Source organism: Legionella resiliens (assembly GCF_021344005.1).
Lineage (GTDB): Bacteria > Pseudomonadota > Gammaproteobacteria > Legionellales > Legionellaceae > Legionella > Legionella resiliens.
In genome coordinates this window covers 115,343-172,181 of record NZ_JAJTND010000004.1, presented here as the reverse complement: position 1 = coordinate 172,181, position 56,839 = coordinate 115,343, and the positions used below count along the sequence as shown (strand labels likewise).

Here is a 56,839-nt window from a genome sequence, read left to right as displayed (position 1 = left end):
GGCAATCCTCATGGTATGGCAGGACTGCAAATTAAAGCAGAAGATTTGCTTAAAATTGGTGAATTGATACTGAATAACGGCATTTGGAACGACAGGCGTATTATCAGCAAAGAATGGATTCGATTATCCATGAATCCAGAGCCACTCTCTAATCGCTTTGGCAGTGGAGTCACTTATATGTGCGGTTTGCTTTGGTGGGTAAAGATGCAACCAACGATGTATTTTGCTGAAGGATATCTAGGTCAATACCTTGTCATTATCCCTGAAAAAAATATTGTAGTAGTACGCCAGATGCAGGCATCAAAAAACATGCAAACAAATACGTTCCCTGACTTCTTTAACCTAGTGAGCCAATTGGCTGCTTAACTGAATCCAGGTAACTGCTCTGCATTTAGCTGTATGCCGGGGAAAAAAAGAGGTAGTTGAATTGCTTTAAGCAAAGGTGCTAAAACGGATATTGTGGATACTAGTATAAGACTCCGCTTGATTATGCAAATGCAAGAGGATTTACCGCAATCGCTGAAATGCTTACTAAGTTCCAAGAAGAACAGAAAAATGAAATTTCAGTGGTACCTGAACCAGTAAAATCTCAAGAGCAAATTAGTGTTGTTCAAAGTCAAATGGGCCTTTTTGATCATTCAAGAGAGAAAGTAAGCCCTACAGTAGTAACAGAAAAAAAGGTCACCATGGATATTTTCTAGAAGCCGATTGGGACGGTAGGATTTGAACCTATAACCCGACCACCCTACGCACGAGCCAGGCCCTTTGCTTAGCAAACCGCTGAGGTGCATCAAAGCTTATAGGGATTTCTTTTATTTACCTACCTATGAGTATAAAAATTGCAGCTACCAAAGCAACTACAGCGGTGATGGTGCTGGGAATTGCAACTCCAGGCGCCAAGATACCAAGAGCCACTATAATCAGGTAAACAGCGAGAAGAATAAAACCTATATTTTTGGTGAATTGCATCGTTTAATCCCTTATTAATTATGTTCCGAACAATAAACATCTAGAATGAACTTCTAATTACTCAGGATTAACTCTAAAGGGAATATACAATACCGTCAATATAAGATTAATTTAGTAAGATAAATGAAATAAAGTGAAATCCAGCAGTAGGTCATTTTCACCTGAGGTACCGTCAGTTTTTATAAGAGCCTCCAATAATTTTTTCGCCTACGTACCGCGCTTTATGCGCGGTATCCAGGGGAGCTTGCTTCAGAGAAACTCAGCAGTATATGACACAGGAAGGGCTTTGGGTGCTTGAGGAACAGATTATTGCGTGCCATCAAGATCAAGTTCTCCAAGAGGGTTATGGACCGGGTATAGGAGGTCATTAATGCTTCAAATGGTAATTAAATTCGCTTCGAGGCTATAAAACTCATAATGATGTCCACTGACTCATTGACTAAATGCTTTGACGTATCAATTACAATGTGCTTGCTTTCCCAAGGATCATAATCACGATCCAAAACAGCTTGCCATGTAGGCAGTTTATGACCTTCTATATCTGCAATGCGCTCTTCTACTCGACTTTGATGAACTTTTTCATCGGAGCAAATGAGTTCAATCTCAATAAAATCTGATTCAGTTTGTTTTGCCGCATCCTGCCAATCTTTACGCGTTATGGCAATCGGATTAACCGAGTCAGCCACAACATTTAAACCTAAGGCTAAATTCTCTCGAGCGATTGCATAACTGATTAAGTAACCCTCTGAACCGACTACCAATGAATCAGGATAGCCATCTAAGTTCATTAAAGTCTGCTCAATGGTATCTACTCTCAGATAGACTGCCTTTAAACGCTTGGCTATCATTTTAGAAATCGTCGTTTTGCCTGTTCCGGGCAACCCACCAAAAATAATTAACATCGCAAGATTACCTTTTATAAATGTTCGTAGAATTCCAACTCTACCCCTACGTCGCGCGGAAGCCGCAGGGCGTAGGCAGAGGTGGAGCCGCTTGTTTTTAAAAGCCCCACACTAGATTTTCTAAATCCTTCAAGCTTCTAACTTTATCCTGCCAATTAGGAATTCTTACCTGGATGTTCAAATTGCTATATTGGTGGAGCAGCATTAATGCAGTCAATTGATGACTTAACCTGTTTGTCAACTCATGCGGCAAGTAACCATAAGCCTTTAAAAATGTGTGCAGTAATTGCTTGTCGCCTTGTATAAGAAAAGCGCCAGGACCGAGCAAATCATACTCTGGCAAACCGAGCATTGCATCTCCAAAATCAATTAAACCACTAAGATGCCAAACGCCATCTACTTGCCCAACTAAAAAGTTCATCGGAGTATATTCCCCGGTTAAGAGAACTGGTTTTTTTATTTCCGGTAATGCCTCTTTGATTGAATCAAGGTAAGCAGGCAGCTGTTGCAGTAAAGCCGTTGAAAGTCCTTTAGCTCGATGTTGCTCTATGCAATGCGCTATTTGTTTTTCAAGAAATTGCGGCCAATGACAATCAATAGCCTCAAGTCCATGGATCGGTAAAGTATGCACTTCTCGAATGAGTGCTCCCAATTCATGAAGAATGACCTCTTTGTTGTTGTGAGCCATGTTTTCCCAAAGATTTTCTAAAAGCGTTCCCTCAAGTTTACTGATGATAAGATAAGGCCAACCAAATAGCTCACCTTCATGCTCAAGTATAGGCGTTTTGATCGAAAGCTTTCCATGCACATGCTTCAATACCAATCGCTCACTTTTAAATTGGCTTTGATGAAACGGCGGAAAAATTTTAATAACTTTAGTATCCCCATATGAAAAGACAATATTTGTCCCTTCAGAAAAGAGCATTAATGATGCTTCTGGTAATTGGTGTCTATGGATAATCGCTCTAGCGAGGTCTTCTTCAATATACTGCTTAAGTTTTTCATAGTCTTCAAAGGTATGAATCGCTGCGAGTGTTTGATTTAAAGTTGTGGTATCCATCAATTTAATCCTGATATATTTAATTGATTTGCAATTTTTGGCCAATCATAAACATTATTAACAAGAATTTATACTTATTCAGCGAAGTAACCCGTTTGCTTGTTTAAATTTCCTAGAATGAGATGTTGCTGCAGAGAAAGCTAACGTAGTCCCTAATCTAGATTCCGAATTTAATTCTACTTTTAATTATAAGTTCTTTTGAAGCTTGGATTTATAAACAACAAGTGTATCGAGCCTTAACCCTTATCTCCCTTATTTTGGGGTACATTATATTACTCTCTCCCGAAATATATTTTATTTCAAAATATAGCATTTTATTACAAAACACTATATTCTTTGTGCTTTGGAGAAAATATGGGCATAGTAAAAATTTCTGACGAGTTGCACGAAGCAACCAAACTGATGGCAAGAGCAATGAGCCGTTCAATTAATTCTCAGGCAGAATATTGGATTAGAATAGGGAAACTGGCAGAAGAAAACCCATCAATTACTTATTCTGAAATTCTCAAAATTTTAATAAACCAAGCATCATTAGGTGAAATACGCGATGTTAGTGAAGACTGCTGAAGAAATAGAAAAAATGCGAATTGCCAGTAATTTGGCTGCATCTGTACTGCAAATGATAGAACCTTACGTGGTTGAAGGTGCAAGCACCAATGAGCTTGAACGAATTTGTCGTCAATATATTCTCGAAGATTTACAAGCTATTCCCTCCACTTTAAATCATTATGGGTTTCCGGCATGCATTTGCACGTCCATAAATCATGTGGTTTGCCATGGCATCCCTTCCGATAAAAGACTTAAAAATGGCGATATTATTAATATCGATGTGACAGTACAAAAAAACGGTTATATTGGGGATACAAGCAAAATGTTTCTGGTTGGCAATGTAAAGCCTTTTGCTAAAAAATTAGTAGAAGTGACACAAGAATGCCTATATAAAGCGATTTCGATAGTGCGTCCTGGGACTCATCTCGGAGATATAGGCAGCATAATCCAAAAGCATGCAGAACAACATGGATATTCAGTCGTGCGAGAGTTTGGTGGTCATGGAATTGGGAGAGCAATGTGGGAAGAACCTGACGTGATGCATTTTGGCAAACCAAATACAGGATTACAATTACGGGCAGGAATGACTTTTACTATTGAACCAATGCTCAATTTGGGTAGCAAAGAAGTTAAAACTTTAGGAGATGGTTGGACTGTTGTCACAAAAGATCACAAATTATCTGCACAGTGGGAACATACTATTTTAGTAACAGATAGTGGACATGAAATCCTTACCTTAAGACCAGAGGAGCAATGTTAGATATCGCTCTACTCATTCACATCGATTTTGACTTCAACACCGGGGCTTGTTAATTTGCTTAATTTTACCGCATCCCAATTCGTCAAACGAATACACCCATGACTTGTCGAACGTCCAATTGTTTCTGGGTTATCCGTGCCATGGATACCTATCCCTGATTTATTTAAACTTATCCAAACGACTCCTACTTGATTATTCGGTCCTGGTGGAATATTAAAAAAATACTTGCTTCTTTTTCCTTTTTTTAACATTTTTTCGTCATATCTAAACCAGGGTAAAAAGGTAATTTTTACAATTTTCCATACACCTTTTGGTGCTGGAAGCTCGGTAGACCCTGGTGTTATGGGGAATGCTGCCAAAAGAGCCTCGTTCTCATAAACACTTAAAATCCGTTGTTTGGTATTTATTTTTATCACACGTTTTGCGAATTCTGGTTTTTGCTTTGCAAACATTTTTGGTTTCAGTTCTTCAATGACAAAAGGGTCAACATTGGGGACTTTAAGTATATCGCCAGCTTTTAAAGTATTTATATTTTTTCCTGGATTAAGTGCTTTTAATAAACGTATATCACTATGAAACCGCTCGGCTACAAACTCTCCATAACTGGCATAGGGAATAAATTTCTTTTGGGATTGCTGCTTCGGTGTTTTAGGTACTTTTCCAATAAATTTTTTATCCGATTCTTTAATTTTATATTCGGTATAAAGAGGATTAATTGAACTAATGGGATGTTTTAGGTTTGCCTTTTCCTCTTTGGAGATTTTATCTAATAAAGAAAAAACAAAACGTGTAAACTGTCCATTAACCCCATCTATTTTTCCAGGACTAAAATTGTTTTTATCCAGATAAATTTGTAGTTTTACAGTCTGATCAGAATAAAGAGGATCCGCTGCCGTTATAAACGGCGAAAAAAATAAAATAGAAAACCAAAATAAAAATATCATTACTTCCTTCATAATAATAGTTTAGTCCATTTTTTCGGGCCTATCTCGAACACTTTGATCTTCTAGCTACAGATCAAGCTTATAGGGATAGAAGAAAAATTATTGTTGTTGGAATTAAACATGGAGTTTAGCTATCCATCATTGCCGGGCAGGTGCAGGGGTAGCAACTGTCCCTTGATCACGTCTCTGCCTATACCCGGGGCTTGTCCACGGGGTCCGGGGCACCGCCGCAGACCCAACATGCTTTCTTAAGACTGGTTCGGCACTCTTAACCGATGTCGTGAGCGTCTATTATAAACGGAACATAATACCTTGCTCAGGTTTAATTAATTCTACGCCAATATCATTTTCCTGAGACAATTCGTTGATAACCTGCATTCGTATATCTTTCCTGGAATTTGCAAGATCAACTAATCTGGGCTTGATATGAGTAACAACAACTGGCAATCCCCGTAGTGAGTTTCTTAAATCTAAAGGATCCACAATCCACGCCAATTGTCGCAACTCAAACATAAATAAGTTTGGTTTTAAATGACCAAATAATTTATCACCTGGCTGTGAATTTAAAAATGAACACTCCAGCATGATGGCATGAAGCTGCTTATTTCTTATAAGTGGTGCAATTTCTTTCCAAATATTCCCCATGTTTGTCGATTTTTCAATGCTGTCAGCGCCAGTATCACCAAAATATAAGATATATTCCGTCTTATAACGTATTAAAAAAGCACTTGATGCCATGCCACCATGACTCAAAGGGAACGCTTTTACGTGCAAATCAGTATTAGGGATAGCAACCCACTGTAGTAATGGCATAGTTTGATAATGCTGATAATTCAAGTGCGGAATTTCCCCTCTATCGCCAAAATTCCCCCAAACCGACCAATTAAAAATATTTTTCTGCAATGCGTGCATTGTTTCTTCGCGCGCCATAATTGTTTGCTGCTCTCGCAATTCAGGTTGCGCCATCACAAGTCCCATAAGATGATCAAGATGTGCATGGGAAATGAGGTAAGTCGGGATATGTTTTTGCAGCAAATCCTCAACATTTTTATTACGCATTGGTTGCCTACCGACTGCAACTTCAAGCCCATGCACCAGAGTACCCGCATCAAGAACTGTATAATTTTCGCTCTCATTAGTCTTTAATAAATAAGCTGATAAATTTCCATCTTTCAAACCACCATAGACTCCAAGAGGAATAATTTCGAAGACAGGCGCACAATATGCTGCAAGAGACAACAAAAAAATAAAAATTGTAATCAAAAACTGGCGCATGTGAATTTCCTTTAAAATTAATATATTCAAACCTGCCCCATATACACAGTATGAGTCGTAATACATGATTGCGAGCTGCATGAGTGGCCATATTCTTCATTTCATCATTATATGCGCAATGGCCGGATAGGTGAACATTGGATAGCTTGAGACTGAGGCATGTTAATGGCTTGCATTTAGGAGAATGAAAACCTTGATTATGCCGCGCTTCATCAAGGCTACGCTTGCTATGTTATATATCCAGGGTCTATTCCCTTTGGCAACTTCCTAAATCCAACTTTCATTGGCAGTAAACACTATGGTTAACCAGCGTTGCGGGCTCTCTCCTCCCATAGCAACAGCTATTTCGTGACGAATTACATCCAATGAGTCAATAGTAGAAATTTTATATTCAGGTGGGACAACAATATGAATTTCAATAAACTGGGCCCGCCCAATTTTGGCTACGTAGCTTGAATAGGTCTTAAATTCATATCGTATGATGAGATCATCTAAAAATAGTCTTACTTTCTCATCAAGACTAAATGGGGCTATGAGAAAAATATCTTTCATTGCATTACGTACTGTCGACATCGGTACAAAAAACAAAAAGGTAGACATAATTGCTAACACAAAAGGATCAACAAAAGGAGTAAGGTGTTGGTATCTGCTCCCTTCCATTAATTGGGCAATGACAAATGCAATTAAGAGGGCTAATGAAATCGATCCTGACATGAGCCAACTATGGGCATCAAGCCTTAAAAATTCAGAATTAATTTTTAAGTTTTTATGTCGCACATAACCATACATACCCATGGATAATAAGGACATAAATGAAGCAACAATTAGCGCCATGTCAAAATTCATTTCTCTCCCGCCAGACAATATACTGCCAATGGCATTTATCAAAGCATAGGCTGACACCAAGATAAGTATGCTGCCGTTAAAAACCAATACCATTGGTTCAACATGCCAATAACCATATTGAAATCGGCGATTACCTTCACTGGTCAAAAGTCGGGTAACCAAGAGCGCAAGAACTGACATGACTGCATCAATCATGTCAAACATACCATCAAACACGATAGCTAATGATCCCGATAGCAGGCCACATACGATACCTATCAGTGATAAAAAGGAAGTCATCACTATGGATAATTTTAGAACGCGTTGTTCCATCGCGCTCTCGGTGATAGTCAAAGTTATCTCCTAGCGTTAAATAAGTTGAGATGTTAGCTCTATAGCATTTTGAGATTTATTCAGTTGCATTTATTTCCAAGGCGTCAGACTTCTAAAGCTTTGGTTTAGAATTAATCAAAATTATAGCGACAATGGACTTATTATAATACACCCATTGAAGTATTCATATTTTGCGCAAACGCAGGTACTGCCTTTAGTCGTGTCGATCGGCCTCCCTTGTTACATACTCTATGTTTTGAGCAGGTTTCACGCTTGTTTCAATGATATGTTTGATAAGGGAGGGGTATTTGTATACCTTGTCTTTATCGAATATTTTAATTGCTAAAGTAGCAATAAGAAAAATTTTTAATGTACAAGTCGTAACGCAAAATTCAAGACTTGCCCCCTTATGTGTTATAGAAATTCTGTTTTATTAGACCACTGCACATTGAGGTGCTATAGTTACAAAATATTAGCTCGACTAACGAGCTATAGTTGAGTGTACTTTTGGGAGATCAAGGAATGAAAACTATAGTACGGGTTTTAAATATAATGTTAGCTACCTCCTTAATGCTGACTTTGTTTGCAGAAAATGCCAATGCTAAGGTATTTAAAAAATGCACATATATTGCACAATACGAGAATGGCAAATATGCTGAAGTTACAAAATCAGGTAAGGCTTTAAAAGCATCGGATGCCTGTGCTGAAGCGAAAAAAAGATGTGATAAAAAACTTAGTAAATTATACAAACAAGGTAAACTTGCACGTGGCGCTGCTTGCTATAAATACGGTGGTGAAGTGCATTAATAGCATAATAGGTTGGGGCAAAATAACCTGAGGGATCTTCAGTTTTTCATTTTAAATTTCCCTACGTACTGCTTAAATTTCTCTACGTACCGCGCTTTATGCGCGGTATCCAGAACGATATTTTAAGATGCCGCTGAGCATTTCTATAGCAACATCCCCTGGATACCGCGCATAAAGCGCGGCAGGTAGGCGAAGAAATAAGTGCGGTATGTAGGCGAAAAAAATAAGCACGGTACGTAGACGAAAAAATTAGTGGGTTTCTCATCAAAAAATTGACGATACCTTAGGCCAACAAACCTGAGGGATCGTCAGTTTTTCATTTTAAATTTCCCTACGTACCGCTTAAGTTTCCCTACGTACTGCTTAAATTTCTCTACGTACCGCGCTTTATGCGCGGTATCCAGAACAATATTTTAAGATGCCGCTGAGCATTTCTATAGCAACATCCCCTGGATACCGCGCATAAAGTGCAGGTAGGCGAAGAAATAAGTGCGGTATGTAGGCGAAAAAAATAAGCACGGTACGTAAACGAAAAAATTAGTGGAGGTTTCTCATCAAAAAATTGACGATACCTTAGGTCAACAAACCTGAGGGATCGTCAGTTTTTCATTTTAAATTTCCCTACGTACTGCTTAAATTTCCCTACGTACCGCGCTTTATGCGCGGTATCCAGAACCAATATTTTAAGATGCCGCTGAGCATTTCTAGAGCAAGATCCCCTGGATACCGCGCATAAAGCGCAGGTAGGCGAAAAAAATAAGCACGGTACGTAAACGAAAAAATTAGTGGAGGTTTCTCATGAAAAAACTGACGTTACCTCAGGGCAAAATGACCTCATCTACCCTACTCATTTTGTCGGCCAGGCTATTAGTTAATATTTGCTGGTTTAGTTGATGAGCTGCATGATTGCCATATCCTTCATTTCACTCTGGAGAATGAAAACTTTGGTTACGCTATGCTTCATCAAGGCTAGGCAAGGTACTATTTCTAGAAAGATAATTGAAACCGTTGCATAATCACACGTTCATTGGGGCGGTTCCTAACTTTGCTTGTCGAAGCGGTTGCATAGTCACCAGCGGTTAAGCATCCAGGTGTCTCAGGAGCATTTAATGCTCCTGTTGAACAACCACCAACAAAATTAGTTTGATCATATTCTGTCATAATGACCATATTTCTATTTAAAAACCAATTAATCCCTACTCCCCAGGTGTTCGCTCTTTGTACGGATAGCCTAGGATCAGAAAAGGTGTAATTAGTTTGCTCTTCCTCGGCAGAAAAAGAATTAAAAATACGATTGTCCAGCGCTAATTGTGACCACCTCGCGACTAATTGAAACGCGCCCCATGCTCCCCTCTCTCTAGGCGAGAAATTGCGATTAGGTTTTAACGACCCGAGCGTGAAGGCTTCTTGAGTCAAATTATAAACTACTTGCACTTCTGCCGCGTGATTTGTCACTTCAACGAATTGAAGATCATCAGCGTTGGGGAAAACAAGCCCTTTAGACAGGGTTTGCTGAGTTTGTGTCCATTCCCCAAATACGCCAAAAGGACCCAGGAACCAAAAAGCTTGAGGATGAAGTCTTTTTCTTGGGCCATTGCCGTGTACATCCGTTTCATAAAAGAAAATTGGATTTTGGCCAACAGAGACTAGAGCTGGTGGATTGCTTTGATTGTTTACCTCTTCTGTACTGCCAGCGATGCCAAATCCTAAATTTCTTAAAAGCGGCAAAGAACCGTTTAGAAATGGATTAGTAAACAAACGAAGTTCAAATACTTTATTCGCTAAAGTTGCTGTCTCTGAATTAAAGGTAGTGGGTGTAACAGGATTTAATCCGGGATTGGTATTATCAAAAGACCCTGTTAATACCCCAACTTCATAAGAAAACCAGTCATTGAATTTATTGTACTTATAATTATAAGGAGATTGATTGGTTTTTCGCTTTGGCCCCACAGCTCCGTAGAATACGAAACCATATTCTCTACTTGGCGCCATCATCGTTGCATAGCCACGTTCAACTGTATTGTTCGTAGCGGCCCCTCTCAATCGATCAAATCCTGTTAAGAGGCTTTTTTGTTTGCCAGCTCTTAAACTGAACACTTCAAAATAATGCAAATCAATGAGGGCATCAAATAAGCGAGTTTGACCTTGACCAAAATCCGGCATGAAATAGAAATCATTATATTTTAAAAAAGTACCATTAAAAATGGGGCGTACACGTCTCATCCAAAATCGATTCACATTATCCTGGTTAATCATATCGGTACTTTCAACACCATTATTTATGGTTAACCCCCTTACATTGAAAAAGGCATCTTGGTCAAATTGATAAAGCCCATGCAGAAATAATTTGTTTTGGTTATCATTTGAAATGAAGCCAAAGCCTTCTTGGCTCGCTATCGCATGGCCATAGTGCGATATATTCTTTTCTTTTTCATTAGGAGTTCCGGCCACAATAATTTGACAGAAAGAGAACAATAAGCTTCCTAACAAAAATCTAAAGCAGTGGGAATTTAGATTTATCGACACGACACGATCTTCCTTAATCCTTAACAGAAGCCGGATATTGCCAGAAATTGTAGATGAGTGCAAAACACAAAAATGAACTATCCCCACTCCACTGAGTTCGCAATTTATTTTATCCTTGCAACTCTCATTATTCCAAGCAAAATAAAGATGGGGAACAAGCGTAGCCTTGATGAAGCCCAGCGTAATCAAGGTTTATTATTTAAATCTATTCGTTAATATTTGCTGGTTTAGTTGACGAGCTGCATGATTGGCCATATTCTTCATTTCATCATTATGTGCACAATGGCCGGATAGGTGAACATTGGCAAGCTTGAGACTGAAGCATGTTGATAGCCTGCACTTCGGAGAATGAAAACCTTGATTACGCTGGGCTTCATCAAGGCTACGCTTGTTATTTTTAAAAGCAATTTTGCGGATGCGCGTAGTGAGCGGTACAAGGCGGAGATTTTTTCTTATATGCAGGACAAAGAATCAAAGAGGAACTAACAACATGCTGAAAACAAGTCAAGCGAGTGAAAACTTGTGTCAATCTGGTATCCGTGCGGCGAGCACGGAGTGTGAAAAAATTGGCGGCATTAATTTAGGTCAGGGTATTTGTGATTTACCTACACCTGAGATAATCAAACAGGCCGCTGTACGTGCGATTGAACAAGAGAAAAATGTATATTCTGCTTGTGAAGGGGTATTCAATTTACGCCATGCTATTGCCAATAAAATTCAAACTTTTAATAAAATCCCGGTTCATGCCGAAACAGAAATTCTGGTGACCCACGGATCTACTGGCGCCTTTATTTGTGCGACGATGTCTTTATTTAATCCAGGTGATGAAGTTATTTTGTTTGAACCGTTTTATGGCTACCACAAAAATATTTTGGAGCTGTATCAAGTTAATGTTAAAGCGGTACCTATTAATTTACATGATCTTAGCATTCAAATCGATGATCTTAAAAAAGCGATAACTCCTAAAACCCGCGCGATTATCATTTGCACACCGTGTAATCCTTGTGGCAAAGTTTTTTCTGAGCACGAATTATTAGCGATTGGCGAAATTGCAGAACACTATAATTTAGCAGTGATCACTGATGAAATTTATGAATACATTACTTATCCTGGCTATAAACATGTGTCATTTGCTAGTTTAAAAAATTTTAAAGATCGCACCATCACGATTTCAGGATGTTCAAAAACGTATAATATGACGGGATGGCGTTTAGGTTATGCCAGTGGTCCGGCACATGTAATTGCAAAAATGGCCTTGGTTCAAGATTTATTGTATGTGTGTCCTGCGACCCCGTTACAGCATGCGGCGATCGATGCTTTCAAATTACCAGAAAATTATTATCAAACGATGTGTCAAAGCTATTTGGAAAAACGGGATCATACTGTTCGTGAGTTACGTGACATTGGTTTTGAGGTGACGGTTCCTCAGGGAGCTTACTATATTATGGCTGATTTTTCCCGCATGGGTTTTAAAGATGATGCCGCCATGACACGCATATTACTTGAGCGGGCAAAAGTTGCAGTGGTTCCTGGACGCGCTTTTTATCTAAATCCGGATAAAGGAAAACATGTGTTACGTTTTTGTTACGCATTGAGTAAAGAAAAAGTGGCGCAAGGTTTAAGACAGATAAAGCAAGGTCTGCTGCCATGTCCTTCCTAAGATATATGTTCCACTCATAGCATGTTCAGGAAGATCTGCTGAAACATCGTAAGAGTGTAATAGCAACAAGCATAACCTGGTTGCAAGCAACCAGGACTTCTATTTAATCTGCCTATTCTTATCCCCTGAACTTCTCCGCCCCCTTATTGGCTAGAATATTGTCACGTGCATACCTATGGAAATCCGAGTAAGGCGAAAAAGCCTCGAAAATTCTGTGTCACCGCTGGAAATCCTGGCTGCAAGCAATCCGGCTGTGCTTCCTCAAATGGATGAGTTGAAAACCCTTCAACAATCTTTTGTGAATTATAAAATTTAGATAGTGAACTGAAACAAATTATTATAAATTAAATAGTGGAATAGATAAAATTAAGATAAATATGAAATCATCCTTAGAGTTGAAAATATTAGTAGCCATTGCTCTTTTATATACTATTGCAATTTCTCAATATATTTTATTTCCTATATTGTTATCTTTTCTTTTATATTTATTACTTAGTCCATTTATGGAATGGCTTGTCAAAATTAGGATTCCTAAAGTTATTGCTTCAGCATTTATTTTAAGCGGCATTCTCGGCATTATTTCATTAGGAATTACTTTCATAATTCCACCTGCTACAAATTGGATCATCAATGCATCAGATAATTTCAAAATTATTGAGGGTAAATTTAGAACAGTAAAAAGTTCATTAGGGGAAATCAATAAAGCTGCTGAAAGTGCTCAATCCATGGCCGGTATAGACCAAAAAAAGAATGTGATTGTAACGTCTAACGTCAGTTTGGCACCCTCTCTATTTAATTTAACCACTGATATAGTTATTTCTATTGGTACCGTTGTGGTTTTGCTTTTCTTCTATTTAATGTATTTTAAGTCTTTTATACAACAACTAGAACTACTTATTTACAAACGAAAAAAATCATCGGCACCAGAAAATCTATATATTCTCACTCTTAAAAATGAAGTTTCTAAATATTTATTCACTTTTTCGATTATATGTTTTTGCCTTGGATTAGTAATGGCTTTAGTATTTTGGTTATTAAACGTGCCGAATGCTCCTCTTTGGGGTGCCATGGTGGCTATACTCACATTTGTTCCTTATCTCGGCCATTTAATTGGTATCATTATAATTTTATTTGTTTCATTAATAACATTTGATACTTATCTGCAAATTTTTGCACCGCCTGTTTTATATTTTTTAATTACCGTAATAGAAGGCCAACTCATAACTCCTATTTTTCTAGGAAGACGTTTAAAATTAAATCCTCTTTTAATTTTCTTAACCATTTTGATTTGGAGTTGGTTATGGGGCTTCGCGGGTGCGATTATTTCTGTTCCAATTCTTGTAACCCTTAAAATAACATTGGAATTTATGCCCTCTTTATCAAGATACGCTGTTCTACTTGAAAAATAAGAGAATCAATGGGGTCAGACCTGTAATATCCCCCAATAACTATTTGAATTTATTGAAAATCAATTGACACGTATTTTGTACTTTGATCCAATTATTGTCGCCAAATCTAATAGGTAATAAAAAATGCGTGTCGAGCAATTATTATATAAACAACTTCAAAAATCAGTTGGAATTCACTGCAAACGCTTAGCTATTCTGATGTGTGCAGTAACAGCGGGAATGAAAAGGGATGTGTTACCGTCACTGGTTTAGGTCGGAGTCTTCGCACGCAGATTAAAATTAGGTCATCATTATTTTCTACACTGTATAAGCTAAGAAGATCTAATAATTAGATCTTCTTAGTGAATGAAATTGGGGTAATTATGGACCAGTAGGGTTTACTTGATTGGAATCGAGAGTAACAGCCCCATTTAGTGCCCAAGCTCTTCCGTTTAATATTGCACCATTATTGAGGGTGATGCTGGCAAGTGCATCAATGATTCCATGAAAGGTACTACCAACCCCCAGAACGGCTGAACTGCCAACTGCCCAGCTAATATTATCATTTAAAATCCCACCACTAGTCGTCACGATTGTACCAACACCTGTTGTGAGAGTAGAGCCTATCTTGAACGTGTAGGATTGTCCTAGTAAACCTGCAATATTTAGGTTAGAGGCAATTTGAGCACTTGATGCAAAACAATAAACGCCTGGTCCGTTCGTATTGAGCATTGTTTGTGTTATCACCGTATCACCTGGACCGAAACTAAAGTTACAAGCCAATCCGTTAAGCTCAGTGAAATAAGCACTGGCTTGTATTTTTGTACCAGTCGCATGAGCATTATTAATGTTGATGGCTCCATTGATAACAACACCAGGAGGGAAACCAGTGACTGATGATCCGGGCGTAAGATCTAAATTGCCATTCACTAACGTTGGTCCCGTGTTTGTCACTGTTGATGCCCCAAGAATAGAAGTACTAAAGAGAGGCTGAGGCGGCGCTCCTGGGACAGTGGGAGGAAAACCCGGGACAGGGGGTACGGGGACTGGGGGGATAAAATCTGGAGGAGGGAGAGGGCTTGGCGTAGAACAGAGGCTTACCAGGGAAGTAATCGCTGGAGCATCTATTTGAACCTGGCGAGTATCAATCCCAACCTGGAGGACTCGGTTGAAAGTACCTGCAGCCAGTGGCAGGAGTTGCAAGCTAATGTTGCAGGTAGCACCTGGTGCTAAAAAACTGCCGATGACGCAGCCATTCGTAGGTGTTGGAATAATGGCCGTAGCAGCGGCAGGCAATGGATCATTATCTTGAATCCTAATATAATTTATCTTCAAAGCACGTGGCGTATCGTTTCTTAAGGTATAAATGCCAGTCAAGGTTGCGTTTTGGCAAAGATCTCCAAAAATGGGGGGATTTATAAACGTTGCGTCACATTTTGCAAGGGATGTGCCACCTTCAGAAACACCGCGACAGGATAGTGCTTGCGTTGCTAAAGGCAGTAATAAACCTAAAATTACCACTCCATGCTGAGCTTTCTTAAACATCATGTATCTCCTTGTAATTCCTGGTGTAGTTATATTGCTACATGCAATCCAAATAATGCTGCTTGTGAGGTCAGGTTAAAACTGGCTGGAACTAAGACAGGTGCGGTGATAGTACCTGTAAATCCAGTACCAGGTGTTTCCACACTGCCCAAATCCGCATACAAGTACTCTATAGAAAGAGCAAAACGGTTATTGAACGCATAGAAAAACCCACCACCAACTTCCCAAGCGAAACTTGAACGTGTATTGGAATTGAGATCTAAAAATTGATCCGCACAAGGGATACTGCTACGATCCGCATCACGATAGCCTACACGATTCCAGGCATTACCTATACCGCCCTTGGCGTAAAGTGAATATTGTCTCTTAGAAACAACAGTTAAGGCCCCATCAACCATCAGACGATAACTTCTTATTGGCATGTTAAAGGTCATCTCATTAAAAGCAGGATCACTAAAACGCCAAACATCTCCTTTAATGCTGCTTTGACCGAGGTAATATCCGTTTAGTTCAGGCTCTATAGCGGTAAACCATTGAACATGGTCGGAAAAGGGGTTGTAATGGCGCAAATGATAAACATAGCCAACCCCTAATTGCGCAGCGAATGTATCCCACTGATTATTATTGGTTTGTACAAGCCTGTCGGTTTCACTGCTGGTCACCCCTAAGTAACCATCACTTGCACTTAAACTTGCAAACCCAAGAGCGCCTATAATATCTATATGGTTAGGGGCAGTTGGTTCTACACCATCTTTATCACCAATAATGACTTTAGTGTTAATTTTAGGTTTATCTTTTGATACATGCACTGTTCTATTAGGCTCATGAGCCATTGTGTTTAAAGGTACATGCGAGGAGCTACTCAATGCCCTAACCTCGGCGACTGAATTCAGCGGACCGATGATTACAACATAGTATTTGCTCGTTGCTTTAACAGTTACTGGTTGATGGAATTTTTTTCGTAATTGCTGTTTATAGAGACTGGCATTTTTTATATCTTTAAATGTAGCGGCTTGAACGTAAAATGGACCATTCGCACCTTCTTTAACGTGTTGTGTATTAGATAAACCATAAATCACCTTCGCATGGGAATTTGAAGGATTATTTGGATGGATATTCGAGGCGAATGAACTAAAAGCTACAAACATTGAAGCAGATAAAATACCAGTATATGAAATAGCCCATCTCATAGATAATATCCCTATATTATTTTCTAGTAGTTGGAAACTATATTTGAATTTTAATCAGAAAGATATCCCCATTTACCTCTATATACTCTCTGTTTTAAAAAGATAACTTATCGCGATACATTAATTAAAAGGGTATTATGGTATTTGAGGACTGATTTAAATGACATAATATTAATTCTAAAATTATCCCGGGACAGGGAAAAGTCAAAACTTATCAGGCGAAAGAAAATCTAGCATCACGGACTCTTCCCCATTGATCAAGTCGTAATGTAAAATTCAAGACATAACCCCATATATTTACGCTGGCTTATATTTGTAAATTATTAAATCTTTAAGATAATATTTTTCTCGTTGTCTTTGCCCCTTAATTAAACGACTTTTTATCTCTGTCTGCTTTCCGGGTAATGAGACTTTTAAATATTATTTTCGACGTGGCTACCTACCCTCTCATTGAGCTATTCCCTTATAATTGATTTGAATTATCATATACTTTATCATTTCTTCTCGAAATCAACCCAGAGTAAGAAACAAATGCAGAATGTAACAAAATGTTTAGCTATAGCCCTAATAACGCTGATTCCTACCCTGTCTTTTGCAACTCTAAGACCATTTACTAACAGAGATTGCCCCGCTTTAGCAATGCCTAAAACGGTCTTATTAGTTCACGCATCATGGTGCTCACATTGCAAGGCTTTTTTGCCAATTTATGGGCAAGTTTCTGATAAAGAAAAATACAAGGATTGGATTTTCTATCAAATGGTAAATGATAAATTTGAAAATGTTTGTGGTACTGCTATTAGAGGCGTTCCTATCACTTTTAAAAATAATATGAAAAACAATTTTATGGGAAACAGGTCGCAATCAGCCCTGGAAGAATTTTTAGATTCAAATGCATAAAAATAGACTTTGAACAGCACTAAATGTGATAAGCAAGCCTGGTTGCTCGCAACCAGGACTTCTCTTTAAACTCCCCCGAACCTCCCCAGCCCAATTATTGGGTAGAATGTAAAATCAATCGAGTCTGCCCCAATTGATCTTTGTCGCCACAATCACCCAGACCAGAATCCTTAAATTGTTTCATGCGTCTTAAGTAGGGGTAAATGATTGACTAGGACTCAAGTAATCCGTCATTAGTTTGAAAATAAATGCAATAGCTACCATGCTCACGGTGAGTAACGCAAGGGAGGAAACAAATCGATTTGGGTGGAGAGAATGCATATCACATAAGTCATCATAGATACTTGCCATTGTTGCATAAATACCCGTACATTGCTCAAAAATATCTCTATATTCATCCTCATCCAGAGTTATTTTATCCACTTGCTTCATCATATCTCCATAAAGAGCTATTGGATTCTCCGTAGATAGAAACGAGGCTGCAGGGAAAAAATCATATTGGTTTGCTGGTATTTTATAAGAAGTCAAACGATTGCTGGGATTAATATATTTTGATTGAATAATATTTCCACCATGCATAAAACCGGCAACATGAAGTAAAAAATGGGCAAGTAATGCTTTGGGCTTTAATGTTTCTATTTTTTCTAGGTAACTTTGGGTTGTTCTGGCTTTCATGTGCTCCTGAATTGTTTCAGGTTCAACCCCTAATTGTCGCAAATCCTCTTCTATAGCTGAGGTACGCCATAATTGTTGAAGATAAGATAAAGAAAAAAATGCATTAATTTCTGCTTTATTAGTTCCTGATAAGCTCTGTAATTGCGTTTCTATTGCTTTAATAATAAAAAAGTGTTGGATCAATCGTGAGACGTACAAATCTTTGGGGATTTTAGGATTTTTAAACAGATATTCTGTTTTAAAACGGTGGTGCTCTGCTCTTTCATGCGCATCAGTACGTTGCCCAGGTTTTCCATTTTTGTATGTAGATGTTAATAAAGCTTTGCTAAACATGGCATAAAACTCCTGTCTCGAGAAAGAACTGCATTGCTGATGGATGATCATCGAAGCATCGTATTATATTGAAGATTAAGTTCGCTAACAATATTGAACCCTACTAGATTTTTCGTTGAAATTAAACATGTGTAGATGCGATTTTTCTCTTGCTCTCCTGATTAATTTTTCAAATAATTAATCAATGGGGTCAACCCTATATTATTGTAAAATAATGCAATATCATCCGGTTTATTCAACAATACCCCATGTAATGTCAATTAGTTAAGGAAAGTTATGATTGTTATCTTCGTCCATGGCTGGAGTGTCACACATACCAATACTTATGGAGAGCTTCCTCAATGGCTTGAAAGTCAGAGCAAAGTTGGAAAGCTGACTATTCAAGTGGGTAATATCTATCTTGGACGCTATATCAGCTTTGACGATACAGTAACAGTCGACGATATAGCACGTGCATTTAATCATGCAGTGCGTGATGAAATTGCTGATAAACTGCGCAACGGAGAGCGTTTTGCTTGTATTACTCACTCTACCGGAGGCCCAGTTGTCCGTAAATGGATGGATTTATACTTTAAGAATAATCTTGCAAAATGTCCATTGAGTCATCTTATCATGTTGGCTCCCCCCAACCACGGTTCTGCGCTTGCTCAACTGGGTAAATCCCGGCTAGGTCGTATAAAAAGTTTTTTTGAAGGTATTGAACCAGGACAGCATGTGCTTGATTGGCTTGAGCTTGGAAGCAATATGAGCTGGCAACTTAATGAAAGTTGGCTTGATTACGATTGTACTGCTAATGGTATCTATGCGTTTGTCCTTACGGGCCAGAAAATTGATCGCCAACTTTATGATGCACTTAACTCCTACACGGGAGAAGCCGGGTCTGATGGAATTGTACGTGTAGCTGCTGCAAATATGAATTACAGTCTATTAAAGTTACATCAGGAGGGAAATAATGGTGAAAATCTGGTTGTCTCCAAAATGACCCGGACAAAGCAATTGGCATTTGGGGTTCTGCCTGGGTGTTCGCATTCCGGTAAAAAAATGGGAATTATCCGCAGTGTGACTATGGCCAATGCCGCTACTCATCCTACGGCTATATGGGTCTTGCGATGTCTTCAAGTAAAAAATCGTGACTCCTATAGTCAATTGACCAAAGATCTGGATAAGCTTACCCAAGAAACCCAGAAAAATGAGCATATAGAACGTGTGCAGACGCTTATACATAAACGCGAGTACATCACCAATCGCTACTCTATGATTATATTCCGGCTGATTGATGACCGGGGCAATCATCTTGAAGATTATGATCTTTATCTAACTGCTGGACCTCAATATAGCGAGTATGCGCTTCCTACAGGTTTCTTCGCAGACCGTCAGCGTAACCAACATGATCGGGGAAAACTGACTTATTTTCTTGACTACGATATCATGGAGTCCGGGATTAATACCCCAAAAATGCAGGGTAACCTGGGATTCCGTATTAAAGCATACCCTGAGTCAAGTGACCAGGCACTTGCCTATTACAAGCTACTCGATTTTCATTCCTCGCTCGCTGACATTAACAAAATTCTTCATCCGAATGAAACAGTAATGGTTGAAATCATGCTTCAGCGACGAGTAGATAGAACGGTCTCCCGTATCACCAACAACCTTACTCCGGCAAAAATCAGTGTGAAACCTACTGGCAAAAAGGTAGATTAACCTCACTTTTGTTTCATGTATTTGGGTATTACCTCCAAGAGCAAACAGAAATGAACCCATAGGATGATTTAGCAGATAAGATTTAATTTTTTAGATGTTCATTTGATACTCTATCTTTAGGTAGGTAATACTATGCTATGGAGAACGGCTACGCAAAGAAGCTAAAGCACTTGCGACTATATCATTATCGTCTTCCTCTTGTAGCGTATTATTTTTAACATGAGTTTTTCTCGTTGTGGATTCAATGGAAATTTCCTTGTTCTCATTGAGCCGGACAATTAAATCCGTATTTTCACCATGAGTATTTACTTCAAGCTTGGCTTGTTGAATAATTTTCTTTTAATTTTCGAAATCAAGGCGGTGTAGAAAATCTCTTTTTACGCCATATTGTTAATATTAATTCCGCTTACCCCCACATGAAAAGCTCAAAAAACATCGACCGGAAAGCGCTACAACATGTATGCGATGACAGCAGCTCATCCAACACTTCCATTTGCTACACGAGTACGGGTTAAAAACCTGAATAATGGCCGTACGATTTTGGTTCGAATTACTGATCGAGGACCTTTTTTATCGAACAGGATAATTGATTTATCCTTTGCTTCCGCTAAAAAGCTCGGTATAAAAGGCATTGCCCCTGTTGAAATTGAAGTAGTTTGAAATTGCCAAGAAGTATAGCCACCGATTAAAGAATCAAAAACAGACTCTATCTTTTAAACAATATATCTTGTTTCTTCCACTTGCTCATTACACGCTTGCATATTTGTTTCATTTTCATCAGAGTGATTCTTAGAAAATAAAGATGCCCTTATTGAGCTTGCTCTTACTACTTGGCCCGTTTTTTCATCTCTAGCCCATTTATGCATTTCACCATCTCGTATCGTTGGTGAATATAAAATTTTGTTTTCATAATAATCAACCCTTAGAGAATTTGAATAATTAGCAAAACCCTCTACAAATCGTCTTGCAATAATATAGGCTTTATTGCTTGGATCACAAAACCACAATTTAATAGTAATGGAATCTGTTTTAGTTAATCCGTCAGCTATCATACGTTTGGAAATTTCATCTATTGTAATTGCTTTTTTACCTCCCGAAACGGTATAGGCCCAATCATGAAAGGGGAGATGTTTTAATTCCTCATAGGGTAAATTGGGATTGTCTAAGGTTGATGATAATTTTCTATCGGGATAACAATCAATTCCGTGTCCCAGCACATAAATTTTTGTGTTAGGAGCTAGATTAGCTAGATCACAGGTGTTGTGATATAAAATTACAAAATTTTTATTCTTAAATCTGCTTGCACTATTATCTCTAAATGTTTGGATATCTTTTCTCATTTTTTCGGAAATTTCATTTTCCATAAATGGCACATAAATATACCCATCAATAGGAGTTTTCAAATAGTTATCGCAGAAATTATTTAAACATTGTTTTATGGTATTAAAGATGCCGGCAGTCATTTTTGATATGCAATTACTCACTTTGCATAATTATAATTCAAAAAGATTATGGTTTTATTAATAATTTAATTATTTTGATGATTAAATTAACAAGTTGCTTAGGAAAAAGAATTGTTTGGCCCGACCTACGCTTGCTGAGAAAAATAGGAATTCTTATCACTACACGTGCTGAAACCTTTTGAAAAACCGCGTGTGCTTTCATAGATCATGCATTAAGAATATAAAAATATTATATAACCTATATACAAATGTTCTATTTAAGTTCTATCTGGCTATAGATTACCATATAGGCAAATAAGTACTTATCTAAATTTCACTCTAACTTTTTAAAAAGGAAAACAAATGCCTTTTTTCTATAAAAAAAATGCCCAGATCCATGTGACAAATTCCATTGATGAATTGACATCTCATTCATTCCCCCTAGATGTAAAATCAGCAGAAAAAAGTGCTCATTATCAGGCTGTTGCCCCTATTATTTTTTCTTCGCAATACAAGTTTTCTCTTTTAACGACAAGAAAAGACATACACTTAGGGCAAGATTTTATAGATTTCATAGCACATCATAAGTTAACTTCGTTAAACAAGTATAATGGAGTTGATCTCTTGTATCTTTTAGCCTTAAGCCATGATACAGCTTTGCGTGCTGGAATTTGGGAGTTAGGCTCTCTGTCACATCTAAAAGCCACTGAAATTATCAGTAGCCTATCAAAATTAGACGCTATCAATCGCATACCTCTTATGAAAGAAGCCCTGGTAGCATGGAAGGAATTGTTTCTAGAAGCTAAATTTGAATTGCAACAAGAAGCAGGGACTTGTCCAGATAGCACTCAAACTATGCTGGGTCAGATGACTTTATATGCTTCTACAAAAAACGACAAAAATAATGAACGCCATAGAGAGTCTCAGAGAAGCGATCAAACAAGATTAGAAGTTGAACGTGAGCAATTTCGTTTGCTGGAAAGAGCTTATTACAAAGAAAAGGATAGACATAACCAGCCTACAGAAATCCAATCGTATTACAGCGATGAAGAAGAGGAATCTACTATTACACAACAGCAGTATTACTACAATTAATCATTGTAATAAGGAAGGATTTAAAATTTCCTCTAATGACTGCTTCACACGATAACTATAGAGATAGAGAGACTTCGAGTAAAGAGATTAACTAAAAATCCGGAAAACTTTAATAAGAAGAAATAATCTATGCCATACACTAATAAATGCCCAATATCATTCGAACCACTTACTAAAGAAAACGCTCTTCTAATTAAAGTTCCTAAACAGAATGAAAAGCAAAAAGACATCTACTTCTATATCGGAGATGAGGAAACTCTGAGAAAGCTTTCTTCTTGCCCTTTATCAAGGCGAAAAGGCCATTATTATGCACTTAAATTATCAAGTAAAATCTCAGTCTCTCACGAAAATGTTACTAATGAAGATTTAGTAAGCAAGTTGCTGAAAAGTAATGATAATAATACCCTTATTGATGATAATGATGTTCTTGCCAAGATAGATACAGAAAACAAATTCAATTGGCAATTAAGAAGTTTCAAAGAGAACATAACCAATAATCCATCTGAAACGAACATCCAGGAACTATTGACTTTTATTGATCATGGAACTAATGAAAACCGAACTGCTCCAGCCCATAGACTTTTGCCTAATCGTCAATTTATAAGCGAATATAAGGCAAATTTTTTGAGGCACCCTGCTCCGCGACTAAGAATTTTGGATGTCTTCTTTAGGCGTGATAATATGGCAACCTATAATCAAACACTTAATGAAATAATCAGTAATTCGCTAAAAGAAGAGCATGACTTATTATTTCTATTTAATACCTACAGACTTATATCTGAAATTGAGAGTAGCAGAATTAAAATTGCATTCCAAAATGCGGTGTACGTGCAACTAACTAGATATATAGCCGGGCTCTTGGTAACTACTAATACAATGTCTCTAATTGTTAATTTACTCGATGAAAGTTTTTCATCTATTGGTTTAGGAGTATTTTATATTCTGTTTATCAATTCCGCTCAAAACAGCCTGGAACGCTTATTAAGAGAAAATAAGAAGCCGGATGCGCAGGCGATTTTTCATGCGATTTTTATTGATAGTATGATACAACTCACCAACCCCGCAAGAATTTATGACATCAGTAAAAGTGCAGTATCAAACGCTTATGAATTTGTAAAATCCAATTTAAGTTTTTTCAGTAATAAATGGCTAAAATCAGAACCAGTACAATATGAATTACCGCCAGACTTAGCAAATGTGTATAGCCAATTGAATAGGTAAGATTTTATGGTGAAACAAATTGCTAATGTACTTGTACTAATGAGCGCATGTAGGGTCAGGCCTTGAATTTTGCATTGCACCTATGAGCCAATAAAAACCATAAAATTCAAAACTCAAGGCCTGACCCTATATATGTTCAATCACAATTTAACTAAATTTTTGGCTGTATCACAGTATTATTAGTTGCTTGTCTCTCATTAGGTCCAGGTGGAAACAAAGAGAGAGCGATATGAGCAGACTCTGATGATTTAGCTAATTGTTTCTCTGGATTTGTCTGTAAAGTTATTTCAGCATTTGTAGTTTCTTTCTGTTTACCAAAATGTTCAGCACGACGTTCTAAAATAGAATGCAATTGTTTTTTTTGCTCCTCTGTCATATAAGGCAAGAGCTGAGCAAAATCGCGGAAAGGTTCAAAATCAATTTGCTCATTGATTGCATTTGCCCATCGTAATTTACCCTCATTGGATAATTGCATATTGACGGATCTCATAGAACTAGTACTGGGAAACTTCTGAGTGATATTTGTCTCAAATATATACAATAGGTTAGGAATAAATTCATGGATTAAATATGAGCCTTTTTTATCAAGTAGTTTTAGGAGAAAAGAGCGGTTATCGTCATTAGAGATATCTTGTAATGTCAGTATCTGATCCTCAGCGATTTGTTTTTCCATTCTGAAGATGAAGATAAGTTTATTGATAATACTTGGTGATAATTCATCCTCAGGGTAATCTCGAAACTTCTCCAGGCAGCTCTGGCTATCCATACCATAGGTGACTTTTAGATAGTTTACTTCGCGATCAATGGGTATCATTCCCATGTAAAGATGGAAAATATGGGAAGACCAAACTGCTTGAAGAGTGATTGTTCCATCATTTTCAATTATTTGTTCAGCAACATGACGCATCACAGCAGTGCCAAAACCATTGCCTATTTTCTTGCTACCTATGTATCCAATATCAATATTAGGATACTCCTCACTTATTGAGAATGTTCCACCAGTACGTAGCAATTCCTGATATTTTTGAGAATCGAATATTTTATTGTTTTTTGGAGATTCAATTTTCTTACCACCGGCCATAACATATCTTCCTCACTTTAATTTGAATGAAACGCAAAGATCCCAAATTATCCCCACATATTGTTCACATATAAAACTTTAAATACATATATATGTCAATATAATTAGTCGATTTGAGTAGAACAACTGAATAGACAATGGGTCAGACAAAGGGGTCAGGTCTTTCCTTTTTCCCTTTAGGGCAAAGGAAAGACCTGCCCCCTGAGGTTTACATTCTTACTGAGCCTCTTAAAGAGGCTCTTATCAAGGCTGCTTCATGTATTGGTAATATTGTTTTACTAATTACAATGACCACAAAAGGTACTGATATCAATATTACTCCCACAAAAAATAATCCCCACCCTTTTTCCATGAAGCTCATTTTTTAAAGGGCCAAGATATGCTGCAATGCCGGCTGCACAAGCCGGCTCAACCATCATTTTGAGTTCTTCTGCAATTAATTTCATTGCAGTAATAAGTTCATGATCACAAACCGTTACTAATTTATCGACATTCAGTTTACATAAATGGAAACTATATGGTTCCGCTTTAGGGGCGCCAAGGCTGTCTGCGATGGTTTGAATTTTATTAATGGCCATTGGCTTATTCGCTATGAAACTTCGATTCATTGTATCTGCGCCTTCGGGCTCAACTCCATAGACTTTACAAGATGGTTGAGCTTGCTTAAATGCATTTGCAACCCCTGCACATAAGCCACCGCCTCCTATAGCGACAACAACAGCATCTAATCCTTTAGTTTGTTCTGCAAACTCTAAACCTAGGGTAGCAGTGCCCAATGCAGTATGATAACCCTCAAAAGGATGAATAAAGGCTCGAGATTCCTGCTTTGCAATTTCTTGAACCCGGTTAAAGCCTTCATTAATGGTGTCACAATAAATTATCTCGGCACCATAGGATTGACAACGTTGAACTCGAAATTTGTTAGCCGTTTTTGGAATAACCACTTTCGCACTGATACCTAATTGTTTTGCAGCGTATGCGACTGCAATTGCATGATTACCAGCACTTATAGCAGTAACTCCGTTTTTTAATTCACTGATCTTTAGAGCCATCATATTTAATAAGGCGCCACGAAGTTTAAAACACCCACCGTATTGGAGTGTTTCAAGCTTGAGAAATAATTCAGTATTCTTTCCAAAAAGATTATCTTTTTCTTGTCCCTTCCATTCCCATACAGGAGTGAGCAAAATTTTATCACCAAGAAGCGTTCTGGCTTCGCGAATTTCATTTAGATTTGGAATTTTGATTTCTTCAGTCATAAATATTGATGCCTTATGTTAGGGTTGTTTATCGCTTTTGAACTAAGTTTAATTCAAATAAAGGCAGTTGAATGCCCTCATAGATCTTTTCTTGCTTCAATTTGATTCCTATGCCTAACAATCTTACTGGCATACGCTTTCTCAAAAAACCTTCGTGTATGAGTTGGAATAAAATATTTAAATCAAGACTGTAGGGCAATTTTTAATAACTTTAACTCACCCCGAACGCGAAGATAAATTGGCTCTACACCAATTAAGGGGGCACATTAATCCACTTAGTTTAGACTAAGTCCTTGATTTGACACTCAAAAGGAGATTAAAGAGCCGAAGTACAATCTCACACATAGGGGTCAGGTCTTGCCTTTCGCCTATTTATATAAAAAAGGCAAAAGGCAAGACCTGACCCCTGAGGTTTACTCTATCCTTAAATTCAAGATTCAAGGCCTGACCCCGTTGGTGTTACACCCGGCTGTTTTAATGAGCCTCTTAGTCGCCACACTGTATGTCATGGAACAGCATCTGAATTCTTTTTTAACCAAAAGTATTCTATAGTCTCATTTTTGATTATTGATCAGATTTATTACTATTTAGGCGCTGATAATCAATTAGTTAATATTAAATTGATGTAGATTCTTGTTTAAACACACATGTAAGGTCAGGCCTTGAATTTTGCATTGCACCCATGAGCCATAAAAACCATTAAATTCAAAACTCAAGGCCTGACCCTATATATGTGCAGCGATTAATCCACTACTTCAGAATGGAGGAATAGCATACAGTCCTACTAACTGCCAAATCAATCGAGTCTGACCTTTTTAATCGAGATACTATCTCATTATTAATAATTTTTTGGAATATGTTCAATTAACTCATACCGATTGCCAGAGTCAGGTATTTTTATTATCACCCACATATGTCCTACTACACTACCTACAGGGTTTTTTATGTAATCCCTAGCTTCTTGAATAGATTTAAATCCCTCTTTACGATGACTCTCATCAGGCCAAGGACAAAAACGAATGAGATACACATTATAAGTTTCCATATTAAATACTCCGCTCATGGCAATAAAATTAGTTTAGTTTATTTTAGTAGGAACAAAATCAATGGAGCCAGACTCGATTGATTAAATAACAATTTCAATCAGTATGGATTGATATTAGAGATCGTCTTAATCGCACTCGTACGTGCGTGTAGGATCAGGTTTGAATTTTGCATTGCACCTATGAGCCAATAAAAACCATTAAATTCAAAACTCAAGGCCTGACCCTATATATGTATGCTGGATCGTAGACGATCTTCATGATTGGCCACATTTTCATTATACACAGAGTAGTCGAATAGATAGGCACTGGGCAAGCATGGGACCGGAACATGTTAATGGTTAGCGCTTCGGAGAAAGAAAACCTTAATTACGCTACGCTTATCAATGCTAGCTGGCTATTGATATAAGTATTATGAAGAAATATATACGATAAATATTAAAATTAAGGTTATTGTTGGCTGGATGAGAAGGATTAGTTTTATTATAAATATATTAAAAATATTTTTGCCTATTTTATCTCCTATCGAAGGCACGACCAAATTATCTTTTTTAGCTTTGTTCCTTGCTAAAATTTTTTGTTTAAACTTGATAGTACCATATAAATATTGAAATAAATCTACTAAGAAGAACAAGATAAGCCCTATATAAAATAATACTACCAACCCCTTAGGTTTAACTGCCATTGTGAAATAAAGTGACCAAAAAATTGCACCCTCTGTAAACGCTAATTGGCGCGCAATTTTTGAAGCTTCAGTAGAGTAGAAGTCAACTCTTGACCATAACCGTTTCGATGTATTATCGGATTTGATTTTATCTAGCTTTTTTTTATTTATCTCCTTTTCTTTAGTGCTCATTTTTTTATCCCAACACCTTGATGAAACTCTTCTTCTTCATGATCCTCAAATATTTTTAAAACGATTTTGTGAATTTTTTCATGATTTAACTGTTTGAGCTCATTCTTATCAATTGCAATGCTTTTAATAGGTGATGACCTAAAAAACGACCTATCATATTTTTTTTCAAATAAGTTTATGAAATACGTTGAACTTTTCCCAGTTATTTCAGCATAGAGGGAGAGGTGATGCTCAATACAATAACTTTCTATTTCTTTTAATATTTCCTTTTTGGCGTTCTTGATTGTTCTCATTCAAGACCCCTGTCCATTCACTATGTGAGTGATATTGTCTTACTACATTGATAAACAGTAGCATTGTACAATTATAGGACGGAACTGAGAGAAAATGTCTATCTTATAAATAAATTAAATTATATAAACTTGATGCCAAGCTATCCAACGCGAGGAAAAAAAGGACTTTCATCACTCTTTTGCTTGACAAGATTTAGCAAGCGTAGTCTTGATGAATATCATTTTGCTATATTACCTACAGGAAAAACTACTTGCTGCTCAAAGAAGACAGCCAAAATAGCTTTGATAACCACGAAATCTCAAAGAAGAAAGGAAAGCAGATTTTGAAGCGATTGTGCAAGGAATAATAAGTTATTTTTCAATGATAATTTTTTCCCAAAAATGAGGCATAACTAAAAAGTCAGCAAGCGCAGCAAGTGTTTTCAACCTTGAATTATATAAAGTTACTAAACTTGTTAAAAAAATTGCTTGAACTCATTTACTACCAAACCAACGTACCATCTTAAATGTTTTAGAATTTGATCAATTGGTTCATATCCTTTTTTTAAAGGGATGACCAATGTAGCTTGAAATTTATAATTGCCTCTTACGCTCTTTATAGGTCTGTTTGTTATATTCTCCATAATAACTACCCCAGGCTCTAAAAACCCTGCATGATGAATAACAACTGGAGGTACATTTAATGCGGCATCTTCGTCCGAATAAAATTCTACACTAGGCGAATGTTGAAATTCCTGAGGCATTAAAAGTGAGATAGAAGGAATACGGTGTTTATCATTATTGCTTATCCACTGTAACAAAATTAGAGGATCAATTTCTGGTGAACCTTCAACCGAAGGATTATTCCTATGAAACGGTTGTATCAATTCGAATTTATTAATTACCTCAGTAGAAAACTGCCTTCCCAATTCATTTTTTTTCTTTTTAAATAGTTCTTCTATATCATAAATCGGAAAGAATATTTTATGGGGATTTATAGGTGGATCCATTTTAAGCTTAGCCAAGCTAAATGCAAGATTATCTAAGATGCTTCTTAAATTATGTACACACTCCCCAACTAGTAATCCCAAATTTTGTAGAACATTCGGTTCTTTAAACTCTTCAAGTATTAATTTAAACCCTAATCTACTCTCATTTAATTCGCATTTTACTCTAGGCGGATCATTAGTTTTCCAATCGGAAATTTTTTTTGAAAGTTCATTTATTTGGTTATCAACCCTGATTAGGCGAGTCTCAATAGGATTTAGTAGATTAGGCATACACTTGCTTCCTATATCCTAATGATCGGTACCAAAACTGGTACCAAATATTTCTGAGGAGATTTGGGGGACTTTATAAAACCCTTACTGGGCTTGGTCGGGACGGAAGGATTTGAACCTTCGACCACTAGCACCCCATGCTAGTGTCAACCAATTTCATTTAATTTCAAACAAATTCAATTATAACCATAACATCCTTTTAAATAAAGGATTATTTGCATTTCAATATTTCAAATGATATAAATTGATTTCATACAAGCAAACAAAAAAGTGTAGCCAGAAGTGTAGCCAATTTCTGATATCCTAATAAGAGCATAATTATGGAAAAGTTTACTCATAACAAAATTGCAAATTTAAGTGCCGAAAAAAATCGTTACCATATTACTGAGGGTAATGGCTTTTGTTTAAGGGTTTCTCCTAAAGGTACGAAAACCTGGTTCTACCGTTATAAATTTGGCGGTAAAGAGAAATGGCTCACTATTGGTAATTTCCCAGTAATGGGTGTTGCTGAAGCTAGAAAAGCCTTTAATGATTTATGGGAGATAAGGCAGTCTGACCAAGACCCAGAAGACATTATCCAAAAAAAATTGCTCCAAAAAAATAATAATGTGAAAACGTTAATTTCTGATTGGTACAACAATTATATTGTTAAACACCGTAAGCAACCTCAACAGATTAAACAACAAATTGATGCTGACATTATCCCTCTATTAGGAACATTAGAAATTGAAAAAATACAGCCTCGAGACATAGCAAAGGCCTTGGATAATATAGTTCAAAGAGGCTCCCCTGTTCACGCCAATAAAGTGCTTAGTACCTTGAAACAAGTATTTAATTACGCGGTAAGTCGAGGAGAAATTACAATTAATCCAGCCATAAATATTCGAGCAAGAGACATAGGTGGAGTAGAAAAACCTCGTGATCGCAATCTCGATCTTGATGAAATAAAAAAAATATGGCTATTTTTGGATAGTGATAATCACTCGATGTCAATTCAGATTAAAAACGCCATTAAAATCATATTATTAACTGGTGCAAGGACTGGTGAACTAAGACTAGCAAAATGGTCTGAATTTAATTTCGAGAAATCTCTTTGGATTATTCCTCCCGAGAATAATAAAATCGGACTTAGCATGAAGATTCATCTGAGCGAGCTTACTAAAAAACTTCTGTTGGAAATAAAAGAAATCAGCTTATCTAATTTTGTTTTAGCTGGGGTCGATGATGATTCCCCACTAGGCGATAAATCGATATCTAAAGCTATTCAACGCATACAAAAACGAGTAGGTATCCCACAATGGACTGCCCATGATCTCAGACGCACTTTTGCCACTCAGCTTGGAGAAACATTGCGAATCGACCCAGTAGTTATAGAAAAATGCCTTGGACATAAAATGCCTAAGATCATGGCGACTTATAACAAAGACGAAATGCTGTACCAGCGCAAAGAGGCTTTAGATAAATGGAGTAGCCTGATAGAAGAACTAACAATAAACAAATTTGAATTTGTGCAACTATAGTGGTACAATTATAATGAATAGAGATATTGAATATATTGCCTATCAAGGCGAAAAGTTTACGATTGAATGGTACTTTGACGAAAAGAAGCATAGCCAATCTCAAGAATATTATTATTCTTTGAATAAAGACGAACGCATTCAGTTGTTGAAGCTATTAAAGAGAATGGGCGATGCCGGTATCATTCACGATAAAACCAAGTTTAGACATGAAGGAGACAAAATTTATGCCTTCAAACCTAAGCCAGATAGATTTTTATGTTTCTTTTTTGAAGACAGAAAAATAATTTTAACTAATGCCTTTAGGAAGAAGCAGGATAAGTTACCTTTAACCGAAAAGGAAAAAGCCTTAAAGGTTATGGATCAATATACCAGTAGAGTAAAAACAGGTGATTATTATGACTAAGAAACATTTATCTACTTTTGAACGAGAAATGCAGGACCCTCTCTTTCGTGAACAATTTGAAAAAGAATATGATGAGTTTCTATTATCTGAAATCATCAAAGCACTCATGAAGAATGGCAAAATGACCGTGAGAAAACTGGCCGAAAAAGCAGGGCTTTCTCCAACTGTAATTCAAAAAATTCGCTCCGGTGAGCAAGAAGATGTAAAGCTTAGTAACTTCCTCAACATCTCTCACACTTGCGGTTTTAAAGTCATTTTAGAAAAAGGGGATGATAAGTATTACTTATAAACCTTTAGAAATTAATCATTGTCTAAAGCAGTCATTGACCACTTCAGGCAATGAAAATGGATTTATCTGACATATTGATTAATCCAGTTATCAATCACGTCTTTATGCCAGGCTAAAGTTCTGCCATGTAATTTTACTGGCTTGGGAAATTTCCCTTCACTCCACCAACGGCGTAAAGTCAATCGGTCCTTTCCGATAATGACTTCAACGTCATTGATAAACAGAATCTGTTGTGTAAATAGATCATTAACTGGTTGCATCATTGATTCTCCAAATCCCTCTGTTATTTAAGTTGTAAACGAGCCTTCCATTCACCCTTGTGTTCCATATCAATGACTGTGATAAACAGCTTCAGCAAATTCAATTCAACCTTACTTTCTTTAGGTAAACGATTGTGCTGGTAGATTAACTGCAAATGAGCAATTGGGGAGTTTGATAAATTAGCGATTCGTTGTAGAGAATAATTGGTTGAATCCAGTAGATACTGAATAATACCCTTATAGATGGTGATCTTTTGATCGTAAAACATGCGATATACTCCTGTAAAACATATGTAATAAAGTCCAAATCGCGCAAAATGAACATTAAGTATCATTTAGCGAAACTAATATTAAAACGATATTAAAATAATTATCAATATGTATTTTTAAGAAATTTAAATTAATATACGATATGATATTGAATGATACCGTTTTATATGATAATTTTTTTACGACGTTCGATTAAAAGGATAATTTTATGAGTAAGGGACCCTATCAATCGTTTGCAAATCGCTTGATCCATACCCTCAAAGATAAAGGACATACTGCATCTCGTTCACCTAATGGGATCTGTATTAAAGCCCTAGCAGAATTTACAGGTGCATCAGAACAAATCTGCCGTCGCTATATAAGAGGTGATGCTCTACCTGATTATGAGAAAGTTAAACAATTAGCTCATCATCTTCATGTAAACCCAGGCTGGCTATTATTTGGTGAGGAAGGACATGCAGCTCCTAGGAAAAATGAAGTCGATGAAACACTACTTCATTACATCTTGAAGCAAAGCCATCATTTATACCCTGTTTCTCATGGAAGTAATGACGATTACGCCGATTTTGTGTTAGGATTAATCAAAGAAGTACGTGCAATTGACACATCGGAAAATAATTTACTAAAAATCATTGACTTGGCCATTGGTTCCATTTCTTCCTACGAAGAACAAAGAAAAAAGCACAGTCATGCCGTTTAAGAAGTTTGTAGATATGGATGTAACAGCTGTTGAAGTAAGGCTTCACCCTAAAGCAAAAGATTTTCTCTTTGAACATTATATCACCATGCGAAAAGTGTTCTCTGACGTACTCGGGCAAGTAGAAACAGACTATGCTTCCATTGCCCTCATCAATCAAGCAGGACAGATCTTTTTCATGTCCTCCAACCCAGCTATAGAGCAAAATTTAATTGAGAAAAGTCTCTGGCTATTTGATGGTTGCTATCAACCAGAGTTCATCAGCCAGGATCAACCGAAATTATGGAGCGAACTTCCTCATATAGGCTGTATAGAAGCAATTACAAAATACAAACAGATAGAACCTGGACTCATCACAGGTATTTCAATCCCCACTGAGTATGATTCATACAGAGCAATCTTTTCATTTGGATTAAAACGGATAAATCCCTATATCCAGAACAAAAGCTCCATTCATTGCGAAAAGCTATTAGCATTGGGCAAATTTGCGTTAAGGCGAATTCAAGAGTATTTCACTTTCCCTGACAAACAGCCCTGCACAACGACTAAGCCGAAATTAACATTAATTATCAACAATCAGGTGACCTATGAACACACTCCTGGATAAAAGCGACCCTATTTTAAGACAAACCGCTAAGCCAATTGCTGAATCAGAATTTGGTAGCAGTTGGTTAAAAGAGCTGATTAAGACTATGTTCGGCATTATGGCTGACAAAGGTGCCGTAGGGGTAGCTGCTCCCCAAATTGGCATCAGCAAACGAGTTATTGTATTTGGTACTAATTATACCAAACGGAGAAAACCAGAATACCCGATCCCCGATACTGCATTAATTAATCCTGCATTAAAAATCCTGTCCCAAGAAATTCAAACTGGCTACGAGGGTTGCCTTAATTGCGGTGAATTAATGGGAGAGGTTCCAAGAGCCATGGAGATTGAATATTCAGGCTTTGACATAGATGGAAATAAAATTACCAAAAAAGCTTCCGGTTTGGAAGCCCGGATTCTTCAGCATGAAATAGATCACCTAAATGGGTTTTTATTTTTTGATCATGTGAAAGACAAAGAATTATTAACCACAATGACAGAATTACAAAACAAAGGATAGGCAAGATGAAACATCAAACCCGAATTATTCTGGCAGGTACACTAGGTAATCTGATTGAATCTTTTGACATGGCAATTTGTGGCCTGTTATCAGTATATCTTGCCAAATATCTAATTGGGGATGTTTCCAAAGGACTGTTTCTTGTATTTCTAACTTTCTTTGCAGGATATTTAGCCCGGCCAATTGGTGCAATGCTCATGGGTTTATTATCTGATATTTATGGCAGAAAAATTATTCTAGCAGCATCTATCCTAACTATGGGTTTATCAACAAGTTTAATTGGGTTTATCCCACCCCACAGCGAAATTGGAACATTTTCAGTAATCACATTGCTGTTATTAAGAATCATCCAAAGTTTTTCTTGTGGGGCTGAATACTTGAACTCATCTGCTTATCTTGTTGAAAATGCCGAAACATCTAAAAAAGGATACTCAGGTAGCTGGGCCTCTTTTGGTGCCATGTCCGGTATGCTGGTGGCTTCATTTATAGCTCTTACTGTTACTTACTTTACAAATCACTATCCAGAGCATAATTGGCTTATCTGGCGTGTACCATTTGTTCTAGCATTATTGGGATCTTCAATAGGGTTATATATTCGATTGTGTATTCCTGAGAGTATGGAATACATCATGTACTATGCGGACAGGCCCAAACCTAAATTTAGAAAATTACTGACTGAGTCGGTTAACTATATTAAAACCAATAAATTACAATCCCTATATGTATTCATTTTAAGCTGTCTTGGAGTTACAACTACTTTTCAAATTTACATTTATGGTCCTATGCAAGCTCATCTTTATGGAAATTTTAAGGATCATGAAATTATTACTTCGAACATAATATCATTAATAGTATTACTATGCGTATTTCCTCTAATTGGCAAGTTGTCTGATAAAATTAATCGAGAAAAGATCGTTATTTGGGCAAGTATAGGCTTCCTTGTTCTATCTCAACCGTTTTTTTATTCATTGTCCCACTATAGCCTTAATGAGTTTATATTAGGGCAAGTCTTGATCGCTATTCCAGCTGGGGCATATTATGCAACAGTACCAGTGATGTTAGCTGAGATGTTTCCCATTAAATTACGTTGTACAGTTTTATCAGTATTATATTCTACTGCGGCAAGTTTATCCGCCGGACTAGCTCCACTGATTTCACTAATACTTGTTAGAACAACTGGTGTAGCATCGTCACCATCTATCCTAATATTTGTTTTAGTGGCTGGGGCTTTTATCACAATGAATATTAAATATAATTATACTCGAAAAAGACTATCTCAATATTCTATTTAAAATGCTCTAAAACTGTATCTATGCATAATATATTGCATCAATTATATCCATTTGATCATATTTCAATCCTTTAAAATGGAATAGCTTACGAAAATACCATATATTAAACGGTTCTAAACAGTTCTAAATTGTCGAAGCAAAATAGGCTAAAACTAGTTAAATCAATTATAATTAAAAAGTATGTCTAATTTTCAGAGGTCCAAAAATGGATGATAGATGGTTATCAGTCGATGAAATTGGTATTTATCTTGGTGTCAAAAGAGATACAGTTTACAAATGGATCAATGAGAAAGGGATGCCTGCCAATAAAATTGGAAAATAGTGAACCAAGTTGAATCATTATTTTCTCTTGAAATTGAAAATAAAATTAATAACATTTAAAAGTGATGGATTTTTAAACTCAATCGATACTGAATGCAGCATTCACTGGGAAGTTAACAAAAAAATGGCGAGAAAATAATATTTCTCAATTTAATCATGATAAGTAGATAGGTTGCCCCATGATCATTAATGGAGTTGATTTTCCAGTTAAAGTCATTGAAGCTTTAAAACACAACAGATTGGTTGTCTTTGCCGGTGCTGGTGTTTCCATGGGCAAACCTGCAAATCTACCATGTTTCTATGAGTTAGCAAGGCAAATTGCAAGAGGTACAGGATTAGAACCACAGTCAAATGGTAATGATTTAGATTATTTTCTTGGTAACCTTGGTATTGATGATCTAGTAATTCGTAATAGAGCTTCCGAATTAACTACTATTGACGAAAATAAATTTACGCCGTTACACACTGCAATTGTAAAATTATTTAAACGACCAACTGATGTCAGAATAGTTACTACAAATTTTGATTTATTGTTTCAGTTTGCTGCTACTGCTATTTGGGCAAATCCTCCGCAGATATATACAGCCCCAGCATTACCCTTGGGCCATGATTTTGAAGGTATTGTAGATATTCATGGTTCTAGAAGATTTCCCAAAAGCATTGTCTTAACCGATAGAGACTTCGGAAAAGCGTATTTAACAGAAGGTTGGGCAAGACGTTTTCTCGTAAGCTTATTTGAAAATTACATTGTTTTATTTATAGGTTATAGTCATAACGATATAGTCATGCGCTATCTAGCAAGATCACTACCTGATAAGTCATTAGGTAGCCGCTTCGCAATGATTGGCAATGATGAAGAGAAAGAATACTGGCATACTCTAGGTATTGAACCTATTTCCTTTCAGAAAACATCAAAAAGTGATTTTTCACACTTGCATTTATCATTAGAAAAATTAAGTGAATTTATTCACCGGCCTCCAAGTGAATGGAGAGAAATATTTTGGAATCTGGCCGAATCAAAACCTGAACATATTGATTTAGAAGACAGGGATCATCTTCTTTCAATGTGTAATGACGAGTCTAAATTTCGATATTTTACACAGAAAGCAATTGATCCAGACTGGATATATTGGCTTGATAGTAATAAAGCTATTCCAGATATTTTTTCTGATTCTTCTCAACCTGAAATGATAAGGATATGTGTGGATTGGTTGGTTGGATTTGTAAATAAACAACCTGAATGCATCTTTTATTTGTTAAATAAACATGGGTATAAAGCTGGACAATATTTTTGGAACAGATTAACAAAAAAAATCAGTGAAATTGAAGATCACCAATTGTTCATACGATGGGTAGATTTATTAGTACAAATTGCACCTTATTATGTATGTGAATATTCTCTGAGTTGGATAGCGGAATCAAGTCATAAATTAGGTTTATTTGAGTGCCTATATAAAATATATGAAGTATTAGCAAATACAAAAATTACGCTTAGAGAATCTTCCTATAGGACCAGTAGTAAAATTTTGCCTGAATTAGAAACACAAGCTTCTCATTGGTGCTTAAACCAAATAAGAGATGAATATTTACAATCCTGGTATGATAATCATGCCACTCAACTCCTGGATTTATGTACAGAACTACTTATTAAGAGGCGTCAACTATCGTTAAATTGGTCTATAGGGGATGATAAGTACGATCCTGATAGCTGGAGAAGATCTGCTATAGAGCCACATGAGCAAGATAAATTCCCAGAATCCATAGATGTTATTATCGATACGGCTAAAGAAGCTATTGACACAATGACCAAAACCAATCCAAAAAATCTGTCTTATTGGATAAAAAATAACAAAAACTCTACTTCATTAATAATTCAACGGCTATGTCTTTATTCAATAAACATATCTAAGATTAAGCCAGAAAAAAAAGTCGCTTGGCTGTTAGAAAAAGGTTTGCATAATTCATCTTACCGTCATGAAGCTTTTGTTTTATTAAGAGATAACTATAATCAGTTAAACGATCAATTTCGTCAGAAAGTCATTCTTGAAATTAAAAAATATGACTCTCATGTAGATAAGGATAAAGACGAGGTAAATGCCTACGAACAATTTCAATGGTTAGCGTGGCTGCAAGAGAACTGTATAGACTGTCAACTCTTAAGCAATGAAATTGCTTTTATCCATGAAAAATATCCCGAACTAACAATACGAAGTTATCCTGATTTAACTATGTGGTTAGAAAGCGATAATTATAACCCCCAAAGTCCTTGGTCAGCTCAAGAGTTACTTACAATTAAAAATGACAATGGGTTCCAAAAAATAATTAACTTTAAAATAGACAAATCAAAAGAATTTTCTATGCAAGGACTTTTATGGGCAATTTCGGATGCAGTAAAAGATAACAAAGACTGGGGGATTGCATTTTGTAATTTTCTAATCAAGAAGAACCAAATTGATAGTCAATTTTTTCCAGTTATTTTAAACGAATTAAAAAATTGGCCTGAAAATCCTGAAAACTCAAGTGCTATTATTTCAATATTAAATGAAATAAGACTACAAAATAAATATCCCAAGGAACTTTCAGAGATTTTGCTAGGTGCAGTAAAGCAAGGTGGTGTACCTTATTTGTCTAATATTGCAGACCAACTTAACATCATTGCACAAACATTATGGAACAATTTAAACAAATCTAAAGAGCCATTTAGCAATAGTGAAAAGAACTTTTATAGCGCAGCTATAAACACAACGGAAGGTAATTTAGCAACATACTGGATAAATGCCTTATACTGTAATAGCAAAATAAATATAGAAACGGCATTTAATACTTACAAAGAGAATCTTACTGCCCTCTGCTCTACAGTTGATCCCAAAACCGCTTATACCATTCCCATTATTTGTGCGGAATTAAATTATTTATTTTCCTTAGATGAAAACTGGTCCAGAAACACAATAATGCCTATTTTTACAGATAAAGATAGTCAACGAGTTATACAAGCATGGCATGGTTTTCTTAGTTCTTCTGGACCGTCCCTTTTAGTTTTTACAACACTAAAAGATATCGTTTTAAATATGTTACCCCAAATTTATAACTTGCTTCCAACAAGAATAGAGCGATTTATTGAATTTTATGTTGTTATGATATTTTGGTACATAAACGATCCGAACGATTTATGGCTGCCAAAATTATTAGATATACTTGAGGAAAAAGAACGGCTGGTACTTTCCCAAAGAATAAAATATTTTCTTCAAAACATTGACGATGATAAAGTCATTTCAAACTGGGATAGTTGGCTCAAGTTATATTGGCAAAATCGCATTAAGGGTATACCAAAGGACTTAAATAACTCCGAGATACAATGCATGTTGTGTTGGTTGCCCTACTTGGGTGAAAAATTTCCAGAGGCTGTAGAAATCGCAACAAAAATGAAATCTGCTCAATTTGATCAAAAAGGCAGTTTTCTACATCTAGAAGAAAATGACTTCCCCACTAGATTTCCAGAGGCCACAGCTAAGCTACTAATTTACTTGTTTGAATGCAAAACTTCCCCATTCTTCCTATACAATATTGATAATATTTTAGATAAGCTATCAATGGGAGAGATCAGTGACAAAATTTTAAAATCTTTGAATGAATCTTTGATCAAAAGCGGTAGGAACCCTATATCACTCAAAAAATTATAGTTGTAGTTGATTTACTAAGTTTCAAACAACTAAATCAATCTAGATTAAACTCTAATCTAACTTTAGTATTATTTACCCACTCTCCCCTCGGATCATCAGTTAAACAAAGTAGCCAAGAAGCAGCGACTGTTAACTCTTTAGACAAAATCTTAGCCTCACCCGACCCAGGACTCCTAGTTCCCTGCTCCCAATTCCCAATCCTAGCAGCCCCTAATCCCGTCCTTTCAGCCAAGACCTTAATCGTCAACCCATTCGCCTTTCTAGCCTGTGTAATTCTACTGCCAATAATTTTTTTCATGTTCATTTAGGTTCATTTGCTATCAAACGGAAATACCCCATTGACACTAAAAAGTGCTTATTTACAATGGGTTATCAACAACACATTTCGTGTTATTGATTGATACTAATTGAAATCATTTGGTAGTGCAAGCGCTGTTTTTTGATGGTGCTTTTGAAGGATGAAAAAGAAAAATGGGATTTTTGTTTGTTAATACCGATGAATTATCAGCTCTAATGGGATTGCCTTATATCCAGCAATCAGTCTATTTGCTGGGAATTCGTCCGTATATGGACCGTAATACCTTTCTGGTAGGTGTTAAGCGTAAAATCAGCTATCAACAGCTTGCTGAAGCCCTCTATGTTGAACCTCACCAAGGTTTTGAACATTCAGGTAGCCCTAGTCGTCCGCAATTACGCCGTATCATCTATTCGCTTGAGCGCGCTGGGTTAGTGGAGATCAAATCTATTGGTAAACAACTCATTTTAAAATGCTTATTAGCCAATTCGGATTTATCTGCTCAAAATAAACCCGACACAAACCCGACACATCAACCCGTCACAAACCCGAACGATAAAAATAATATTAAATCATCAAGTTACGATAAAAAATATCAAAAACCCAGCACAGCGCAAAACACAAAACCCGACACACCTCATAACTCCAAAGATCTTTTTATTTTTTTACAGCAGCAATTTGAAAATTTTTGGTCTCTTTATCCTTTAAAACAAGACCGAACTAAAGCCTGGCGTGAATTTGCTTCTTTAAAACCTGATGCACAGTTGGTTGAACAAATACTAACAGCCCTGCAAGCCCAAATTAATAATCGTGAAGAAATGGAGTTCATCGGCGAGTGGCGACCGAACTGGAAATACCCAGCTACCTGGCTTTCACGCAAATGTTGGAACGATGAATTACTTACCTTAAAAACCCAAGAGGAGCAGCAAAATGAAGCCAATCAAACGCGTTCTCGAAAAAAATCAGCAACAGATATCCTTACTGAATCCTGCAAAGATGCAAACTTCGATTTCGACTTTGATGAACCCCCAGAGTCAGGAAGCAATGTCCTCTCATTCGACAACACCAGAGTACGATAAGAGAATGGATACTCTGTTTATGCGCCTTGCAGCAATTTATGGCTATCTGTGGGTCTCTACTTACAGCAACACTAATTTTCTCGAAGTCTCAAAACGTGAATGGTCAGAAGGCTTGAAAGAATTTGACAATCAAGTGTTGAAACTTGCTTTAGAACAAATAAAGAAAAAGCTGGCTGTTCCTCCTTGTCTGCCGATTTTTTATGAGTACTGCACCAACATCCAAAAAGGCATCCAAGCCCGTCAAGAAACGCTCAAACAAAAAACTGAAACACATGTTCCTACTGATCCCCAAATTGTCCAACTTCATATCAACCAAATGAAAGACTACCTCTTCAAAAAGGCTAAGGAAAAAACATCATGCTAATTCTAATTCGCCGTATGGGCGAAGCAATTTACATTGATAAAGGCAGAATCAAAGTATTTCTGATCTCTGAAAAGGAAGGACTAATCAAATTAGGTATAGACGCTCCAAAACATGTTGATGTTGAACGTAAAGAGGTCTTTATCCAAAAAGCAATGGAACAACATGCCCTGGCTCAAAAATTACGGGATAAATCTACAGAATCAGGAGGCAATAATGATTAGAAAATATCTATTTTGCGGCTTTGTTTTATGTAGCCTAAGTGGTCAGGCAGCTAATTTAACCCAAGTCGGTCGCTATGCCACGGTCAATAATCAACCTTTGGCAGCTCAGATTAATCCATTGAAAACCGTTCAACAAATTCATTTTCCTGCCTCCATACAGACTATTGGGGAAGCGGTGAATTACTGGCTTCGTTACTCAGGATATCACCTTGCTTCAAAAGAAAAACAAAGCGAAAGCCTGCAACAAGTATTTCAACAACCCCTGCCGCAGGTTAACCGAAATTTAGGACCTTTATCGATTACAGATGGACTGACAGTGTTAGTTGGTCAGCATCTATTCAATCTCAAGCAGGATGACCTGTTAAGAGAAATCAATTTTAGTCTGATAGCAAGGAGAGCAGGATGAAAAAGTATTTGGATGCCAAATGGCTTATTCTTCTTTTGTTAAATGGATTGTTGGCTGTATTCGTATGTGTAAAAAGCCAACCTTCTCTTGAGAACAATAAATTTAATACGCTGGATGAGCGATTAACCACCATACAAAAACAACTCAATCAACCTATTGAACAACCAGATTTATCGCCTATTACCCAAAACATAAAACAATTGGGAGCGTTCATTCAACAAATACAAAATAAAGATGAACACCAATTAGGTGAAATGTTTACTACTGAGCAAATTGCCATTAAGAAACAACTTGAAGGCATTACTGATTTATTACGTCATCTGGATGAGAAAAAACAACCTGTCAAAATGCTTCCTGCAAGTCAACTACTGTTTAAAGTATTGAGTATAGATAGTATCCAAGAAGTTTCTGTTGCCTCTGTTTCCTACCATTATAAAACCCAAGCATTGGAAAAAGGCGATTCCTTAGCCGGATGGACTGTCTTTGATATCGACTTTGCCAAGCAAACCGTAGAATTTGAAAATGCTGACAAAGCTCACTTGCTGGTTCATCTGAATCAACAAGAGGTGAGCCATGCTTAAGCTGTCCACACTGACAATCGGTTTACTCTTGGGACAACAGGCAATTGCCGGTTTGTATATCCCAGGCATTGCCGCCGCACCTATGCAAAGTGCTGATAATGCCTTGACGAAAGCGGGTCTGGCTGAATTTCATGATGAAGTTATTGAAGACAAAGATTTTCAACTTAACGACGTACAAAAACAAGAAGCCAAAGCTTGGGGATTAAGTGAGGCAGAAGAAAAACGCTATCTGCAATTAATACAAAGCAGAAGTGGTATTTACTACAAAGATCTGCGTATGACACCTGTTGATATTCTTGGGCTAAATGCTAGGAATGACGCTGAACGAGCGCATTTCGCCGAACTTGCTGCCCTTCAAGAAGCCCAAAAGGTCGCGCAAAACATAGCCTGGAACAATGCCTTTTACAAAGCCTATAACCAACTGTTTAAAGATGTTCCTGTAGTCGGTGATTTTGATCCATCTCCTTACTCTCCCTATGCACATCAACCCATTCAATTAAAAGAAAGTGAAACGCTCTATTTCTTTATAAGAGCCGATGACGCTGTAACCACCATTGTACTGCAACTGGTCGATGCTATTAGCCGTACACCAAACACCAAGCTCAATCTTCTCTTTCTGGATATGGACAATAGCGCTATCCAACTTTGGGCTAACAGACATCAAATCCCTATCCATTTGGTGACCAGTCAACAAATCACCTTGAACCCAGGTAGCCAACAGTATGAGGGCTTAAAACTCGACAAGAAACAAACACCATTGCTCTTACTGGCAAAAGGCAAAACTTCTCAAGTCGTCGATTTAGGGAGATTTTAATGATTAGGATTTTGCTCTTGCTGTTGGTCGCTTTAAATGTTCATAGCATGAATGTGATTCCTTTAACGCTGTCACAAAGTGATGCGTCATTAAGACTTAATCTGTCTAGCCCTATTGGCGTACCAGCAAAGAGCAAAGCCACTGTTGGCAAAGTAAGCCGCAAAAAATTGGATACCAATCTGTTAAACATGGCTCTATTTGTCATAGGCGCGGATAGAGAATCCATCAAATGGTTAGAACAACATCAAGAGCAATTAAAATCCATGCAAGCCACTGGGTTCATCACCAATGTGAATGACTTTGAAACCATTGTAGCTCTGCAAGAAAAGTTTAAATTGCCACTATTACCCGTCAATGTTGATCCACTGCTGAATTACATCCATGAACAACATTACCCCTTAATCATTGCTGAGGGGGCTGTATGGCAATAAAACAATATTCCAGACAAATGACCTTGCAATTAACATTGATTCTATTTCTGGGCTGGTTAGCATTGATTATCTGGGCAGTAAGTCAATGGCTGCTTCATGGCTACCCATTTGCCTTTGATAAGGTCAATGTTCTCGTAAATACTCAAAGAGAAGCCATCACCCCTGTCTATCAAGGTTCACTATTGGCAGCCCTACCCTTAGATGCTAAATCTAGCTGGACACTAACCATTCCCTACTTAAACAAATTAGCGATTAATGAATTTGCAGCAGACTTACTCGAAAAATCACAACAATTTTTCCAGCTTGTTTTATTAAGCAGTCAATGTCTGTTAATCAAACTTATTATTTTATTCGCTGCCATGCCTTTATTTGCCCTGACCATGGTTGCAGGTCTAGTTGATGGTCTTAACCAAAGAGCAATACGCACCGCTTGCTTAGGCCGTGAATCCTCTTATGTATTCCACAGACTTAACCACTGTTTAAAAAAGGGACTTGTGATTTTACTCATGCTCTGGCTTGCCCTGCCTGTGAGTATCACCCCTGCTTATGTCTTTGTTCCTATCAGTTTATTGATGGGTTTAATGGTGGCCATGACGGCCAGTCGCTTTAAGAAGTATTTATAAGGAGAAACCATGAAACGATTGCTTTGTTTGACCTTAATGATGATAAGCCTGCACAGCTGGGCTAATAACCCTGATTTAAATGAAACGCTGGTGCGCATCATTAACCAGATTAACGCCATCATGCCTCTTCTTGATGAAGCACAAACACAGATAACGCCTAATGCTCGTATCCAATTACAAATTGAAGAATTTGAAGATACTCAAGGCCAACATCATGCGGGCTTAAGAGAAGATTTACTAAATATTCGCAATGGCCTGATTGACTACATCAACCAACCCATCATTGCACCACGCAAGATCAAAGCCTTGGAAATGGACTTTGTGAGGAAACCCTAATGAGTAAAGACGAAATAGCCAGAATGTTTGCCACCACCTTTAAACAAGCAAGCAATAACATATCGGCACAAGTCTTTTCCGGCAGTATCCGCTTTATTGCCATAGCCCTGGTGATATTAGCGGTGATGTGGTCTGTCAACCACATGATGGACGCAGAGGAAAAACAACAACATGGATACTTACTGCGTCTGGGTTCTCGGCTCATTAGATTAGTGATTGGTCTGATGATCTTCATTTTAGTTTTATTTGTTAAGGAGACAACATGAAAACAATTCGCTCAATCTGCCTTGGAGTAGTAAATATCTTATATGCCCCTGTGCTATTGGCAGATAACTGGTTCCCTAAAATTTCCGACGCGGACAACATCGGGGACGGCTCTAAAAGCATGATGACCGTGACAGGGAATTACGTCAAACAAGGTCTGGGTTTATTGCTCTTCATTACCGCTGTCGTGACCTTTATTAAATTCATTACCACGGTACAACACGGTATTGAAGAGTCTAAAAAGAACGAAGGATCCATGGTGGCCTTCGGTACTTTTGCCGTAATGGGCATCACCTATTTAGCCATTAGCATTGCTTCTGGTTATGTGGGTTACACCATGATTACCAAGTTCAAAATATAGGAGGTGAAATATGAGTCAGCCTTCTTCGCGCCATCTGTCACACGACTTCCCAGCCTGGAAAGGTTTAAGTCTTCGTGAATTATTTTGGATTGTTATCACCACAACCCCAGCAACTACCCTGTTCTTCGTTCTCTTAGGAGCAATGGTTGGGTTTCCGCTGGCATCTGGCTGCATCGGTTTTGTGATTGGATTCATTCTGTCTATTACTGTGTGGCCTAAAGGAGTTTCCCGCATCAAAGCAGGTAAGCCCTATGGTTATGTGATGAAGAAAACGATTCAGTGGATGGTGCGATTAAGGCTCAAACATTCACCTTGGATTCATTACCAGGGAACTTGGCAAAAGAATAAATCTGTTGGAGAGCCGCATGTTTAACTACTGGAAAAAAATCGACAGCCTACAACATCACAATCGTTTATTACTGGCTTTTGTCGGTGTGTTATCAATCATCATCTTAGCATTAATTATTAACCTGATGATCATGCCCAAACGCTATGAATTCTGGCTTAGTCCTAATATGGCTGCTAATGGCGGTTTAATGAAGGCAAGCGAAATACCGAATGAATACGTGCAAGGATATGTGACTTCCTTAATGCCGACACTCTACAGCTGGTCTAATAAAGGCAAAGAAGAATTCAACCTAAACATTAAAGCCTTTCATTATTACTTCACATCACGGCATGAGCAGTTACTTCGTGAAACCCTGGCAGCTTATAAAAACGCTCAACTCTTTGACCGCACTCAAGTAGCAAGTCTCTATCGCTTTATGGAACCGCAAGACATTAAAAAAATTGGTCCCGATACCTGGGAAGTCAAGCTGATACTACGCATTACGCAAAGGCTCAAAGACAACTCTGCCATGGTCATTGCTGACAAAGTAGTGGCTTATCACCTTCGTGTGGTCAAGCTCAACCTGTCGCGTCTTCACAACCCTTTTCAATTAGCTCTGGATGGCTATACCCGTCCTGAAGAACGTTTACAAGATTTACTGGTCGACACGGAGGAACACCATGAAACTCATTAAAATTAGCTTATTCGCTCTGTGCTTTGCTGTGATGCACCTAAGCCATGCCCTGCAAAGTGAACACCTGGTTTGGGAAAAAGTTCCTTTAACAATTGAATTACCGATCAATAAAGAGCGGCTAGTCCAGTTTCCCCAAGCCATTAAGGTAATTGATCAACAACTCAGTGCCAGCCTCGATATTCTGAAAGTCAAAGGTAGCTTGTATCTTAAAGCCAAAGAATCATTCAAAGATTCTCGCTTGATTGTCCAGTTATTGCCTGAAGGCGAAGTGGTTATTCTTAATCTTAATGCCAATGAGAAAGCAGTCAACACCACGCCGATTGAGATTCTGATAGATGATCCCAACATCAACCTTAATGCAGGAGCCAGTCAATATGAATACAACGCTATTCAATTAACCCGTTTTGCCATTCAAGCCTTGTATTCGCCTGAACGGGTCAGAGAAATTCCAGAGGGAATTTATCGCTCACCTATGCAAACCAATAAAACCATTCCTTTGTTTTATGGTGCAAGCATTGAAGCTCATCCTCTGGCTTCATGGCGTGGCGGCAATCTTTACGTCACCGCAGTCGATTTAAAAAATTTGCTGAATCAACCTATAAAGCTGCAATTCACCAAGCTGATGGGGCATTGGCAAACCGCCAGTTTTTACCCAAAAAGCGCACTGCCGCCACGCAATCAACACGAAAGCACTACTGTCTTTTTAATTTCTGATCAACCTTTTGCAACAGCACTCATCCAACATGCGAGGTACAGCCGATGAATAAAAACAATGGCATTAAAATTCTGGCAGGTTCGGTGGTTTTTGCGGTCATTATGATTCTTATTAATAGCCGTCATAGCGCACCGGTTAACAACAACACGCCCAATCCTAATAATTTTGGCGAAGCTATAGCAAGCCAATTCAATGACAATATTCGTGATGTTTCCGCGCGATTATTAGAAACAGAAAAGAAATTAGATCAAATGCACAAAGAGAATAAATCGCTGCAAAAACAATTAAAACAACCCAAACAAGAAACAAGTTTTGCATTGCAAGATGAACTGAATGCATTAAAGGAAAAATTTGCGTCACTCACTGAACATCAAACGCAATCCTACCCCATGGAAGGCAATCAAGCGCCTGTATCCGGTCAAATTAAAGATCTGGATACCTTGCTGGATAAAGCACCGAAAGAAGGCAAAATTTTCCCTGAACATGACACATCAACTAAGGAAGAAGCACCCACTAAAACGCCTTTTTATACCATTCCATCTGGCAGCGATTTCAGCAAAATCACGCTCTTATCAGCTTTAATCGGCGAAGTTCCTGTTGAGGGCAAACTCATGCAGCCTTTATTTCCCTTCACAGCAATTGTCAGTCGAGGGGATTTAATGACAGCCAATGGGATGCAACTACCCGAAGAAATCACTGGTATGAAAATCAGCGGTTATTCGATTGGCGTTGGTTCCTTTCTCGATAACATCAGCTGTGTTCGCGCCTATGTCACCTCAGCCCTATTTGTCTTTGAGGATGGACATTTTGTGAATGTCGGCCAAGAACAAATGAAAAGCTCCGCGGAGCTGGTGAATAACGACAGCATTGGTTACCTGACCACGCAATTCGGTAATCCTTGTATCAAAGGACAGTACATCACCAATGCCCCCAGAGTATTAACAGCCTTCATGGCAGCTGGCGGTATTCACGGTGCAGGAAATGCCCTGTCTAAATGGCAAATGAGTTATCAGGCAGAGGGAGGTTCTGCCATTGCCACACCTACAGGCGACTTAGCGCACTTTGCTGCTGGTGGCGCAATCAACGAAGGCAGCCAAAAGATTACTGACTGGCTAGAGAAAAGAATCCAGGGCAGCTTCGATATGGTCTTTGTTCCTGCAAGTATCCGCGGCCATACAGGGTTTGTCCCTAATCAACTCAGTTTACATTTCAGCCAAACCATAGCCATTGATAAAGAACACCAAGGGAGGGTATTAGATTATGGTTACCATCAACAAAAAAACTTTGATAATGCTTTACGCTAGTCTGGCATTAAGTGCTTGTTCCACTGCCAGGATGTCGCAAAACGCCATTCCTGAGCAGGGCTTAACAGTCAGACAGTTATATCAGCAGAGCCTGCAACAACCAATACAAAAGCCTGTTTACCAACAGATGCGTCTTGATGATTCGGGAGAAGAATTTAAGCAACTGCCTAACCCCGAAGTGCCTATCCATGTTTTTGCGCATGTGGCGCAATTGGGTGATGAACAAATCATCAAGCCTGCCTACACGACTCGCTTTTTCCTTTACAAGCAAAACCAGTATGCCTTGGCATCAGAACTGTATTAAGGAGACATAATGAAACGATTATCTAACTGGTTGCTTGGGGAAATGAGTCCCCAAGCCATAAAGGAACAAACCGTTAAAAAGCGTTACACCAATCCTTTACCCTCTTTTGCCGATAGACTGGCTATTGTTGATTTTAATGAACAAGAGCAGGTCTTTTTATTTGCCGATGGTAAAAGTTTAGGTTCGGGGTTTGAATTAGGCGACATTCAAGCAGAAGCCGCTTCACCTGAATATTTACAAGCCGTATTTAATAAAATTCGGGATACCTTTGGATCGGTAGTTCCACTTCATGCCGTTGATCCTTGGGTCATGCAGATGTTTGTTCAAGACGAATATTGCCTTGATCCCGTTATCACTCATATTAAAACCCAAATCCCCCAACAATTTAGAGAAAGTCCATTAACGCAAGATTATTTAGAACGCCTGCACGATCTCTACAATAAGATGACCCGACCCGAAGGCTTATTTATTGATCCCAAAACAGGCGCGCCCTACCGTGGACGAAGACGAAGAATCAGAGTTTTGTTTTATAGACAATTACACCAAACCACTCTACCTCGAAAGCAAATTCTTCTCGAACATCAAGAAGTTATTAGCCAGATTGAAACCAAACTGCGTTCACCTGGGCTGGAAATCAAACGCCTCAAAGGACAAGATTATTACCAGTGGTGGATACGTTGGTTTAATCCCAAATCAGCGGACGAGATATTAGAACAATACCCTTATCCTAATCCCATACCAGCGGGTTTTAATCTAGCTCAAAATGTATTCTTTGCTCCACCTGAAAGCGATGAACAAGGCTTCATCTTTGAAGGAATGAAACAAAGAATTCTATATGTGGATGGGTTAAAAGAAGCGCCTATCATTGGTTTAGTCTCACGAGAAAGACAGCAAGCCAATCCCAAACATCGATACGCTCTTTTAGACACCTTACCAGAAGGAAGCATCTACACAATCCAAGTCGTCTTTAGTCATGATGAAAACCTCGATTCCCATTTGACTCGATTGGAAAAAGGAATCGTAGGAACCAGTCTAAAACCTCAAGAAGTCAGAGATGATATTAAAACAGCCCGTAATGAGTTAAGTACTGGCAATCGGCTGTTCTGGGTTAATCAAGCTGTTTTTTATCAAGCCGAAGATGAGCAACAAGCTCAAGTCATAGAAAAAAATCTGCATGCGATTTTCAACGATGCCAAAATGCCCTTGATTCATTCTAGCTATGATCTCCATCCTCTTAATTCCTGGCTCAACGCCCTACCTTTTAATTTTGATCCTCATTATGCTCGTAAATACTTATGTTTTGATCGTCTGATGTATGCCACTGAGCTGGCAGCACTTCTTCCGGTCTATGGACGCAACCAAGGGGCACGACATTTACCTTGTTTTCCCTTTTTCAATCGTTTAGGTGAACCCGTTTTCTTTGACTTATTGCACCATGATTTTATTAGCCAAAATTCTCATTGCGCTATTTTTGCTAATTCAGGTGGTGGTAAGTCAGTTTTAACGGGCTGGATGATTCAATCATTATTAGCCATGAAAAATGCCCGAGTAGTACTCTTTGAAATGGGAAACTCTTTTGACAGGATACTCACTCATGCTAAAGCGCACGGTAAAAAGACCAAACAGTTATTACTGAGCAATAAGAAAGATGAAGCAGTCCCATTAAACCCATTTTGCGAAGCATATAAAGCCATTCCCGAAATCACAGATAATTTAAGTACAGAGCAGGCTACCTTAATTGCTCAAAAAATCATGGAATTAAAGAGCAACCTTCAAGAACCTGCTAATTCAGAAGACGTGGTCTGTGGTGATGGTCACCGCTCCTATCTGGCCGAGCTTGCTTTAGCTTTACGTACCATGATTACTGAGGCTAATGCTTTGGAAGAAGAACAATTTACTTTGGCTGATGAAACTCTATTAATTGAAGTGTTAAGTGATGCGATTTTAACGTCCTTTAACAATGACATACCGCAAATGCTCACTGAGCATATCGTAAGTGCTTTTAAACGACGGCTGGATAGAGAAACAGTTGCTCGCAAGAAAGACCGCATCCTTGATGTGCACGACCGATTAAACAGCTATGTCATTAACAGCGCCAAATCTCGTTTTTTTAATGTGTCGACAGAGCCTTTAGGTGACTTTGATATTTTTCATGTTGATATTTCAGCCATTAAGGATGATACCGGCAAATTGGCCTTGGTCATGGTGTCTTTGCTACCGAGAATACTAGCCATGGCGGAAGCCACCCAGAACGATAACAGACCAACCTTTCTCTTTATTGATGAATCCCATTTGCAATTTCAAATCCCTTCTGTTGTGACCGTGTGTTTACTGATTGCCAAAGTAGCAAGAAAGCTCGGGCTTTGGCTGGTTGCTATTACCCAAAACGTCACGGACATGAATTCAGAAAAGGCCACCAAAATTTTATCGTTGATTGAAACCTGGATTTTATTGGGGCTTGATGAAAAAGAAATCGCTGATGTCAAACGTTTTAAATCGTTAACACCGCAGCAGGAAACCTTAATCAGAGATATTGATTCGCAAAAAGGCTTGTATGCAGAAGCGGTTTTATTAGGGTCACGCTATCAAGGATTATTTCGCGTCATTCCACCTCGCTACCTGCTTGCCCTGTTAATGACTGAAAAATCAGAAAAAGCTCAACGCCACCTCCTGGAGAAAGAACATGATGTCCTTGAAGCTGCTGAAATCATGGCTAAAAAACTCGAACAACCTAAAACGGCTAATCACAATAGGGCTTATTTTTATGACTAAATTGTCCTTTGCCTTAGAAAGCACTAGCCCACCTCACCCTGTGAACACCTTCACCATAGCCACACGGGTTTTGCAAAAGCTATTTCAAAACAGCCATTACAAAGTGATTGGTTCTTGTACCTGGGCTGTAGGCCGTCTACCGCCAAGGCTTGAAGTCACGCCTGCGGTTGAGCAATTCTTGCCTGATTTAATCATTACTGTCAGCCATAAACCAGAAGAAAATCCCTGGCTTGAAGCGCGAACACTTTATGAAAATAAAGCGGCAAGAACACTGTATCAACAAGCCTATAAAGCTGCAACTGGTTCTGAATTAGGGTTTGGCAATGACAGCGGGCAAACCACCGATCTTCATATCAACGATGAACGTACTCGTATAGTTGATGTGATTGGCAGCCCTGCTGCTTTCTATCGGATCCCCTACCTGTCGCACAGACCTGAAACAGGTTTTGGCGTTCCATATTATCTTGCCGAAGCTGATGCAGTCATGGATAGAACAGAAGCCGCTGAATTGTTGTACATAGGAACTCATCCACATCTATTAATTAATCATGACATTGGCACATTCACTCAAAATTGGGGTTCTGAAATTCCGAGATTAATGCGAGTGACTCAACCCTACAACTATAGAGCTTCGGTTGTTGTAGCCATGCACGCGGTAGATATTGTCACCAATAAAAATCCCCTACATGTCACTAAATCAACCCACAATTCTTGCGGGAAAAACTGTGTAGTGGCTAATGCCATTTATGACCCCAAAAACACAAAGGTCATCTGGCAGGAAATCTACCCCATTAACCGAAATATTCACCCAGGGGATGCACAGGATTTTGGTACAGAAGATGACAAAGCGGGTAATGGTAATTATGTATTTGTCCTCTGGCGTAAATACCGCGGCTGTATTCAGCACCAAGGCAAACTCGTGAACTGTTTAACCTTTCCCAAAGTAGAACAACCTCAAAAACGATAGGACGATGCCATGAAGAAATCACTACTGCTTAGTTTATTAATCCCCTCACTGATCCATGCTGGCAGCTTTATGCCTAGCCAATCTGATTACTATTATGAATTAGGAGGAACATCCAATTTATTTATTCCACCAGTCAATAAAGATCAAACACTGGTTATTGGTGCAGATATAGATGGCCGTATGGGCTTTTCCTGTAGCGGTTTTAATCCTGTGGTATCCATTACCAATACTTTTCAGGATTTAAAGAAATCAGCTTTAAATATCCCTGGCGGTGTAATTGATAATTTGAAAGGCTCTGTCGCAGGATTTCCGCTTTATAAGCTACAACAGTCCATGCCTGCTTTATACAATGTTCTACAAAATGCTGCATCTAGCGCGCAAAATGAATTTACCCTCAAAGTTAAAGATTGTCAGGAAGTCAAACAAGCACTGGAACAAAACCAATCTCCTATGGAAGGCATCTTATCAGTATCAGATAGTCAGGGATGGCTCGATGCTGCCAAACGGGCTAAGAAGGAAAACGTCGATGTGACCGAAACGTCAAAAAGTATTGCTCAAAAACGAGATGAATACGGTCTACCTTGGATAGGTAGCGATAAAGGCAATGCTGGTGGTAAATTCCAACGCCCCATTAAAGTGATTAATGATGTAGTCATTGCTGGGTACAACATTCTTTTGGAGAGAAAACCTTTAAATTCCTTGGAGAAACCAAGTACCAAAATCCCTATGACACTAAGCTGGCCAACGCCTACTGATGCTGCCAATTGGGCAGTTAAGGTTCTGGGTGATATTCAAGTCAGCAGCAGTGAAAACAAACAAAATCACGATGCCAAAGCAGGGATAGGCTTATCAGCCTTATTGCAAAGCTGTGCGAACGCTAATACCTGTAGTCAGAACATTGCCAAAGCCTTATGGAATTTAGTCAATGGTACATGGACACTGACCGAAGAAAATCTGCATAAAGTCAGTGCCTCCAATTTACTGATTACTGATGAAGTCATTATCACAATTCAACATTTACCCCGTGAAGAACAGATGCTCACTGTCTCGAAGTTAGCTGAGGAAATTGCTGTCCAAAATATGTTGGATAAAGCCTTAATGATGCGTCGTATTTTACAAGCAGGATTGCAAGTACAAGAAGTGCAAAACTTAAAACCTGCTATGAACATGGTCCTTTTTGCACTGAAAAAATTGGATGATGACATTCACTCATTGTCATTTGAAAACGATGTCCGCAAGAAAATGATGAATGAGACTTTGGGAACCATCATGGACATTCGCCACCAAGCACAAAACCAAAATATCCCAAGCCAGGATCATGAACAACCAGCAGTAAAAAATGGTGCAATCTACATTAAAGAAAATAAAGGAGCTTAATCATGATCGTCTTTAATCCTTTATCCCTCTACACCACCTATCTAGGCTGGCAACAGTATGAGGTTCTATTTAATGCCCTGTGGCAAACAGGGCTATTATATCTTGGCTTTTTAGCCATTGGTTATCGCTTTCTTAAAAATGTGCTTAATCCAGCTGGCGCTTTCTATGCGGTTGAACATGCTTTAAATAATTTCCTTTATGAATTGGCAATAACTTTCCTGATATGTAGCTTATTTGTCTATCCTTGTGTACCGTTGGAAACTAAAGCCCTACAATTTAAACCCTTATGCGGACTGAAAAACCCAACCACTGCGGTCATTGGCGACAGCGGCACAACTTATGATGAAGCCTTTGCAGATCTACTGACTAACCAGGTCAAAATTCCTATAGGCTTTGCCATCATCCAGAATTTTATATCGAGCTTTACCTACAGCCTTATGAAGGTGACGGGTTGCACCGATAGTTTGCAATCCATTCAAGGAGATTTGGTATCAACCTATCTACCCCAGAGCGTTCGCAAACAGGCATTGGATTTTCATAGACAATGTTTTATTGAAGCCAGAACTCAATTCAATAGTGAAAAGCATGAAGCCAGTGAATTAGACCCTATGCTCAAACGCTATGGCGGTGAAGATGACTTAAACTGGATGGGTTCTAAAATCCTGCAAAAAATGTATTACAGCAAACTTCATGCTCGCCAACCCGTGCCAGGATTTACCTTTCATCAAGCCCCTAATCGCAATCTTGAAAAGGCAGCGAATCGTGGCGATATCCCACCCGAACGATTGCCAGAAGATGGTTATCCCAGCTGTCAGCAATGGTGGAACAAAATCAAAACTGACCTGGTTGAAGTCTCTAATCAGGCCAGTGTTTTTAATAAACACTTAAATTACTACGCCATGCTTGATAGGGTTCGCCAATATAAAGTAAAACACCCAAAATCCTGGAAAGTAGACATCAGCGCAGAAGATTTTATTGCGAAAATGCTCTTGCAAGAAAGCAAAGACATGCAGACCAGTTCTGTGCAAAACCTCATGGATAATAACAATGGAAAGGTCGCATCTGCCATTACCCATAGCCTGGTCAATGTCGGACAATGGACAAAATCATGGACATCCACCCCATTAAAAAGAGAAGCAATCATGCAAACCCTGCCCGTCATGCAAGCGTTTTTCATGTTCTTTTTAATCATTTTAACGCCAATAGTATTGTCCTTAAGTTGCTATAGTCCAAGAGCGTTGGGCAGTCTGTGCGCCTTGTTTGTTATGGCTATCTTTCTTCAATACCTCTGGCATCTGGTCGGATTTCTCGAACGCTCTGTGCTTGATCCATTAGGGGAAAACGATGCTATTTCGGCCATGAAGAATATGGCTGTAATGTTTTACTTTGTAGCACCCGTTTTGTTACTCAGATTATCTAGTCATTTTGGCGGTGACGCTGGTGCAGGTCTTATGGATTTAGTCAGCGGTTCTGAACGCCATAGCGATAACGTAAGTCAATCAGGTATGCAGGTAGCTAAAACAGGCGTTAAAGTGATATCAGGAGGTCTTCGATGAAGGCCTTATTTAGACTCAAGGGATTCATTGTATTCACGAATACTAATCAAGCCCTTATCAAATTTTTCTTGAGCCTCATAAACAGTCAAATAGCGTTTAGCAGGTTTATCCTCGGCTACGCCAACAAGGACATCAAGAATCACAGCCAACAAGCGAAATACCTTTCTCATTTGGAGCTATCCCTATGATTAAATATTATATCCGTTCATCCATTATAGTACTGATTCAGGCCATATTACCAATCATTGGTTTATTGATGATTGTGCCTTGGGTTATCAATACAAATCTTCTTATCCGCTGGCAACATACATTCTCCAATATTCAACCATTGTTTCTAGGCTTGCATGGACTGCTTTATTTGGCTTTGATTTTGTTATGGCCAAAGCTGGTCGCACGAATACAGATTAATAATCAACTCACATCCGAACAACTCAATATAGCCCTCAAAGCTCGCTGGTATCTACTAGGTATTTTCTTGTTTATTGATGCCATGATGATCTGGAGAATGTTATGAGCGATTATCCTATTAATAACCTGTTACGGGAGCCAACCGAAGCCTGGGCAGCAATTACCTGTTTCTCTTTGGCTCTACTCGCTTATAGCCAACCACATCTGTTCTTGCTTACGCAAACCATGAGCCTATACGCAGCGATTACCCTATCAATCCCTGGAGTCTATAGATTATGGCAAGCAATAAAAGTTAAGCGATATCATCGTAGACTTTTAGCCATGCCTACCTATGCACTATCTACCACCGAAATTCCTTTATCCAAAAACTGGTTATTCCTTGGTAAAGGCTTTCGCTGGCGACCAAGCCATACCCAAAAGCTGCATCAAATCAAACAGGTCAAAAATGAAAAGTTCATGCAACGGAGCTATAGCTATCAGCTGGCCAGACAATTCTGCCAAAACCATGAACACACTCGATTAGCAAAATGGCTTAACAACCGCTCCAAGTTAAATCCATTCAGACCTGAACCTCCCGTCGGAGGAAGTCCTTTCCTGCACGGAGTTGGAGAAGAAGATAAACCAGTTTACATTCCTCAAGATGTACGTGTAGGTCATACTTTTGTGGTTGGTACTACCAGAGTCGGCAAAACTCGATTAGCCAGTATTTTGATTAACCAAGACATTCGAAACGGCGATGCCGTTATCGTGGTTGATCCTAAAGGCGACCAGGACTTAGTTCGAGACATGATGGCTGCTTGTGAAGTATCAAGACGAGAAGAAGATTTCAAAATCGTTCACTTAGGCTTTCCAAACCAATCGGCACGGTACAACCCTCTCAAGAACTACGACCAAATCAGTGAAGTAGCTACAC

The 56,839-nt window shown here is 38.1% G+C and carries 64 protein-coding genes and 2 pseudogenes (2 of these 66 cut by a window edge); 44 read left to right on the top strand and 22 right to left on the bottom strand.

The genetic code is table 11. The annotated features are described in order from the left end of the window. The 3 genes from LXO92_RS06315 to LXO92_RS06310 form a co-directional block, all read left to right on the top strand. A protein-coding gene (locus tag LXO92_RS06315) for a serine hydrolase domain-containing protein (protein WP_232890625.1) crosses the window boundary here: on the top strand, window positions 1-366 show its final stretch. 594 nt of this gene lie to the left of the window's left edge; only the last 366 of its 960 coding nucleotides appear in the window; the start codon falls outside the window, past its left edge; its stop codon occupies window positions 364-366. A gap of 4 nt (window positions 367-370) precedes the next feature. Then, window positions 371-436 carry a hypothetical protein gene (locus LXO92_RS17265; RefSeq protein ID WP_425600747.1) on the top strand — a complete coding sequence of 22 codons (66 nt, stop codon included), beginning with the start codon at window positions 371-373 and terminating at the stop codon, window positions 434-436. A gap of 88 nt (window positions 437-524) precedes the next feature. Continuing rightward, window positions 525-701: a hypothetical protein gene (locus tag LXO92_RS06310; protein ID WP_182351828.1), complete on the top strand. Its 177-nt coding sequence runs from the start codon at window positions 525-527 to the stop codon at window positions 699-701. A 115-nt stretch (window positions 702-816) separates the two neighbouring features. Here the strand turns inward: LXO92_RS06310 and LXO92_RS06305 are convergent, their stop codons facing one another. The 3 genes from LXO92_RS06305 to LXO92_RS06295 all read right to left on the bottom strand — a co-directional run bounded on the left by LXO92_RS06305 (window position 817) and on the right by LXO92_RS06295 (window position 2,931). Next, complete coding sequence (locus LXO92_RS06305; RefSeq protein WP_182351827.1) at window positions 817-969, bottom strand: hypothetical protein; 153 nt, start codon at window positions 967-969, stop codon at window positions 817-819. 386 nt (window positions 970-1,355) lie between these two features. Continuing rightward, a complete protein-coding gene (locus tag LXO92_RS06300; protein WP_182351826.1) occupies window positions 1,356-1,871 on the bottom strand; it encodes a P-loop nucleotide/nucleoside kinase family protein in 516 nt (171 codons plus the stop codon). A 97-nt stretch (window positions 1,872-1,968) separates the two neighbouring features. Further along, on the bottom strand, window positions 1,969-2,931 hold the full coding sequence (locus tag LXO92_RS06295; RefSeq protein WP_232890624.1) for a phosphotransferase family protein: 963 nt from the start codon (window positions 2,929-2,931) through the stop codon (window positions 1,969-1,971). Window positions 2,932-3,285: 354 nt separating this feature from the next. On the opposite strand from LXO92_RS06295, the gene LXO92_RS06290 reads away from it, so the two are divergent. After that, window positions 3,286-3,498, top strand: a complete 213-nt coding sequence (locus LXO92_RS06290) for a ParD-like family protein (RefSeq protein WP_182351824.1) — start codon at window positions 3,286-3,288, stop codon at window positions 3,496-3,498. Further along, window positions 3,479-4,240, top strand: a complete 762-nt coding sequence (gene map, locus LXO92_RS06285) for a type I methionyl aminopeptidase (RefSeq protein ID WP_182351823.1) — start codon at window positions 3,479-3,481, stop codon at window positions 4,238-4,240. The genes LXO92_RS06290 and map overlap by 20 nt, the downstream gene beginning before the upstream one ends. A gap of 8 nt (window positions 4,241-4,248) precedes the next feature. On the opposite strand, the gene LXO92_RS06280 is transcribed toward map, so the two are convergent. From LXO92_RS06280 to LXO92_RS06270, 3 genes are all read right to left on the bottom strand, one after another. Beyond that, window positions 4,249-5,184, bottom strand: a complete 936-nt coding sequence (locus LXO92_RS06280; protein WP_232890623.1) for a L,D-transpeptidase — start codon at window positions 5,182-5,184, stop codon at window positions 4,249-4,251. Between the two features lie 291 nt (window positions 5,185-5,475). After that, on the bottom strand, window positions 5,476-6,459 hold the full coding sequence (locus LXO92_RS06275) for an MBL fold metallo-hydrolase (RefSeq protein WP_232890622.1): 984 nt from the start codon (window positions 6,457-6,459) through the stop codon (window positions 5,476-5,478). Between the two features lie 267 nt (window positions 6,460-6,726). Next, a complete protein-coding gene (locus LXO92_RS06270; protein ID WP_182351820.1) occupies window positions 6,727-7,638 on the bottom strand; it encodes a cation diffusion facilitator family transporter in 912 nt (303 codons plus the stop codon). 501 nt (window positions 7,639-8,139) lie between these two features. Here LXO92_RS06270 and LXO92_RS06265 point away from each other — a divergent pair. Further along, window positions 8,140-8,424, top strand: coding sequence for a hypothetical protein (locus LXO92_RS06265; RefSeq protein WP_182351819.1), 285 nt, complete (start codon window positions 8,140-8,142; stop codon window positions 8,422-8,424). A gap of 987 nt (window positions 8,425-9,411) precedes the next feature. On the opposite strand, the gene LXO92_RS06260 is transcribed toward LXO92_RS06265, so the two are convergent. Continuing rightward, window positions 9,412-10,899 (bottom strand): porin, encoded by a 1,488-nt coding sequence (locus LXO92_RS06260; protein WP_232890621.1) that lies wholly within the window; start codon window positions 10,897-10,899, stop codon window positions 9,412-9,414. A 541-nt stretch (window positions 10,900-11,440) separates the two neighbouring features. On the opposite strand from LXO92_RS06260, the gene LXO92_RS06255 reads away from it, so the two are divergent. Both LXO92_RS06255 and LXO92_RS06250 read left to right on the top strand, forming a co-directional pair. Continuing rightward, complete coding sequence (locus LXO92_RS06255; protein ID WP_232890620.1) at window positions 11,441-12,610, top strand: pyridoxal phosphate-dependent aminotransferase; 1,170 nt, start codon at window positions 11,441-11,443, stop codon at window positions 12,608-12,610. Between the two features lie 377 nt (window positions 12,611-12,987). Beyond that, entirely contained in the window at window positions 12,988-14,019 is a 1,032-nt protein-coding gene (locus LXO92_RS06250; RefSeq protein ID WP_182351816.1) for an AI-2E family transporter, read from the top strand. 360 nt (window positions 14,020-14,379) lie between these two features. Here LXO92_RS06250 and LXO92_RS06245 read toward each other — a convergent pair whose 3' ends face one another. After that, window positions 14,380-15,546 carry an ice-binding family protein gene (locus LXO92_RS06245; RefSeq protein WP_182351815.1) on the bottom strand — a complete coding sequence of 389 codons (1,167 nt, stop codon included), beginning with the start codon at window positions 15,544-15,546 and terminating at the stop codon, window positions 14,380-14,382. A 26-nt stretch (window positions 15,547-15,572) separates the two neighbouring features. Beyond that, window positions 15,573-16,733 carry an SPOR domain-containing protein gene (locus LXO92_RS06240; protein ID WP_182351814.1) on the bottom strand — a complete coding sequence of 387 codons (1,161 nt, stop codon included), beginning with the start codon at window positions 16,731-16,733 and terminating at the stop codon, window positions 15,573-15,575. Between the two features lie 531 nt (window positions 16,734-17,264). Between LXO92_RS06240 and LXO92_RS06235 the strand changes: the two genes are divergently transcribed. Beyond that, a complete protein-coding gene (locus LXO92_RS06235; protein ID WP_182351813.1) occupies window positions 17,265-17,630 on the top strand; it encodes a thioredoxin family protein in 366 nt (121 codons plus the stop codon). Window positions 17,631-17,819: 189 nt separating this feature from the next. On the opposite strand, the gene LXO92_RS06230 is transcribed toward LXO92_RS06235, so the two are convergent. Further along, entirely contained in the window at window positions 17,820-18,638 is an 819-nt protein-coding gene (locus LXO92_RS06230) for a biliverdin-producing heme oxygenase (protein WP_232890619.1), read from the bottom strand. A 276-nt stretch (window positions 18,639-18,914) separates the two neighbouring features. Here LXO92_RS06230 and plaB point away from each other — a divergent pair, with 276 nt between their 5' ends. Together plaB and LXO92_RS06220 are read left to right on the top strand one after the other, a co-directional pair. Further along, entirely contained in the window at window positions 18,915-20,339 is a 1,425-nt protein-coding gene (gene plaB / locus LXO92_RS06225; RefSeq protein WP_182351811.1) for a phospholipase PlaB, read from the top strand. Between the two features lie 426 nt (window positions 20,340-20,765). Beyond that, window positions 20,766-20,999, top strand: a pseudogene (locus tag LXO92_RS06220) (septal ring lytic transglycosylase RlpA family protein); the annotation flags it as partial. A gap of 53 nt (window positions 21,000-21,052) precedes the next feature. On the opposite strand, the gene LXO92_RS06215 reads toward LXO92_RS06220, so the two are convergent. Next, window positions 21,053-21,802: a hypothetical protein gene (locus LXO92_RS06215; protein WP_232890617.1), complete on the bottom strand. Its 750-nt coding sequence runs from the start codon at window positions 21,800-21,802 to the stop codon at window positions 21,053-21,055. Window positions 21,803-22,144: 342 nt separating this feature from the next. Between LXO92_RS06215 and LXO92_RS06210 the strand changes: the two genes are divergently transcribed. Next, the gene (locus LXO92_RS06210) at window positions 22,145-22,876 is read left to right on the top strand and encodes a hypothetical protein (protein ID WP_182351809.1); all 732 of its coding nucleotides are present in this window, start codon (window positions 22,145-22,147) and stop codon (window positions 22,874-22,876) included. 129 nt (window positions 22,877-23,005) lie between these two features. Then, window positions 23,006-24,097 carry a hypothetical protein gene (locus LXO92_RS06205; protein WP_232890616.1) on the top strand — a complete coding sequence of 364 codons (1,092 nt, stop codon included), beginning with the start codon at window positions 23,006-23,008 and terminating at the stop codon, window positions 24,095-24,097. A 151-nt stretch (window positions 24,098-24,248) separates the two neighbouring features. Here the strand turns inward: LXO92_RS06205 and LXO92_RS06200 are convergent, their stop codons facing one another. The 7 genes and pseudogenes from LXO92_RS06200 to LXO92_RS06170 form a co-directional block, all read right to left on the bottom strand. Then, window positions 24,249-25,178, bottom strand: a complete 930-nt coding sequence (locus tag LXO92_RS06200) for a hypothetical protein (protein ID WP_232890615.1) — start codon at window positions 25,176-25,178, stop codon at window positions 24,249-24,251. Between the two features lie 278 nt (window positions 25,179-25,456). Continuing rightward, window positions 25,457-26,437, bottom strand: a complete 981-nt coding sequence (locus tag LXO92_RS06195) for a threonine ammonia-lyase (RefSeq protein ID WP_232890614.1) — start codon at window positions 26,435-26,437, stop codon at window positions 25,457-25,459. A gap of 28 nt (window positions 26,438-26,465) precedes the next feature. Next, window positions 26,466-26,624: pseudogene (locus LXO92_RS06190) on the bottom strand (DNA polymerase IV); the annotation flags it as partial. 651 nt (window positions 26,625-27,275) lie between these two features. Further along, complete coding sequence (locus tag LXO92_RS06185; protein WP_232890613.1) at window positions 27,276-27,482, bottom strand: hypothetical protein; 207 nt, start codon at window positions 27,480-27,482, stop codon at window positions 27,276-27,278. Window positions 27,483-27,892: 410 nt separating this feature from the next. Continuing rightward, window positions 27,893-28,336 (bottom strand): hypothetical protein, encoded by a 444-nt coding sequence (locus LXO92_RS06180; protein WP_232890612.1) that lies wholly within the window; start codon window positions 28,334-28,336, stop codon window positions 27,893-27,895. Further along, window positions 28,333-28,629 (bottom strand): hypothetical protein, encoded by a 297-nt coding sequence (locus LXO92_RS06175; protein ID WP_232890611.1) that lies wholly within the window; start codon window positions 28,627-28,629, stop codon window positions 28,333-28,335. The genes LXO92_RS06180 and LXO92_RS06175 overlap by 4 nt, the downstream gene beginning before the upstream one ends. 455 nt (window positions 28,630-29,084) lie before the next feature. Continuing rightward, window positions 29,085-29,888 carry a hypothetical protein gene (locus LXO92_RS06170; protein WP_232890610.1) on the bottom strand — a complete coding sequence of 268 codons (804 nt, stop codon included), beginning with the start codon at window positions 29,886-29,888 and terminating at the stop codon, window positions 29,085-29,087. A gap of 320 nt (window positions 29,889-30,208) precedes the next feature. Between LXO92_RS06170 and LXO92_RS06165 the strand changes: the two genes are divergently transcribed. From LXO92_RS06165 to LXO92_RS06155, 3 genes are read left to right on the top strand one after another with little or no spacing between them, the layout of a single operon-like run. Beyond that, entirely contained in the window at window positions 30,209-31,408 is a 1,200-nt protein-coding gene (locus LXO92_RS06165) for a tyrosine-type recombinase/integrase (protein ID WP_010652890.1), read from the top strand. 13 nt (window positions 31,409-31,421) lie between these two features. Then, window positions 31,422-31,811 (top strand): type II toxin-antitoxin system RelE/ParE family toxin, encoded by a 390-nt coding sequence (locus LXO92_RS06160; RefSeq protein ID WP_010652889.1) that lies wholly within the window; start codon window positions 31,422-31,424, stop codon window positions 31,809-31,811. Beyond that, complete coding sequence (locus LXO92_RS06155; RefSeq protein ID WP_010652888.1) at window positions 31,804-32,100, top strand: AsnC family protein; 297 nt, start codon at window positions 31,804-31,806, stop codon at window positions 32,098-32,100. The genes LXO92_RS06160 and LXO92_RS06155 overlap by 8 nt, the downstream gene beginning before the upstream one ends. Window positions 32,101-32,162: 62 nt before the next feature. On the opposite strand, the gene LXO92_RS06150 is transcribed toward LXO92_RS06155, so the two are convergent. Together LXO92_RS06150 and LXO92_RS06145 are read right to left on the bottom strand one after the other, a co-directional pair. Then, a complete protein-coding gene (locus tag LXO92_RS06150) occupies window positions 32,163-32,360 on the bottom strand; it encodes a helix-turn-helix transcriptional regulator (protein WP_010652887.1) in 198 nt (65 codons plus the stop codon). Between the two features lie 23 nt (window positions 32,361-32,383). Continuing rightward, window positions 32,384-32,629 carry a hypothetical protein gene (locus tag LXO92_RS06145; protein WP_010652886.1) on the bottom strand — a complete coding sequence of 82 codons (246 nt, stop codon included), beginning with the start codon at window positions 32,627-32,629 and terminating at the stop codon, window positions 32,384-32,386. Window positions 32,630-32,838: 209 nt separating this feature from the next. Here LXO92_RS06145 and LXO92_RS06140 point away from each other — a divergent pair, with 209 nt between their 5' ends. The 6 genes from LXO92_RS06140 to LXO92_RS06115 all read left to right on the top strand — a co-directional run bounded on the left by LXO92_RS06140 (window position 32,839) and on the right by LXO92_RS06115 (window position 39,726). Then, window positions 32,839-33,330: a helix-turn-helix domain-containing protein gene (locus LXO92_RS06140; protein ID WP_232890609.1), complete on the top strand. Its 492-nt coding sequence runs from the start codon at window positions 32,839-32,841 to the stop codon at window positions 33,328-33,330. Next, window positions 33,320-33,934 (top strand): flagellar biosynthesis protein FlgJ, encoded by a 615-nt coding sequence (locus tag LXO92_RS06135; RefSeq protein WP_232890608.1) that lies wholly within the window; start codon window positions 33,320-33,322, stop codon window positions 33,932-33,934. Before LXO92_RS06140 ends, LXO92_RS06135 begins: the two co-directional genes overlap by 11 nt. Further along, window positions 33,915-34,433: a peptide deformylase gene (gene def / locus LXO92_RS06130; protein WP_232890607.1), complete on the top strand. Its 519-nt coding sequence runs from the start codon at window positions 33,915-33,917 to the stop codon at window positions 34,431-34,433. The genes LXO92_RS06135 and def overlap by 20 nt, the downstream gene beginning before the upstream one ends. A gap of 5 nt (window positions 34,434-34,438) precedes the next feature. Further along, window positions 34,439-35,725 carry an MFS transporter gene (locus LXO92_RS06125; RefSeq protein WP_232890606.1) on the top strand — a complete coding sequence of 429 codons (1,287 nt, stop codon included), beginning with the start codon at window positions 34,439-34,441 and terminating at the stop codon, window positions 35,723-35,725. A 205-nt stretch (window positions 35,726-35,930) separates the two neighbouring features. Then, complete coding sequence (locus LXO92_RS06120) at window positions 35,931-36,047, top strand: excisionase family DNA-binding protein (RefSeq protein ID WP_425600745.1); 117 nt, start codon at window positions 35,931-35,933, stop codon at window positions 36,045-36,047. A gap of 178 nt (window positions 36,048-36,225) precedes the next feature. Continuing rightward, window positions 36,226-39,726, top strand: a complete 3,501-nt coding sequence (locus LXO92_RS06115) for a DUF4020 domain-containing protein (protein ID WP_232890605.1) — start codon at window positions 36,226-36,228, stop codon at window positions 39,724-39,726. A 34-nt stretch (window positions 39,727-39,760) separates the two neighbouring features. Here the strand turns inward: LXO92_RS06115 and LXO92_RS06110 are convergent, their stop codons facing one another. Beyond that, window positions 39,761-40,024 carry a helix-turn-helix domain-containing protein gene (locus tag LXO92_RS06110; protein WP_232890910.1) on the bottom strand — a complete coding sequence of 88 codons (264 nt, stop codon included), beginning with the start codon at window positions 40,022-40,024 and terminating at the stop codon, window positions 39,761-39,763. Window positions 40,025-40,197: 173 nt separating this feature from the next. Here LXO92_RS06110 and LXO92_RS06105 point away from each other — a divergent pair, with 173 nt between their 5' ends. The 20 genes from LXO92_RS06105 to LXO92_RS06010 are packed head-to-tail and all read left to right on the top strand — an operon-like array spanning window position 40,198 to window position 55,518. After that, window positions 40,198-41,100, top strand: coding sequence for a hypothetical protein (locus tag LXO92_RS06105; RefSeq protein WP_232890604.1), 903 nt, complete (start codon window positions 40,198-40,200; stop codon window positions 41,098-41,100). A gap of 4 nt (window positions 41,101-41,104) precedes the next feature. Continuing rightward, the gene (locus tag LXO92_RS06100) at window positions 41,105-41,464 is read left to right on the top strand and encodes a hypothetical protein (RefSeq protein ID WP_233291523.1); all 360 of its coding nucleotides are present in this window, start codon (window positions 41,105-41,107) and stop codon (window positions 41,462-41,464) included. Beyond that, the gene (locus LXO92_RS06095; protein ID WP_232890602.1) at window positions 41,458-41,685 is read left to right on the top strand and encodes a carbon storage regulator; all 228 of its coding nucleotides are present in this window, start codon (window positions 41,458-41,460) and stop codon (window positions 41,683-41,685) included. Before LXO92_RS06100 ends, LXO92_RS06095 begins: the two co-directional genes overlap by 7 nt. Then, window positions 41,678-42,091 carry a PFGI-1 class ICE element type IV pilus protein PilL2 gene (gene pilL2 / locus LXO92_RS06090; protein WP_232890601.1) on the top strand — a complete coding sequence of 138 codons (414 nt, stop codon included), beginning with the start codon at window positions 41,678-41,680 and terminating at the stop codon, window positions 42,089-42,091. Before LXO92_RS06095 ends, pilL2 begins: the two co-directional genes overlap by 8 nt. Beyond that, on the top strand, window positions 42,088-42,672 hold the full coding sequence (locus LXO92_RS06085; RefSeq protein ID WP_232890600.1) for a hypothetical protein: 585 nt from the start codon (window positions 42,088-42,090) through the stop codon (window positions 42,670-42,672). The genes pilL2 and LXO92_RS06085 overlap by 4 nt, the downstream gene beginning before the upstream one ends. After that, window positions 42,665-43,486 carry a TIGR03759 family integrating conjugative element protein gene (locus LXO92_RS06080; RefSeq protein ID WP_232890599.1) on the top strand — a complete coding sequence of 274 codons (822 nt, stop codon included), beginning with the start codon at window positions 42,665-42,667 and terminating at the stop codon, window positions 43,484-43,486. The genes LXO92_RS06085 and LXO92_RS06080 overlap by 8 nt, the downstream gene beginning before the upstream one ends. Continuing rightward, complete coding sequence (locus LXO92_RS06075) at window positions 43,486-43,917, top strand: integrating conjugative element protein (protein WP_232890598.1); 432 nt, start codon at window positions 43,486-43,488, stop codon at window positions 43,915-43,917. The genes LXO92_RS06080 and LXO92_RS06075 overlap by 1 nt, the downstream gene beginning before the upstream one ends. After that, window positions 43,908-44,540, top strand: a complete 633-nt coding sequence (locus tag LXO92_RS06070; RefSeq protein WP_232890597.1) for a TIGR03747 family integrating conjugative element membrane protein — start codon at window positions 43,908-43,910, stop codon at window positions 44,538-44,540. Before LXO92_RS06075 ends, LXO92_RS06070 begins: the two co-directional genes overlap by 10 nt. A gap of 9 nt (window positions 44,541-44,549) precedes the next feature. Then, window positions 44,550-44,876, top strand: coding sequence for an RAQPRD family integrative conjugative element protein (locus LXO92_RS06065; RefSeq protein WP_232890596.1), 327 nt, complete (start codon window positions 44,550-44,552; stop codon window positions 44,874-44,876). Next, window positions 44,876-45,142 (top strand): hypothetical protein, encoded by a 267-nt coding sequence (locus LXO92_RS06060; protein WP_010652870.1) that lies wholly within the window; start codon window positions 44,876-44,878, stop codon window positions 45,140-45,142. The genes LXO92_RS06065 and LXO92_RS06060 overlap by 1 nt, the downstream gene beginning before the upstream one ends. After that, window positions 45,139-45,501, top strand: a complete 363-nt coding sequence (locus LXO92_RS06055) for a hypothetical protein (RefSeq protein ID WP_232890595.1) — start codon at window positions 45,139-45,141, stop codon at window positions 45,499-45,501. Before LXO92_RS06060 ends, LXO92_RS06055 begins: the two co-directional genes overlap by 4 nt. Before the next feature lie 10 nt (window positions 45,502-45,511). Then, window positions 45,512-45,874 carry a TIGR03750 family conjugal transfer protein gene (locus LXO92_RS06050; protein ID WP_232890594.1) on the top strand — a complete coding sequence of 121 codons (363 nt, stop codon included), beginning with the start codon at window positions 45,512-45,514 and terminating at the stop codon, window positions 45,872-45,874. Then, the gene (locus LXO92_RS06045; protein ID WP_232890593.1) at window positions 45,867-46,523 is read left to right on the top strand and encodes a DUF2895 family protein; all 657 of its coding nucleotides are present in this window, start codon (window positions 45,867-45,869) and stop codon (window positions 46,521-46,523) included. Before LXO92_RS06050 ends, LXO92_RS06045 begins: the two co-directional genes overlap by 8 nt. Beyond that, window positions 46,510-47,286 (top strand): TIGR03749 family integrating conjugative element protein, encoded by a 777-nt coding sequence (locus tag LXO92_RS06040; RefSeq protein WP_232890592.1) that lies wholly within the window; start codon window positions 46,510-46,512, stop codon window positions 47,284-47,286. Before LXO92_RS06045 ends, LXO92_RS06040 begins: the two co-directional genes overlap by 14 nt. Further along, window positions 47,283-48,542: a TIGR03752 family integrating conjugative element protein gene (locus LXO92_RS06035; protein ID WP_232890591.1), complete on the top strand. Its 1,260-nt coding sequence runs from the start codon at window positions 47,283-47,285 to the stop codon at window positions 48,540-48,542. Before LXO92_RS06040 ends, LXO92_RS06035 begins: the two co-directional genes overlap by 4 nt. Further along, complete coding sequence (locus tag LXO92_RS06030; protein WP_232890590.1) at window positions 48,499-48,846, top strand: TIGR03751 family conjugal transfer lipoprotein; 348 nt, start codon at window positions 48,499-48,501, stop codon at window positions 48,844-48,846. Before LXO92_RS06035 ends, LXO92_RS06030 begins: the two co-directional genes overlap by 44 nt. Window positions 48,847-48,855: 9 nt before the next feature. Beyond that, window positions 48,856-51,618, top strand: coding sequence for a conjugative transfer ATPase (locus LXO92_RS06025; RefSeq protein ID WP_232890589.1), 2,763 nt, complete (start codon window positions 48,856-48,858; stop codon window positions 51,616-51,618). Continuing rightward, window positions 51,611-52,585, top strand: a complete 975-nt coding sequence (locus tag LXO92_RS06020; RefSeq protein WP_232890588.1) for a TIGR03756 family integrating conjugative element protein — start codon at window positions 51,611-51,613, stop codon at window positions 52,583-52,585. Before LXO92_RS06025 ends, LXO92_RS06020 begins: the two co-directional genes overlap by 8 nt. Before the next feature lie 9 nt (window positions 52,586-52,594). Further along, a complete protein-coding gene (locus LXO92_RS06015) occupies window positions 52,595-53,962 on the top strand; it encodes an integrating conjugative element protein (RefSeq protein ID WP_232890587.1) in 1,368 nt (455 codons plus the stop codon). A 2-nt stretch (window positions 53,963-53,964) separates the two neighbouring features. Then, the gene (locus LXO92_RS06010) at window positions 53,965-55,518 is read left to right on the top strand and encodes a conjugal transfer protein TraG N-terminal domain-containing protein (protein WP_232890586.1); all 1,554 of its coding nucleotides are present in this window, start codon (window positions 53,965-53,967) and stop codon (window positions 55,516-55,518) included. Window positions 55,519-55,523: 5 nt separating this feature from the next. Here the strand turns inward: LXO92_RS06010 and LXO92_RS06005 are convergent, their stop codons facing one another. Beyond that, entirely contained in the window at window positions 55,524-55,688 is a 165-nt protein-coding gene (locus LXO92_RS06005; RefSeq protein ID WP_232890585.1) for a hypothetical protein, read from the bottom strand. 14 nt (window positions 55,689-55,702) lie between these two features. Between LXO92_RS06005 and LXO92_RS06000 the strand changes: the two genes are divergently transcribed. Further along, entirely contained in the window at window positions 55,703-56,032 is a 330-nt protein-coding gene (locus LXO92_RS06000; protein ID WP_232890584.1) for a hypothetical protein, read from the top strand. Beyond that, a protein-coding gene (gene traD / locus LXO92_RS05995; RefSeq protein WP_232890583.1) for a type IV conjugative transfer system coupling protein TraD crosses the window boundary here: on the top strand, window positions 56,029-56,839 show its 5' portion. It continues 1,187 nt past the right edge of the window; 811 of the gene's 1,998 nt are visible here — the first part of the coding sequence; the start codon lies at window positions 56,029-56,031; its stop codon lies beyond the right edge, outside the window. The genes LXO92_RS06000 and traD overlap by 4 nt, the downstream gene beginning before the upstream one ends.

Coding starts and splice junctions, on each gene's coding strand:
- LXO92_RS06145 (WP_010652886.1), bottom strand. CDS start 32,629: ATGTTTTACGATCAAAAGATCACCATCTATAAGGGTATTATTCAGTAT.
- LXO92_RS06230 (WP_232890619.1), bottom strand. CDS start 18,638: ATGTTTAGCAAAGCTTTATTAACATCTACATACAAAAATGGAAAACCT.
- LXO92_RS06105 (WP_232890604.1), top strand. CDS start 40,198: ATGGGATTTTTGTTTGTTAATACCGATGAATTATCAGCTCTAATGGGA.
- LXO92_RS06140 (WP_232890609.1), top strand. CDS start 32,839: ATGAGTAAGGGACCCTATCAATCGTTTGCAAATCGCTTGATCCATACC.
- map (WP_182351823.1), top strand. CDS start 3,479: ATGTTAGTGAAGACTGCTGAAGAAATAGAAAAAATGCGAATTGCCAGT.
- plaB (WP_182351811.1), top strand. CDS start 18,915: ATGATTGTTATCTTCGTCCATGGCTGGAGTGTCACACATACCAATACT.
- LXO92_RS06250 (WP_182351816.1), top strand. CDS start 12,988: ATGAAATCATCCTTAGAGTTGAAAATATTAGTAGCCATTGCTCTTTTA.
- LXO92_RS06305 (WP_182351827.1), bottom strand. CDS start 969: ATGCAATTCACCAAAAATATAGGTTTTATTCTTCTCGCTGTTTACCTG.
- LXO92_RS06215 (WP_232890617.1), bottom strand. CDS start 21,802: ATGACTGCCGGCATCTTTAATACCATAAAACAATGTTTAAATAATTTC.
- LXO92_RS06185 (WP_232890613.1), bottom strand. CDS start 27,482: ATGGAAACTTATAATGTGTATCTCATTCGTTTTTGTCCTTGGCCTGAT.
- LXO92_RS06195 (WP_232890614.1), bottom strand. CDS start 26,437: ATGACTGAAGAAATCAAAATTCCAAATCTAAATGAAATTCGCGAAGCC.
- LXO92_RS06170 (WP_232890610.1), bottom strand. CDS start 29,888: ATGCCTAATCTACTAAATCCTATTGAGACTCGCCTAATCAGGGTTGAT.
- LXO92_RS06020 (WP_232890588.1), top strand. CDS start 51,611: ATGACTAAATTGTCCTTTGCCTTAGAAAGCACTAGCCCACCTCACCCT.
- LXO92_RS06025 (WP_232890589.1), top strand. CDS start 48,856: ATGAAACGATTATCTAACTGGTTGCTTGGGGAAATGAGTCCCCAAGCC.
- LXO92_RS06075 (WP_232890598.1), top strand. CDS start 43,486: ATGATTAGGATTTTGCTCTTGCTGTTGGTCGCTTTAAATGTTCATAGC.
- LXO92_RS06280 (WP_232890623.1), bottom strand. CDS start 5,184: ATGATATTTTTATTTTGGTTTTCTATTTTATTTTTTTCGCCGTTTATA.
- LXO92_RS06300 (WP_182351826.1), bottom strand. CDS start 1,871: ATGTTAATTATTTTTGGTGGGTTGCCCGGAACAGGCAAAACGACGATT.
- LXO92_RS06295 (WP_232890624.1), bottom strand. CDS start 2,931: ATGGATACCACAACTTTAAATCAAACACTCGCAGCGATTCATACCTTT.
- LXO92_RS06150 (WP_010652887.1), bottom strand. CDS start 32,360: ATGCAACCAGTTAATGATCTATTTACACAACAGATTCTGTTTATCAAT.
- LXO92_RS06175 (WP_232890611.1), bottom strand. CDS start 28,629: ATGAGAACAATCAAGAACGCCAAAAAGGAAATATTAAAAGAAATAGAA.
- LXO92_RS06030 (WP_232890590.1), top strand. CDS start 48,499: ATGGTTACCATCAACAAAAAAACTTTGATAATGCTTTACGCTAGTCTG.
- LXO92_RS06255 (WP_232890620.1), top strand. CDS start 11,441: ATGCTGAAAACAAGTCAAGCGAGTGAAAACTTGTGTCAATCTGGTATC.
- LXO92_RS06115 (WP_232890605.1), top strand. CDS start 36,226: ATGATCATTAATGGAGTTGATTTTCCAGTTAAAGTCATTGAAGCTTTA.
- LXO92_RS06110 (WP_232890910.1), bottom strand. CDS start 40,024: ATGAAAAAAATTATTGGCAGTAGAATTACACAGGCTAGAAAGGCGAAT.
- LXO92_RS06005 (WP_232890585.1), bottom strand. CDS start 55,688: ATGAGAAAGGTATTTCGCTTGTTGGCTGTGATTCTTGATGTCCTTGTT.
- LXO92_RS06060 (WP_010652870.1), top strand. CDS start 44,876: ATGAGTAAAGACGAAATAGCCAGAATGTTTGCCACCACCTTTAAACAA.
- LXO92_RS06040 (WP_232890592.1), top strand. CDS start 46,510: ATGAAACTCATTAAAATTAGCTTATTCGCTCTGTGCTTTGCTGTGATG.
- LXO92_RS06095 (WP_232890602.1), top strand. CDS start 41,458: ATGCTAATTCTAATTCGCCGTATGGGCGAAGCAATTTACATTGATAAA.
- LXO92_RS06000 (WP_232890584.1), top strand. CDS start 55,703: ATGATTAAATATTATATCCGTTCATCCATTATAGTACTGATTCAGGCC.
- LXO92_RS06125 (WP_232890606.1), top strand. CDS start 34,439: ATGAAACATCAAACCCGAATTATTCTGGCAGGTACACTAGGTAATCTG.
- LXO92_RS06165 (WP_010652890.1), top strand. CDS start 30,209: ATGGAAAAGTTTACTCATAACAAAATTGCAAATTTAAGTGCCGAAAAA.
- LXO92_RS06100 (WP_233291523.1), top strand. CDS start 41,105: ATGGATACTCTGTTTATGCGCCTTGCAGCAATTTATGGCTATCTGTGG.
- LXO92_RS06205 (WP_232890616.1), top strand. CDS start 23,006: ATGCCATACACTAATAAATGCCCAATATCATTCGAACCACTTACTAAA.
- LXO92_RS06265 (WP_182351819.1), top strand. CDS start 8,140: ATGAAAACTATAGTACGGGTTTTAAATATAATGTTAGCTACCTCCTTA.
- LXO92_RS06010 (WP_232890586.1), top strand. CDS start 53,965: ATGATCGTCTTTAATCCTTTATCCCTCTACACCACCTATCTAGGCTGG.
- LXO92_RS06080 (WP_232890599.1), top strand. CDS start 42,665: ATGCTTAAGCTGTCCACACTGACAATCGGTTTACTCTTGGGACAACAG.
- pilL2 (WP_232890601.1), top strand. CDS start 41,678: ATGATTAGAAAATATCTATTTTGCGGCTTTGTTTTATGTAGCCTAAGT.
- LXO92_RS06235 (WP_182351813.1), top strand. CDS start 17,265: ATGCAGAATGTAACAAAATGTTTAGCTATAGCCCTAATAACGCTGATT.
- def (WP_232890607.1), top strand. CDS start 33,915: ATGAACACACTCCTGGATAAAAGCGACCCTATTTTAAGACAAACCGCT.
- LXO92_RS06180 (WP_232890612.1), bottom strand. CDS start 28,336: ATGAGCACTAAAGAAAAGGAGATAAATAAAAAAAAGCTAGATAAAATC.
- LXO92_RS06135 (WP_232890608.1), top strand. CDS start 33,320: ATGCCGTTTAAGAAGTTTGTAGATATGGATGTAACAGCTGTTGAAGTA.
- LXO92_RS06085 (WP_232890600.1), top strand. CDS start 42,088: ATGAAAAAGTATTTGGATGCCAAATGGCTTATTCTTCTTTTGTTAAAT.
- LXO92_RS06275 (WP_232890622.1), bottom strand. CDS start 6,459: ATGCGCCAGTTTTTGATTACAATTTTTATTTTTTTGTTGTCTCTTGCA.
- LXO92_RS06045 (WP_232890593.1), top strand. CDS start 45,867: ATGTTTAACTACTGGAAAAAAATCGACAGCCTACAACATCACAATCGT.
- LXO92_RS06245 (WP_182351815.1), bottom strand. CDS start 15,546: ATGATGTTTAAGAAAGCTCAGCATGGAGTGGTAATTTTAGGTTTATTA.
- LXO92_RS06120 (WP_425600745.1), top strand. CDS start 35,931: ATGGATGATAGATGGTTATCAGTCGATGAAATTGGTATTTATCTTGGT.
- LXO92_RS06055 (WP_232890595.1), top strand. CDS start 45,139: ATGAAAACAATTCGCTCAATCTGCCTTGGAGTAGTAAATATCTTATAT.
- LXO92_RS06065 (WP_232890596.1), top strand. CDS start 44,550: ATGAAACGATTGCTTTGTTTGACCTTAATGATGATAAGCCTGCACAGC.
- LXO92_RS06035 (WP_232890591.1), top strand. CDS start 47,283: ATGAATAAAAACAATGGCATTAAAATTCTGGCAGGTTCGGTGGTTTTT.
- LXO92_RS06070 (WP_232890597.1), top strand. CDS start 43,908: ATGGCAATAAAACAATATTCCAGACAAATGACCTTGCAATTAACATTG.
- LXO92_RS06160 (WP_010652889.1), top strand. CDS start 31,422: ATGAATAGAGATATTGAATATATTGCCTATCAAGGCGAAAAGTTTACG.
- LXO92_RS06015 (WP_232890587.1), top strand. CDS start 52,595: ATGAAGAAATCACTACTGCTTAGTTTATTAATCCCCTCACTGATCCAT.
- LXO92_RS06200 (WP_232890615.1), bottom strand. CDS start 25,178: ATGGCCGGTGGTAAGAAAATTGAATCTCCAAAAAACAATAAAATATTC.
- LXO92_RS06210 (WP_182351809.1), top strand. CDS start 22,145: ATGCCTTTTTTCTATAAAAAAAATGCCCAGATCCATGTGACAAATTCC.
- LXO92_RS06240 (WP_182351814.1), bottom strand. CDS start 16,733: ATGAGATGGGCTATTTCATATACTGGTATTTTATCTGCTTCAATGTTT.
- LXO92_RS06310 (WP_182351828.1), top strand. CDS start 525: ATGCTTACTAAGTTCCAAGAAGAACAGAAAAATGAAATTTCAGTGGTA.
- LXO92_RS06155 (WP_010652888.1), top strand. CDS start 31,804: ATGACTAAGAAACATTTATCTACTTTTGAACGAGAAATGCAGGACCCT.
- LXO92_RS06050 (WP_232890594.1), top strand. CDS start 45,512: ATGAGTCAGCCTTCTTCGCGCCATCTGTCACACGACTTCCCAGCCTGG.
- LXO92_RS06290 (WP_182351824.1), top strand. CDS start 3,286: ATGGGCATAGTAAAAATTTCTGACGAGTTGCACGAAGCAACCAAACTG.